General features: G+C 35.6%; 62 protein-coding genes, 2 pseudogenes and 2 other annotated features (2 of these 66 running past the window's edge). Of the genes and pseudogenes, 19 read left to right on the forward strand and 45 right to left on the reverse strand.

Features of this window, described 5'->3' with window-relative positions; translation table 11 throughout:
• The 13 genes from ileS to AC1Q8N_RS05525 all read right to left on the reverse strand — a co-directional run.
• Positions 1–1,491, reverse strand: the beginning of a protein-coding gene (ileS, locus tag AC1Q8N_RS05465) for an isoleucine--tRNA ligase (RefSeq protein WP_431096190.1). It extends 1,611 nt beyond the left edge of the window; only the first 1,491 of its 3,102 coding nucleotides appear in the window; it begins with the start codon at positions 1,489–1,491; the stop codon falls past the left edge of the window.
• A gap of 54 nt (positions 1,492–1,545) precedes the next feature.
• Positions 1,546–1,785 (reverse strand) — a binding site (T-box leader).
• A 99-nt stretch (positions 1,786–1,884) separates the two neighbouring features.
• A complete protein-coding gene (locus tag AC1Q8N_RS05470; RefSeq protein ID WP_493521111.1) occupies positions 1,885–6,087 on the reverse strand; it encodes a tetratricopeptide repeat protein in 4,203 nt (1,400 codons plus the stop codon).
• A 318-nt stretch (positions 6,088–6,405) separates the two neighbouring features.
• A complete protein-coding gene (locus AC1Q8N_RS05475) occupies positions 6,406–7,284 on the reverse strand; it encodes a class I SAM-dependent methyltransferase (RefSeq protein WP_098076377.1) in 879 nt (292 codons plus the stop codon).
• A 173-nt stretch (positions 7,285–7,457) separates the two neighbouring features.
• Positions 7,458–9,146 (reverse strand): arginine--tRNA ligase, encoded by a 1,689-nt coding sequence (gene argS / locus AC1Q8N_RS05480; protein ID WP_431096193.1) that lies wholly within the window; start codon positions 9,144–9,146, stop codon positions 7,458–7,460.
• A 44-nt stretch (positions 9,147–9,190) separates the two neighbouring features.
• Positions 9,191–9,406 (reverse strand) — a binding site (T-box leader).
• 36 nt (positions 9,407–9,442) lie between these two features.
• Entirely contained in the window at positions 9,443–10,219 is a 777-nt protein-coding gene (locus AC1Q8N_RS05485; protein ID WP_098076383.1) for a class I SAM-dependent methyltransferase, read from the reverse strand.
• Between the two features lie 49 nt (positions 10,220–10,268).
• The gene (locus AC1Q8N_RS05490) at positions 10,269–10,703 is read right to left on the reverse strand and encodes a BrxA/BrxB family bacilliredoxin (protein ID WP_000063705.1); all 435 of its coding nucleotides are present in this window, start codon (positions 10,701–10,703) and stop codon (positions 10,269–10,271) included.
• 83 nt (positions 10,704–10,786) lie between these two features.
• Entirely contained in the window at positions 10,787–11,170 is a 384-nt protein-coding gene (locus AC1Q8N_RS05495) for a thiol-disulfide oxidoreductase DCC family protein (RefSeq protein ID WP_088080139.1), read from the reverse strand.
• 3 nt (positions 11,171–11,173) lie between these two features.
• Complete coding sequence (locus AC1Q8N_RS05500; protein WP_098076386.1) at positions 11,174–12,301, reverse strand: conserved virulence factor C family protein; 1,128 nt, start codon at positions 12,299–12,301, stop codon at positions 11,174–11,176.
• 164 nt (positions 12,302–12,465) lie between these two features.
• Positions 12,466–12,804: a single-stranded DNA-binding protein gene (locus AC1Q8N_RS05505; protein WP_431096196.1), complete on the reverse strand. Its 339-nt coding sequence runs from the start codon at positions 12,802–12,804 to the stop codon at positions 12,466–12,468.
• Positions 12,805–12,962: 158 nt separating this feature from the next.
• Positions 12,963–13,217: a DUF4318 domain-containing protein gene (locus AC1Q8N_RS05510; protein WP_000975142.1), complete on the reverse strand. Its 255-nt coding sequence runs from the start codon at positions 13,215–13,217 to the stop codon at positions 12,963–12,965.
• A gap of 153 nt (positions 13,218–13,370) precedes the next feature.
• Positions 13,371–14,102, reverse strand: a complete 732-nt coding sequence (locus AC1Q8N_RS05515) for a Bax inhibitor-1/YccA family protein (protein WP_001260655.1) — start codon at positions 14,100–14,102, stop codon at positions 13,371–13,373.
• Between the two features lie 75 nt (positions 14,103–14,177).
• Positions 14,178–16,073 carry an ABC-F family ATP-binding cassette domain-containing protein gene (locus AC1Q8N_RS05520; RefSeq protein WP_493521112.1) on the reverse strand — a complete coding sequence of 632 codons (1,896 nt, stop codon included), beginning with the start codon at positions 16,071–16,073 and terminating at the stop codon, positions 14,178–14,180.
• A complete protein-coding gene (locus AC1Q8N_RS05525) occupies positions 16,070–16,717 on the reverse strand; it encodes an HD domain-containing protein (protein ID WP_048540935.1) in 648 nt (215 codons plus the stop codon). Before AC1Q8N_RS05525 ends, AC1Q8N_RS05520 begins: the two co-directional genes overlap by 4 nt.
• 109 nt (positions 16,718–16,826) lie before the next feature.
• On the opposite strand from AC1Q8N_RS05525, the gene AC1Q8N_RS05530 reads away from it, so the two are divergent.
• Complete coding sequence (locus tag AC1Q8N_RS05530) at positions 16,827–17,612, forward strand: hypothetical protein (RefSeq protein WP_098069429.1); 786 nt, start codon at positions 16,827–16,829, stop codon at positions 17,610–17,612.
• Positions 17,613–17,724: 112 nt separating this feature from the next.
• On the opposite strand, the gene spoVS is transcribed toward AC1Q8N_RS05530, so the two are convergent.
• Positions 17,725–17,997 (reverse strand): stage V sporulation protein SpoVS, encoded by a 273-nt coding sequence (gene spoVS / locus AC1Q8N_RS05535; protein WP_000427790.1) that lies wholly within the window; start codon positions 17,995–17,997, stop codon positions 17,725–17,727.
• A 474-nt stretch (positions 17,998–18,471) separates the two neighbouring features.
• Between spoVS and AC1Q8N_RS05540 the strand changes: the two genes are divergently transcribed.
• Entirely contained in the window at positions 18,472–19,056 is a 585-nt protein-coding gene (locus AC1Q8N_RS05540) for a hypothetical protein (RefSeq protein WP_048540938.1), read from the forward strand.
• A 185-nt stretch (positions 19,057–19,241) separates the two neighbouring features.
• Here AC1Q8N_RS05540 and AC1Q8N_RS05545 read toward each other — a convergent pair whose 3' ends face one another.
• Complete coding sequence (locus tag AC1Q8N_RS05545) at positions 19,242–20,843, reverse strand: esterase/lipase family protein (RefSeq protein ID WP_098077023.1); 1,602 nt, start codon at positions 20,841–20,843, stop codon at positions 19,242–19,244.
• Between the two features lie 550 nt (positions 20,844–21,393).
• On the opposite strand from AC1Q8N_RS05545, the gene AC1Q8N_RS05550 reads away from it, so the two are divergent.
• A complete protein-coding gene (locus AC1Q8N_RS05550) occupies positions 21,394–22,233 on the forward strand; it encodes an arylamine N-acetyltransferase family protein (RefSeq protein ID WP_048540941.1) in 840 nt (279 codons plus the stop codon).
• A gap of 93 nt (positions 22,234–22,326) precedes the next feature.
• On the opposite strand, the gene AC1Q8N_RS05555 is transcribed toward AC1Q8N_RS05550, so the two are convergent.
• A complete protein-coding gene (locus AC1Q8N_RS05555; protein WP_000830261.1) occupies positions 22,327–22,536 on the reverse strand; it encodes a hypothetical protein in 210 nt (69 codons plus the stop codon).
• Positions 22,537–22,752: 216 nt separating this feature from the next.
• Entirely contained in the window at positions 22,753–22,905 is a 153-nt protein-coding gene (gene exsG / locus AC1Q8N_RS05560; protein WP_000395678.1) for an exosporium protein ExsG, read from the reverse strand.
• A gap of 209 nt (positions 22,906–23,114) precedes the next feature.
• Between exsG and AC1Q8N_RS05565 the strand changes: the two genes are divergently transcribed.
• The 5 genes from AC1Q8N_RS05565 to AC1Q8N_RS05585 all read left to right on the forward strand — a co-directional run bounded on the left by AC1Q8N_RS05565 (position 23,115) and on the right by AC1Q8N_RS05585 (position 29,713).
• Entirely contained in the window at positions 23,115–23,966 is an 852-nt protein-coding gene (locus tag AC1Q8N_RS05565) for an excalibur calcium-binding domain-containing protein (RefSeq protein WP_098633613.1), read from the forward strand.
• Positions 23,967–24,171: 205 nt separating this feature from the next.
• Complete coding sequence (gene ric / locus AC1Q8N_RS05570; protein ID WP_493521113.1) at positions 24,172–24,879, forward strand: iron-sulfur cluster repair di-iron protein; 708 nt, start codon at positions 24,172–24,174, stop codon at positions 24,877–24,879.
• Between the two features lie 432 nt (positions 24,880–25,311).
• Positions 25,312–26,274 carry an AAA family ATPase gene (locus AC1Q8N_RS05575; protein ID WP_098048504.1) on the forward strand — a complete coding sequence of 321 codons (963 nt, stop codon included), beginning with the start codon at positions 25,312–25,314 and terminating at the stop codon, positions 26,272–26,274.
• A complete protein-coding gene (locus tag AC1Q8N_RS05580) occupies positions 26,274–27,488 on the forward strand; it encodes a DUF58 domain-containing protein (protein ID WP_098642990.1) in 1,215 nt (404 codons plus the stop codon). Before AC1Q8N_RS05575 ends, AC1Q8N_RS05580 begins: the two co-directional genes overlap by 1 nt.
• Positions 27,485–29,713: a transglutaminase TgpA family protein gene (locus AC1Q8N_RS05585; RefSeq protein ID WP_098642991.1), complete on the forward strand. Its 2,229-nt coding sequence runs from the start codon at positions 27,485–27,487 to the stop codon at positions 29,711–29,713. The genes AC1Q8N_RS05580 and AC1Q8N_RS05585 overlap by 4 nt, the downstream gene beginning before the upstream one ends.
• Before the next feature lie 82 nt (positions 29,714–29,795).
• Here AC1Q8N_RS05585 and bsaA read toward each other — a convergent pair whose 3' ends face one another.
• On the reverse strand, positions 29,796–30,278 hold the full coding sequence (gene bsaA, locus AC1Q8N_RS05590; protein ID WP_098642992.1) for a glutathione peroxidase: 483 nt from the start codon (positions 30,276–30,278) through the stop codon (positions 29,796–29,798).
• Between the two features lie 224 nt (positions 30,279–30,502).
• On the opposite strand from bsaA, the gene AC1Q8N_RS05595 reads away from it, so the two are divergent.
• The 4 genes from AC1Q8N_RS05595 to AC1Q8N_RS05610 all read left to right on the forward strand — a co-directional run bounded on the left by AC1Q8N_RS05595 (position 30,503) and on the right by AC1Q8N_RS05610 (position 32,853).
• Positions 30,503–30,712, forward strand: coding sequence for a DUF3925 family protein (locus AC1Q8N_RS05595; RefSeq protein ID WP_002127081.1), 210 nt, complete (start codon positions 30,503–30,505; stop codon positions 30,710–30,712).
• A gap of 96 nt (positions 30,713–30,808) precedes the next feature.
• Positions 30,809–31,780 (forward strand): MBL fold metallo-hydrolase, encoded by a 972-nt coding sequence (locus tag AC1Q8N_RS05600; protein ID WP_098642993.1) that lies wholly within the window; start codon positions 30,809–30,811, stop codon positions 31,778–31,780.
• A gap of 85 nt (positions 31,781–31,865) precedes the next feature.
• Positions 31,866–32,300 (forward strand): hypothetical protein, encoded by a 435-nt coding sequence (locus AC1Q8N_RS05605; RefSeq protein WP_141545810.1) that lies wholly within the window; start codon positions 31,866–31,868, stop codon positions 32,298–32,300.
• A 310-nt stretch (positions 32,301–32,610) separates the two neighbouring features.
• A complete protein-coding gene (locus AC1Q8N_RS05610; RefSeq protein ID WP_000766029.1) occupies positions 32,611–32,853 on the forward strand; it encodes a hypothetical protein in 243 nt (80 codons plus the stop codon).
• 54 nt (positions 32,854–32,907) lie between these two features.
• Here the strand turns inward: AC1Q8N_RS05610 and AC1Q8N_RS05615 are convergent, their stop codons facing one another.
• Positions 32,908–33,588 (reverse strand): DUF3600 domain-containing protein, encoded by a 681-nt coding sequence (locus AC1Q8N_RS05615; protein ID WP_098076432.1) that lies wholly within the window; start codon positions 33,586–33,588, stop codon positions 32,908–32,910.
• A complete protein-coding gene (locus tag AC1Q8N_RS05620) occupies positions 33,585–34,163 on the reverse strand; it encodes a sigma-70 family RNA polymerase sigma factor (RefSeq protein ID WP_098642994.1) in 579 nt (192 codons plus the stop codon). The genes AC1Q8N_RS05615 and AC1Q8N_RS05620 overlap by 4 nt, the downstream gene beginning before the upstream one ends.
• A 207-nt stretch (positions 34,164–34,370) precedes the next feature.
• Between AC1Q8N_RS05620 and AC1Q8N_RS05625 the strand changes: the two genes are divergently transcribed.
• On the forward strand, positions 34,371–35,357 hold the full coding sequence (locus tag AC1Q8N_RS05625; RefSeq protein WP_493521114.1) for a quinone oxidoreductase family protein: 987 nt from the start codon (positions 34,371–34,373) through the stop codon (positions 35,355–35,357).
• 29 nt (positions 35,358–35,386) lie between these two features.
• Positions 35,387–36,025 carry a zinc dependent phospholipase C family protein gene (locus tag AC1Q8N_RS05630; protein ID WP_098123535.1) on the forward strand — a complete coding sequence of 213 codons (639 nt, stop codon included), beginning with the start codon at positions 35,387–35,389 and terminating at the stop codon, positions 36,023–36,025.
• Between the two features lie 44 nt (positions 36,026–36,069).
• Here AC1Q8N_RS05630 and AC1Q8N_RS05635 read toward each other — a convergent pair whose 3' ends face one another.
• The 11 genes and pseudogenes from AC1Q8N_RS05635 to AC1Q8N_RS05685 all read right to left on the reverse strand — a co-directional run bounded on the left by AC1Q8N_RS05635 (position 36,070) and on the right by AC1Q8N_RS05685 (position 44,230).
• Positions 36,070–36,453: a VOC family protein gene (locus AC1Q8N_RS05635; protein ID WP_493521115.1), complete on the reverse strand. Its 384-nt coding sequence runs from the start codon at positions 36,451–36,453 to the stop codon at positions 36,070–36,072.
• 221 nt (positions 36,454–36,674) lie between these two features.
• Positions 36,675–36,967: pseudogene (locus AC1Q8N_RS05640) on the reverse strand (zinc ribbon domain-containing protein); the annotation flags it as partial.
• A gap of 40 nt (positions 36,968–37,007) precedes the next feature.
• Positions 37,008–37,313, reverse strand: coding sequence for a hypothetical protein (locus tag AC1Q8N_RS05645; RefSeq protein WP_098642996.1), 306 nt, complete (start codon positions 37,311–37,313; stop codon positions 37,008–37,010).
• A gap of 92 nt (positions 37,314–37,405) precedes the next feature.
• Entirely contained in the window at positions 37,406–37,798 is a 393-nt protein-coding gene (locus AC1Q8N_RS05650; protein ID WP_098642997.1) for an immunity 50 family protein, read from the reverse strand.
• 98 nt (positions 37,799–37,896) lie between these two features.
• Positions 37,897–38,007 carry an HNH/endonuclease VII fold putative polymorphic toxin gene (locus AC1Q8N_RS05655; RefSeq protein ID WP_229193736.1) on the reverse strand — a complete coding sequence of 37 codons (111 nt, stop codon included), beginning with the start codon at positions 38,005–38,007 and terminating at the stop codon, positions 37,897–37,899.
• 20 nt (positions 38,008–38,027) lie between these two features.
• Positions 38,028–38,525 carry a hypothetical protein gene (locus AC1Q8N_RS05660; RefSeq protein WP_098642998.1) on the reverse strand — a complete coding sequence of 166 codons (498 nt, stop codon included), beginning with the start codon at positions 38,523–38,525 and terminating at the stop codon, positions 38,028–38,030.
• 436 nt (positions 38,526–38,961) lie between these two features.
• Positions 38,962–39,303, reverse strand: coding sequence for a hypothetical protein (locus tag AC1Q8N_RS05665; RefSeq protein ID WP_098642999.1), 342 nt, complete (start codon positions 39,301–39,303; stop codon positions 38,962–38,964).
• A gap of 656 nt (positions 39,304–39,959) precedes the next feature.
• A complete protein-coding gene (locus tag AC1Q8N_RS05670) occupies positions 39,960–41,129 on the reverse strand; it encodes a DEAD/DEAH box helicase (protein ID WP_048540973.1) in 1,170 nt (389 codons plus the stop codon).
• Positions 41,130–41,148: 19 nt separating this feature from the next.
• Positions 41,149–41,676 (reverse strand): hypothetical protein, encoded by a 528-nt coding sequence (locus AC1Q8N_RS05675; RefSeq protein ID WP_116443145.1) that lies wholly within the window; start codon positions 41,674–41,676, stop codon positions 41,149–41,151.
• A gap of 90 nt (positions 41,677–41,766) precedes the next feature.
• The gene (locus tag AC1Q8N_RS05680) at positions 41,767–43,455 is read right to left on the reverse strand and encodes a formate--tetrahydrofolate ligase (protein WP_012644371.1); all 1,689 of its coding nucleotides are present in this window, start codon (positions 43,453–43,455) and stop codon (positions 41,767–41,769) included.
• A 94-nt stretch (positions 43,456–43,549) separates the two neighbouring features.
• Complete coding sequence (locus tag AC1Q8N_RS05685; protein WP_060488566.1) at positions 43,550–44,230, reverse strand: class I SAM-dependent methyltransferase; 681 nt, start codon at positions 44,228–44,230, stop codon at positions 43,550–43,552.
• A 204-nt stretch (positions 44,231–44,434) separates the two neighbouring features.
• Here AC1Q8N_RS05685 and AC1Q8N_RS05690 point away from each other — a divergent pair, with 204 nt between their 5' ends.
• On the forward strand, positions 44,435–44,773 hold the full coding sequence (locus tag AC1Q8N_RS05690) for a hypothetical protein (protein WP_048540980.1): 339 nt from the start codon (positions 44,435–44,437) through the stop codon (positions 44,771–44,773).
• Between the two features lie 30 nt (positions 44,774–44,803).
• On the opposite strand, the gene AC1Q8N_RS05695 is transcribed toward AC1Q8N_RS05690, so the two are convergent.
• The 4 genes from AC1Q8N_RS05695 to ytfJ all read right to left on the reverse strand — a co-directional run bounded on the left by AC1Q8N_RS05695 (position 44,804) and on the right by ytfJ (position 46,820).
• The gene (locus tag AC1Q8N_RS05695; protein ID WP_000798747.1) at positions 44,804–45,016 is read right to left on the reverse strand and encodes a hypothetical protein; all 213 of its coding nucleotides are present in this window, start codon (positions 45,014–45,016) and stop codon (positions 44,804–44,806) included.
• Positions 45,017–45,085: 69 nt separating this feature from the next.
• Positions 45,086–45,406 (reverse strand): hypothetical protein, encoded by a 321-nt coding sequence (locus AC1Q8N_RS05700; RefSeq protein ID WP_048540982.1) that lies wholly within the window; start codon positions 45,404–45,406, stop codon positions 45,086–45,088.
• A 51-nt stretch (positions 45,407–45,457) separates the two neighbouring features.
• Complete coding sequence (locus AC1Q8N_RS05705) at positions 45,458–46,234, reverse strand: oxalate:formate antiporter (RefSeq protein ID WP_000014094.1); 777 nt, start codon at positions 46,232–46,234, stop codon at positions 45,458–45,460.
• 160 nt (positions 46,235–46,394) lie between these two features.
• Positions 46,395–46,820 (reverse strand): GerW family sporulation protein, encoded by a 426-nt coding sequence (gene ytfJ, locus AC1Q8N_RS05710; RefSeq protein WP_000349987.1) that lies wholly within the window; start codon positions 46,818–46,820, stop codon positions 46,395–46,397.
• Positions 46,821–46,952: 132 nt separating this feature from the next.
• On the opposite strand from ytfJ, the gene AC1Q8N_RS05715 reads away from it, so the two are divergent.
• The gene (locus AC1Q8N_RS05715; protein ID WP_098131840.1) at positions 46,953–47,738 is read left to right on the forward strand and encodes a GNAT family N-acetyltransferase; all 786 of its coding nucleotides are present in this window, start codon (positions 46,953–46,955) and stop codon (positions 47,736–47,738) included.
• Positions 47,739–47,850: 112 nt separating this feature from the next.
• Here the strand turns inward: AC1Q8N_RS05715 and AC1Q8N_RS05720 are convergent.
• From AC1Q8N_RS05720 to AC1Q8N_RS05760, 9 genes and pseudogenes are all read right to left on the reverse strand, one after another.
• Positions 47,851–48,183, reverse strand: a pseudogene (locus AC1Q8N_RS05720) (hypothetical protein); the annotation flags it as partial.
• Between the two features lie 14 nt (positions 48,184–48,197).
• Positions 48,198–48,476 (reverse strand): hypothetical protein, encoded by a 279-nt coding sequence (locus tag AC1Q8N_RS05725; protein ID WP_098375359.1) that lies wholly within the window; start codon positions 48,474–48,476, stop codon positions 48,198–48,200.
• Between the two features lie 75 nt (positions 48,477–48,551).
• Positions 48,552–49,553 carry a hypothetical protein gene (locus tag AC1Q8N_RS05730; RefSeq protein ID WP_098375358.1) on the reverse strand — a complete coding sequence of 334 codons (1,002 nt, stop codon included), beginning with the start codon at positions 49,551–49,553 and terminating at the stop codon, positions 48,552–48,554.
• Between the two features lie 60 nt (positions 49,554–49,613).
• On the reverse strand, positions 49,614–49,862 hold the full coding sequence (locus AC1Q8N_RS05735) for a hypothetical protein (protein WP_098375357.1): 249 nt from the start codon (positions 49,860–49,862) through the stop codon (positions 49,614–49,616).
• 44 nt (positions 49,863–49,906) lie between these two features.
• Positions 49,907–50,155 carry a hypothetical protein gene (locus AC1Q8N_RS05740; protein ID WP_098375356.1) on the reverse strand — a complete coding sequence of 83 codons (249 nt, stop codon included), beginning with the start codon at positions 50,153–50,155 and terminating at the stop codon, positions 49,907–49,909.
• 1 nt (position 50,156) lies between these two features.
• Positions 50,157–50,327: a hypothetical protein gene (locus tag AC1Q8N_RS05745; protein ID WP_179885531.1), complete on the reverse strand. Its 171-nt coding sequence runs from the start codon at positions 50,325–50,327 to the stop codon at positions 50,157–50,159.
• A gap of 79 nt (positions 50,328–50,406) precedes the next feature.
• Entirely contained in the window at positions 50,407–51,213 is an 807-nt protein-coding gene (locus AC1Q8N_RS05750) for a hypothetical protein (RefSeq protein ID WP_098375355.1), read from the reverse strand.
• Positions 51,214–51,312: 99 nt separating this feature from the next.
• Positions 51,313–51,570: a helix-turn-helix domain-containing protein gene (locus AC1Q8N_RS05755; RefSeq protein ID WP_179885530.1), complete on the reverse strand. Its 258-nt coding sequence runs from the start codon at positions 51,568–51,570 to the stop codon at positions 51,313–51,315.
• A gap of 563 nt (positions 51,571–52,133) precedes the next feature.
• Entirely contained in the window at positions 52,134–53,021 is an 888-nt protein-coding gene (locus AC1Q8N_RS05760) for a helix-turn-helix domain-containing protein (RefSeq protein ID WP_142324919.1), read from the reverse strand.
• Positions 53,022–54,278: 1,257 nt separating this feature from the next.
• Here AC1Q8N_RS05760 and AC1Q8N_RS05765 point away from each other — a divergent pair.
• The 3 genes from AC1Q8N_RS05765 (at position 54,279) to AC1Q8N_RS05775 (ending at position 57,368) form a co-directional block, all read left to right on the forward strand.
• Positions 54,279–54,422, forward strand: a complete 144-nt coding sequence (locus AC1Q8N_RS05765) for a hypothetical protein (RefSeq protein ID WP_179885529.1) — start codon at positions 54,279–54,281, stop codon at positions 54,420–54,422.
• A 613-nt stretch (positions 54,423–55,035) separates the two neighbouring features.
• The gene (locus AC1Q8N_RS05770; protein ID WP_098375352.1) at positions 55,036–55,584 is read left to right on the forward strand and encodes a tyrosine-type recombinase/integrase; all 549 of its coding nucleotides are present in this window, start codon (positions 55,036–55,038) and stop codon (positions 55,582–55,584) included.
• 584 nt (positions 55,585–56,168) lie between these two features.
• Complete coding sequence (locus AC1Q8N_RS05775) at positions 56,169–57,368, forward strand: ComEA family DNA-binding protein (protein ID WP_098375351.1); 1,200 nt, start codon at positions 56,169–56,171, stop codon at positions 57,366–57,368.
• 24 nt (positions 57,369–57,392) lie between these two features.
• On the opposite strand, the gene AC1Q8N_RS05780 is transcribed toward AC1Q8N_RS05775, so the two are convergent.
• Positions 57,393–57,671, reverse strand: the 3' portion of a protein-coding gene (locus tag AC1Q8N_RS05780) for a hypothetical protein (RefSeq protein WP_493521116.1). The gene runs 1,053 nt beyond the window's last position; 279 of the gene's 1,332 nt are visible here — the last part of the coding sequence; its start codon lies beyond the right edge, outside the window — the gene reads right to left on this strand; the stop codon is at positions 57,393–57,395.

Here is a 57,671-nt window from a genome sequence, read left to right on the forward strand (position 1 = left end):
TTGCACTTCATCTACATATGGCTTATGCAATTCCAAATCTTCCGGTGTTTCTTTTGTACTATGCTTTCTTAAATCAGCAATGCTTTTCGGTGCGAATTGATGATCGCAACTTTCACATTCCCATACGTTTAATGGTGTTCCCCAATATCTATTTCGGCTAATATTCCAGTCCACCATATTTTCTAAAAACTTACCAAAGCGTCCATGTTTCATATGGTCTGGATACCAAGTAACAGAATCGTTATTTTGCAAAAATGTATCTTTAATTGCAGTTGTTCGGATTAACCAACTCTCTCCTGCATAATAAAGAAGTGGTGAATCACAACGCCAGCAATGTGGGTAGCTATGTTCATACTTTTCTTTATGATATAGTAAGCCTTCCTTTGCTAAATGACGAACAATATCCACGTCACAATCTTTTACAAATTTCCCTTTCAAAAATGGTACTGCTTCTGTATACTCACCTTTCTCATCTACAACATGCAAGAATGACAATCCTTCACTTTGAACGACTCTATAATCGTCCTCCCCATATGCTGGAGCGATATGAACGAGTCCTGTACCACTATCTGCCGTGACAAAATCTGCTGCGATAACGTGATAGCCATTTGTAACTTCTTTCATTGGAAATGGCGGCATATAAGATGTGTTTACTAATTCTTCACCTTTATGAACGGATAATACTTCATAGTCTTCTTTTAATACATCTTGTACACGTTCTTTCGCAATAATGTATACATGACCTTCTTGTTTCGCTTTCACGTATTCCATATTTGGATGTACAGCGAGCGCAACATTTGCTGGAAGTGTCCAAGGTGTCGTTGTCCACCCTAGGAAATATTCATTTTCACTATCTTTTACTTGAAACTTAACTGTTGCACTTAAGTCTTTTACTGTTTTATACCCTTGTGCAACCTCATGTGAACTTAGTGAAGTTTGACAACTTGGGCAGTATGGTGAGACTCTATGCCCTTTGTACAATAATCCTTTTTCATGAATCGTCCCTAAAATATGCCATACACTTTCGATATATGGATTCTCTAGCGTAACGTATGGATCATCCATATCTACCCAATAACCGATGCTTTCAGTGAATTCACGCCACTGCTTCTCATATGTGAATACACTCTCTTTACACTTCTGAATAAATGGCTCAATTCCATACTCTTCAATTTCATGTTTACCAGAAATACCGAGTTGCTTCTCAACACCTAATTCTACAGGTAAACCGTGTGTATCCCATCCCGCTTTTCGTAGCACTTTATAACCAGCCATCGTTTTATATCTCGCTACTACATCTTTAATTGTCCGTCCAAGTGCATGTCCGACGTGTGGTAAACCGTTCGCCGTTGGTGGTCCTTCATAAAATACGAAAGACTGTGCGCCTTCTCGATTCTGAATTGATTGCTCGAAAATACTTTGCTCGTTCCACTGCTTACGAATACGTGTTTCCCTCCCTACAGCTGACTCTTTTACATCTACTTTCTTCATCTACAATCACTCCTTTTGAATATTTTAAAACACACAAAAAACCCGTCCCTATGAAGTAGGGACGGGTTTAACCGCGTTACCACCCTAATTCTATTAGCTCTTCGCTAATAGCACTTAGCAACGTACTATCATACGTGTTCTTTGTAACGGTAGACATCCGTCCGGGCTTACTTATTTTCAGCCTCGGCTCCTCGGAGATGATTTTCAAATAACGTCTGCACACCGGCTTTCAGCTATACACCGGCTCTCTGGGGAACAATTCATTATTTTACTCGTTCTCGTCTTCAGATTTGTATACTTTATTAAAAGCTATTTTATGCCATTGGGCAATAAATTGTCAACCAATTCGAAACATACATTTAATTATACCCTTTTTTCACAATTCCTATACAATTATTTCTTAAATTCTTGTATTCCGGCTAAATCTTCATCTTCTTCAATAAGCTCAGCAAAGAATCCTGATTCATCCTCACGAAGAACAATTTCAAGCTCTTGCTTCGCCTCTTCAATTCTATTTAACTGTGCTAAATAACAAGCGCGATCGTATCTTGCTAACAAATCACTCGCATCTATTGTTAATACATCATTTGTTATTTTTTCTGCCTTTAGTGTTTGTCCGGCACCATGATACGAAGATGCTAAAGAAAGAAGAATTGCTGCTTCATTTGGATGATGTATAGACGCATTTTCCAATACATGAATTGCCTCTTCAAACCTTTCTTGACTTTGATACATTTCTCCTAAAGCAAGAAACGCTCTACTTACAAACGGTGTTTGCTCCGTTAATTGTAAGGTAATCTTTTCTGCTTTTCTTTCTTCTCCTATTTTAAAGAATACTTGTGCTTGTAAAAGAAGCGTATCATAATCATCTGGTAACTCTCGAACCATTTGCTTCGTTAATTCTGAAGCATCCCGTAACATATCTTCTTCCTCACACGCCATGAAAAGATTTACAAGTTGCTTCGCTATATCGTAATCCCATTTATTTTCTAACGATGTTTGCAATACATCTATCGCCTCTTTATACATCGCCACATTCTCGTAAAATAGTGAAAATCGCTGCGCTGCCATATTATTTTTTTGATTTAACTTTAATGAGATTTCATATAAATCAATAATTGTAGTAATAATCGAAATTTCTTTCGCACGGTTTTTCATGCGATAAAAAGCTCTTGTAATTATGGATTTCTTCGGCTGTTCATTTTGTTGACGTTCAATCCATCTTTCCGTCACCGCAGATGCAGCATACATAAATGCCATACTTCTTTCTGCCTTCTTCACCTTTAATGTATGAAGAAAATCTCGTATATTAGACAATTTCTTATGTTGTTCTATCGCTTTTACATACACATCAAATATTCGTTCATTATTTGCATCTTTTTGTATAACTTTCATTGCAATTTCAATTGCTTTTGCATTTCTTTTTTTCACTAACACTTTGGCATAATGATATAGAACTTCTATATGCTCACTATCTAATTGAAGTGCCTCTTCAATCTGTGCTTGTTCTTTATCTATTTCATCCATCGCTCCATACACATATGCAATCGCATCTAATCGCCATATTTCAGGTGCTTCGTCCGCTAATTGTTCTAGTTCTGTCAGTAACTCTTCCTGAAGACTCATTTCTACTGAAAGCTGTGCCAAATATTCCATATTAATATGCATCGGCTCTTCTTTCATAGCCTGAACCATATGACTTTGTTCTTTAGAACGATTTTCTTCTTTTTCATATATTTCTGCAAGCTGTAAATGCACACCTACGAAATTCTCATCAAGCTCTAAACATGTTTCATACGCTTGTTTTGCTTCCGGCAATTGTCCTAATGCCATAAGTATTTCACCAATTCGGTAATACGGTAATGCCGTTTCCTTTTGTTCTATCGCCTTATTATACCTTTTCATCGCTTGGCCGTACTGCCCAATAGATTCATATAAAATACCTGTATAACAACCGTATTCGCTTATTTCATTTCTTTCTTTGTGTAACGTTCTTAAGAATGCTATACCTCTTTGTACAAATACCGTTCCTTTAATTCGATTCACATATTCATCTAACGCACTTGCCACATTATATTCACTCTGCTTTATACCACTCTCTAACTTAGACAAAGCTACTTTAAACCCTTCTTCATTTCCACCAAGTTCAACCTCAGCATCCCATAGAACCATTCCCGCATTCATAAGAAAATCTTGGCTCTTTTCAATTTGTTTTTCAATACCGAGAATATATTGTTTCGCTTCCTTGTATTGTTCTTTCGCCATATAAACTTGCGTAAGTCCAAAGTGAGAATAAACATCATCATGATTTTCTTCTAAAGCACGATTATACAATGTTTCTGCTTCTTCCAGACTATCATTTTGAAAATGATAGTCACCGAGTTTTACGTATAGAGGTGCCTTATCGTCACAATTCTCAATACCTTTTAATAAAATTTCTTTCGTACTTTCCTCATCCTTCAAATCAGACTCGTATATTTCCGAAAGTTTCGTATAGATGTAAGGTGCATTACTATCCAAATAAATCGCTACTTTAAGCCCTTTTATCGCTAAATGTAATTTCCCTAAATGATGCGCACATCTCGCGCGCTCATACCATACATGTGCCTCATTTTTATTCTCTCTTAATAAGTCATTAAAAATTTCATACGCTTCTTCATATCTTTCTAAATCTATTAATATTAATCCGTGATTCGTTAAAGTGAATCTTTCTGGACTACGTTCTAAAGCAACTTGAGAAAACTGCAACGCCTTTTCAGATTGATCGATATACATGTATGATAGAGCGAGAAAACTCCAAGCAATCGGCTGATCTGCGTCTAATTGTAATGATGTACGAAAACTTGAAATCGCTTCTATATAACTTTCCTGTTCAAAAGCATATCTTCCGTTTATTAAATGATATAAAGCACGATTATTTTTCTTCTCAACACTTGTCAGCATTTGCCCGGCTTTTTCTAATTCTTGAAGGCGAATAAAGCACTGCGCACCATGCAATTTAACAAAATCTGAGTTCGGAAACTTCTCCATTAACTTTTCAATACAACATATAATAAACTCATTATCTACTTCAACATCTAAATGCTTAACTGTATATAACCACGTATTCGGATTATCACTCGACTCTTTTAAAAATTGTACTAAGTTATAAATCCCCTCTTTATCATGTTCATCTAAATGATCCGTAAGAGAAAAAATAGATTTAAAATAATAATTTTCTTCTTCATTAAAAAATGCTAATTGCTCCTTCTTTTCTTTCGGAACAAACGTAATCGCTAAACAACCTGTGTAACGATATTTTTCTTGTAACTTACTATATTCCACAATAACTGGTTCTATAAAGTTCGGATCTTGAACATAAAAAGCTTGTAACGTATCATCATATCCAGATAGCACTTGTACATGTGAAGCATGCTCAATATCTATACTTAATAAAACAGGAATCCCTTCATCCAGCAGTCTCTTATAATTTTCCTCATTCCCTTTAAAATAACGATATTCATAACCTAATTCTTCTAAATAAGAAACAGTATCTGAAAACTTTGAGCCTGTCATATCAAAAATAAACTCTGCTATTTCATCTTGTGTACGTTTTTCTCCCCATAACTGCAACATCATTTCTAAACTTGTCGGAACACAATAATTATCCTTTTGTACAATAGGAACTATCGGTAAGTGCACCTTTTTTCCATCTGGATTTTTTTCTAAATTATGATATAAAGACTCTTTTAAACTTTTTTCTTCTTTTAATAACTGTTGTAAATCTACAAGTTTATTCATTTTGTAAAGCGCTTCTGCACGTAAATGTACAAAGTAAGCTTTATACGCATGATAAGGAAGCTGATTATTTATGTTATCTATTACCGCTAACATTTCTTCATACTTCCTTAAATCTAATAAATATTTTACCTTTTCAAAATGAAAATATGGTACTTGCGGGAACTTTACAATCGCATCATCAATTAGCTGTAATGCACGTTTTTGTTCTCCTTGATTCGCATATAATTGTGATAATAAATAGGTAGATAGCTCTTCACAATCTTTATGCTGCATGCCGGCTATAAATTGTTCTTCTGCTTTCTCCCATTCACCTGTATGCATATAGACGTAGCCCCATTTATCAAATACGGCACGTGAACTGTACTCCTCTGCCTTTTGCATATAGATTAGGGCTTCTTCATTTCGTTTCATTTCCAACAAACATCGTACTAACGTAAAATATGTTTTCGCTAAAAGATCAGCTTCTATTTCTTCTTTACTTACCTCTTCTAATGAGTCTTTTAACAACTGTTCTACTTCAAGTATTTTCCGCTCATCAATTAACTCATCACAATATAAAGAGAGCGTTCTCATATTTGGGAATTTTTTGTAGGCGTAGCGAATGAGGAATGAACTGTATTGGTGCATAAGCCCTTCATCAGTAAGACGTATTAATATGTCAAACTCCTTATGTGAAGGAACACTAGCAAGCCAACTCTTCAAATAAGATAAAGTATTCTTTTCTTTTATATATGAAATTTCATTATTTATTTCCTGTAATCCATCTATAAATCTCTTGTCTTTCAAACAAGCATCTAACTGCTTAAAATCTAGCATGTATTCACCTCGAATATTTATTTGTACTGCTACTTGCTTAGATTTTACACATCATATTGTAGGTATTCAACTAAAATCTCTTATAATGGATGGTATTAATTAATATTATTCAAATTTATAACAAAATATAGTAAAAATGATTGTTTTTCTCCATATTTTGTTTAATTAAATGGAATAACGTAACATGAGGATTTTATCTTTTGGAAGCTGAAATCCGTACATGAAATTATATCGGCGATAATTTAAATATATCAGCGATTATACGGTGGATGTCGACTTACCGACAAAAAATGACACTCCTCAATAAATCGCTATCTTTTAACATACTATTTCACCAAATGTAATTTTCATATTCGGAGCATATACTAAAGAAGAATGTAGATGAAATGCCTTAAAAAATCGGAGTTCAGCTTCATATTGAGCTAGCGCATCATCATATGTTAATCCTCTAGCCATTAAACGTTCTGTAAAATGCTGTTTATCACCCGGATCCCCTGCAATCCCCTCTTCTTTTAATGAATGATACAACCTTTGTTTATCATTATTGTGCATATTGGAATCTAAAAAGTTCACTTTATCACTTACTCTACATTCAATATTTTTTACGCCTAGTTCACTTAAACACATCGGTATTTTCATACCAATATTTCCATCTTTTCCGCTTCTCTGCATGTCATTTTCAAATAACTTCTGCAAAGCACCTAGCCTAATAATTTCCGATTGATTCTCTCCATCTAAAAAGTATGAAGACATATTTGATATCCAATGTGGTTCAAAACAGATTATTTTTCCGCCCTTTTTAATTGAATGTATCATTTTTTTTAGCATCATTTTTGGCGAACTCATATGTAATAAGAAAGCATGACAAATTGCTATATCATATGTATCTTTCAATTCAATTTCTGTAGCATCTCCCTCAAGAAATTCTGTCTCATACGGAAGTAAACGAAACAACTCTCTCGCTTCAGATAATAATGTTTCTCCACTATCAATGCCTGTATACTTTGATCCTTCTGGAAGTAAAGGCATTAATAATAAGCCTAAATAACCATATCCACAACCATAATCAATAATATGTACTGGCTTAGTAATCTTCCAAACCATATTTACTAAAAAGCTTACATAATCGTCGTTGTAATATAAATCTCTTGTGTTTTTTAAATATGCTAGTTTACTGTTCCAATCGTATGTTTCCAAATTTCACGCCTCCTTTATATATGACATTACAATTCTCCATTTAATAAGGACATTCCTACACTTGAAACAATTCTAGAAAAATTTAGATTTAATAAAATAAAACTTCTGCTTTCACATTTTCTATAAAAATAAATAGGCATACATATCTACTATGATACGTATACCTATTTGTTTCACATCTCCTCAGGAGCCTCTACCCCAAGTAAACGTAATCCCTCTTTTAATACAACTGTCACAGCATAAACTAATGCCAGTCTACTTTCTTTCTCTTCGCTCTCTTCCAATATACGAACATTACCGTAGTATTTATTGAACGATTGTGCTACATCTAATACGTATTTCGAAATGATTGATGGCTCATTTTTGTTGAAGGCTGCTTCAATTACTTGCGGGAATTTATTTAGTAATTTTACGACGCTCCAGCTATGATCATCTTTTAATGCAAACATACACGTTTCAAATTCTATACTTTCTTTTCTTAAAATAGAGCAAGCACGTGCATGTGTGTACTGTACGTACGGTCCTGTTTCACCTTCAAATTTCAGCATGTTTTCTAATGAGAATTCGATATTATGCATACGCTCGTTTTTTAAATCGTGAAATATAATTGCGCCAACACCGACTTGCTTCGCTACTTCTTCTTTCTGTTTTAAGTTTGGATTTTTCTCTTCAATATTTTGTTTTGCAAGGTCTATTGCTTCTTCAAGTACTTCTTCAAGTAAAATAACTCTTCCTTTACGTGTCGACATTTTCTTACCGTCTTTTAAAATGAACCCAAACGGTACATGTTCCATACCCTCAACCCAATTGTAACCAAGCTTTTTTAATACAGTGAAAAATTGATTAAAATGTAAACTTTGTTCTGGGCCAACTACATATAACGCTTTATCAAATGCATATGTGTTTTGACGGTATACAGCTGCCGTTAAGTCACGTGTTGCGTAAATCGTCGCACCATCTGATTTTCTAATTAAGCAAGGCGGCATTCCCTCTTCTTCTAAATTAACGACTAACGCGCCGTCAGACTCTTCAAGCAAATCATGTTCTTCTAAAATTCCAATAAAATCTTCCATTAAATTATTATAAAAAGCTTCTCCTTGAAAATTAGTAAATTCAACACCGAGAAGTTCATAAATACGAGAAAATTCTTTTAAGGATTCGTGACGGAACCAATTCCAAAGCTCAACCGCTTCTTCATCACCTTCTTCTAATTTCTTAAACCAAGCGCGTCCATCTTCTTCTAGTGCTTCGTCGGTTTTTACCTCTTCATGGAATTGAACATATAACTTAAATAGCTCACGGATTGGATCTTCTTTAACTACTGCTTCATTTCCCCATTTTTTATAAGCCGTAATTAACTTTCCAAACTGTGTTCCCCAATCCCCAATATAATTAATTCCTACAACTTCATAACCACATTTTTCAGCGATATGTTTCAATGAATTACCTATCATCGTAGAACGTAAATGCCCCATTGAAAAAGGTTTCGCGATATTCGGAGAGGAATAATCGATAACTACCGTTTTTTCACAGCCAAAGTGATTTTGACCGTACTCTTCTTTCTCCGATAAAACCGTTTTTAATACTGCATCACTTACAATTTCACGATTAAAAAATACATTTACGTAAGGACCAACGGCCTCTACTTTCGTAAAAAATGGATTACTTAATTTCTCCGCAACTTCCTTTGCGATAATAGCTGGTGATTTTTTATATTGTTTCGCAAGTGAAAAACATGGAAATGCCGCATCTCCGAATTCATCTTGTTTCGGCGTTTCGATTAAATCTAAAATTTGATTTTGTGTTAATTCATTTGTAAAAATATTGGATAAACTTTTTGCAAACTGCTTTTTATAATCCATACTACAACCTCCTTCATTTTTAAAACACAAAAAACTCGTCTCTAAAAAGAGACGAGTTTAAACCCGTGGTACCACCCTTGTTGTTCATTACGAACCACTTTCCCGTTTATAACGAGGACAGGGGGCCTCGGCTTACTCTAACTATTCGTTCAAGAAGCATCTCCGAAGTGCGCTTCATCTTTTTCTTCCGCACTAGGCTCACACCATCCCTAGCTCGCTTTCCTTCAAAAAAAGACTACTCTCTTCATCACCGACAGTATATTTAATTATTGCTTATTATACATCTTTTCAAACAATTAGCAAGGGTCAATTACACCAAAGTGAAACTTAGCACTTCTTCTTTTGTATACATGAAAATTATGTTTTTCAAATCTAGAACTACGGAAATGATCTTTCAGAACGACACGCTTTCTCGCCACACGCTTCGCTTCTGCAATTGTTTCGTCAGTAATATCATGATACAAAGCGAAGTGTTTTAATCCTTTTATTCCATCTGATTCTATAACAGTTTCTTCAAACATCGGATCAAGGTACACAACATCATAACTATTGTCTTCACATTGTGTTAAAAATGCGTAATGCTCCGTTTGCTTCACATCGATTCGTTGCATTGCCTCATCAATTTCAGAAACAGTTGAAGACCATGTTTTTAAACCATTTTCCATAATATAAGCCATATACTCATTGCCTTCAAGTCCCGTTACTTTTCCGCTTTCACCAACAATATAACTAGCTACAATACTATCTGATGCCATACCGAGCGTACAATCTAATACTGTCATTCCGCTCTCTAATTGCGCGGCTTGTACAAACGGATCGTGTTCTCCGCGCATTAACCTTTTCACACGAAACATCGCTGAGTTTGGATGAAAGAAAAATGACTCTTCCGTTCCTCTCGGATAAATAGCTAATCGGTTTTTCCCTACAACAAGTACATCTTGTTCATACTGCTCATGCAGTTTATGTACTGGTACGTCATTACGTTTAACGAAAGAACGATTTAATTCTGCTGCTACCTTATTTGCATAATCTGTCATTTCTTTGTTCGTTCTTCCTGCTGTTGTTACGATCATTTTTTCACCTCTATATAAAGAAAAGAGGGAGATTTACTCTCCCCCTTCTTTAGCAATTCTTTTCGAAAGCTTGTTCTAAGTTCGTAATAATTTCGTCCATAGTTGCACCTTCAATTTCATGACGGTGAATGAAGTGAACAACTTCTTTTCCTTTTAATAATGCCATAGATGGTGAAGATGGAGGAATTTCTCCGAAGTATTCACGCATTTTTGCAGTAGCATCTTTATCTTGACCTGCGAATACAGTTACAAGATGATCTGGTTGTTTTTCAGCACGAACAACTGCTTGACCTGCTGATGGACGTGCTAAACCAGCTGCACAACCACAAACTGAGTTTACAACTACTAAAGTTGTCCCTGCCGTGTTTTCCATAAATTCTGTTACAGCTTCTTCTGTAGTTAACTCTTCAAACCCAGAACGCACTAATTCTTGACGCATTGGGATTACCATTTGGCGCATGTATTCTTCATAAGCATTTGACATCGTGTAATCTCTCCTTCAACTTTCATTCCAAATTCATCATATCACGCTCTATTACTAGGTGCAAAAGAAAGATAACGATGATTTCATTTTTTTGTAGGGATTTCACAAACCCCACCGCGGCAATGTCCAACTGGGACAAGTTTTCTATTGTTAGCGATATAATCGTATACTTTACTTCCAAATCCGAGTACGATAGATAGTTTTATAAAAGGAACGGCAAACCAATAAGATGGAACTGCCTTTGCTAATACATGTATGCTATGAATTCCGGTATACCACTTATTATTTTTTAAAATATACAATCTTTGTTCCATCTTACTTTGTAGTTCTTGAGAAAGTTCATACTTCTCAACCACATCTTCATCTCGAAATGAAACAAATTGCATCTTACCCTTTTTATCTAGTTTTTTCGTACGTTCTGCAACCGCCGTACACATCGGACACCAACTATCATAGAAAACAATCATACATTATTCCCCTTTACGAGACTCCGTCATTTGTTTCCATACAGAACCTTTTGCTTCTTCTCCACCTTCAATACGCTCTAATGCTAGACGCGCTTGCATCGCTACTTCAAACTCCGGATCATCTTGCGCTGCTTTTAATGCAGGAATCGCACTTTCATCTCCAAGTTCAAATAAGAACATTGCTGCACGCCAGCGTACTAATTTACTTGAATCTTTCAGAGATTTAATCATAACGAACATCGCTGCTGGATCACCTACATCTGATAAGCAATCGCCCGCTGTACGGCGAACACTTACTGAACGATCTAATAACGCTTTATATAATAACGGCAATACTCCATCACCTTTTACCATACCTAAATACGCTGTTGCTAAACGGCGGATTGAAACTTTTTCATCATCTAACGCCATCTTCAACACTGAAATATCTTCTTCAGTAGGATCCATTTGTTCTAATGCTGCAAAACGGTTTTTCCAGTCAGCATCTTTCATCATCTCTTCTGTTACTTTATATGGCTCACGCTTTTGAATCGTTACTTCAACAGCACCTGCCTGGTTTAATAATTCTTTAACTGTTTCATTTACACGTTCTTCTGAATAAGCAGCAACAATCTCTTCTACTACTTCTTTCCCGATTTCTTCAAAATTACCGTAACGTGTACTTTGTTCCACCCATTTACGTTCTTTTACAACGTTTGGTGCAGACATTTGTACTTTCATAATTGATTCTTTAAAACGATCTGGTAAGCCAACACGTTCTTCCGATGTTCCATCTGTTAACTTTACTTGCATTGGAATTGTAAAGAACATTTGAACAAACACTTTCACTTCCCCAAAATGAGCAAGTTGTTGTTCTTCACTTTCTTCTACTACCTGTTCGCCGAAAACAGAACGAACTTGTTGTAATAAAACTTTCCAGTCAAACTTCGCATTTCGCTCCACTGCTAAAAAGTCGGCTACATGATATACACCTTTAATGCCTTCAATTTTCAAAATTTCTTGCACTTGCATTGGTGCTTGTTCTTTATTTTCATTTGTATAATTATTTCGCGCTCCTGATGGTAATACTTCATTCAAAATAACTTTCATTGTATTTGGACTTGGCGTCGGTTCAATTGCTTTAATCTTCACGTAAAAAACTCTCCTTTATTGCGTGTTCTTACGTGTATTGTAACATGTTCCACCTCTCTAAACCTACTCGGATGCTTTATCTTGCTGATTTCTTTCCATCATCATACTTTTTCATTCTTTCTCTTTCCACCTAATTCCCCCAAACCATTGTTTAACGTCCTCTCTTATTGTGATGCGCCCTCCCGCCTTCTCTCCAAAAATGTAATGCTCTCTATCACAACTTCAGTTCTATATATTCTCTTGCCCTGATCATCCTCGTAATTACTCGTATGAATACGTCCGGTAATTCCAACAAGTGACCCCTTCTTACAATATTCAGTTACATTCTCAGCCGATTTTCTCCAAACGACACAATTAATAAAATCTACTTGTTGCTCACCTAAACTATTTCGAAAACCTCTGTTCACCGCAACACATACTCGTGCATAAGCGACACCTTGCTTTGTGTAGTATAATTCTGGCTCCTTTGTCAATCTACCGATTAATACAACTCGATTCATCATATGTTATACCACCTCACATATTTTTCTTCATTGTAAAGAAACATGTATGAAGGGTAAAAAGCGTAAAATAATATATTTTAAAATAAAAAATATTATTTTATATGCTGTAAAAGAAAAAAAGAAACCTTACATATATTAAACATGTAAGGTTTCAAAATTTATACTTCACTACAGGAAATGTAATATCCACCGCGTGCCATCTTTATCTCAACACGATACATTACATTTTCTAAGTAAAAAGTAATCGGTTTAACTTTACTCTCAAAATTCAATTGTTCCTGACATTCAACCGCATACCTTTCAATAGCGGAAATAATAACTTCTGATGATGGATACGTTAAAGCATCTTCTAGTTCTATGAAAAAACTTTTAGAAAATAGTTTTTTCATAATCCCTTTCTTCTCTTTCATCATACTCCATCCCCCTTCAATTTGAATTACCAACAACCATATTATACCATTACCGAAATTACCCTGCATTAACAGGCAGTATAAGCCTCACTGATTAAAATTTCACTCTATCTTTGAAAATAAAAAAATCCTGCATTTTTCATGCAGGATTTTTTATTAGTCATTTTTCGTAAAGTAAGAAACGAAACGAAGAATTTCTAAGTATAACCAAACTAATGTAAGCATTAGTCCCATCGCAGTGTACCACTCCATATATTTTGGAGCTTGACTACGTACACCATTTTCGATTAGATCGAAATCTAGTAATAAGTTTAAAGCAGCAACTACGATAACAACTGCACTAATAATAATACCAATCGTACCGCCTTGGTGAATATACGGAACCGTTACACCAAACATGTTTAGTAGAAATACGACTAAATACATAACCATAATTCCAAGTGTTGCTGCCATCACGCCTGTACGGAATTTATCCGTTACCTTTACTACACGTGTTGCATATAACACTAACATTGCAAATAGAATTGAGATTGTTAGTAATACAGCATTTAAAACGATAGAATCGCCAAACTTCATTGTATAAACCGCTGAAATACTCCCTAATACAACCCCTTCTACCGCTGCATAGATTGGTGCACCAAAAGGTGAAATACGCGGGAAGAACATAGACGCAAATGCGATGATTGCCGCAACGATTAAAGCACCAATTAGTACTGGCATCTTCATCGTCCCCTGCATCATCTGTATGTATGAATAGACAGACGTTGCAAGTAGCAAGATAAGCATAATAAACGTTTTGCCTACTGTTCCACCAATCGTCATCGCAGAAGCGCTTGCTCCCTCTTTACGGAATGCCTCTTTTTTCAACATTGGATTAGATGTTCTCATTTTTTCCCTCCTAAAATAGGTTCTACCAATAGTGTAAAGTTTTTCTCTTTACTTTTCAATATATGCAGCTTGTTTTTATTTTAATCCTTCAACGATGTCTGATAGTTCACTCCATCTTTCCATCGTTTTTTCTAGCTCTTCTTCTGTTTTCTGCTGTGCTTCAGATAATTCTTGTGCCTTTGTGAAGTCAGATCCAACTTTCGCAAGTGCTTCTCCAATTGACTCAATTTTCTCTTCTAGTTCGGCAATTGTATCTTCAATTGTTTCCCATTCACGCTGCTCATTGTATGAAAGTTTACGTTTACGTTGTTGTTTCGGAGCTTCTTCTACCACTTTTTTCTCTTTTTGAACTTCCGCCTTCTCAATAAGTTCTTTCGTCTTTTCCATTTCTAAAAAGTCCGTATAACTACCTAGGAATTCACGCACTTCGCCTCCGCCACTAAAGATGAACAATTCATCTACTACTTTATCTAAGAAGTAACGGTCATGCGATACAGTTAAAACGACACCTGGGAAATCTTCTAAATAATCTTCCAGTACTGTTAATGTTTGTGTATCTAGATCATTCGTAGGTTCATCAAGTAATAGTACGTTTGGTTCTCCCATTAAAATACGTAATAAATATAAACGTCTTCTTTCCCCACCAGATAGCTTACCCAGCGGTGTACCATGTGAATGCGTCGGGAATAAGAAACGTTCTAACATTTGAGATGCACCAATTACTTTTCCGTCTGTCGTATGAATAACTTCTGCAATTTCCTTAATATATTCAATCATACGTTGATTTAAATTCATTTCTTCATTTTCTTGTGTATAATAAGCAACTTTTACGGTTTGTCCAACTTCAATTTCACCACTATCAGGAGATAGCTTACCTGCAAGCATATTTAATAAAGAAGATTTCCCACTTCCATTCGCTCCAATAATTCCGATACGATCTCCTGGTTTCACAATATGATTAAAGTTGTGTAATACCGTTTTATCACCGAATTTTTTCGTTACATCTTTTAACTCAAGTACTTTTTTCCCAAGACGACTCCCGCTAAGCGCAATATCAACTGACTGTTTTGCAGATGGTCCTTCTTGACCTTTCAGCTCATCAAATCGTTGAATACGTGCTTTTTGCTTTGTCGAACGAGCTTTTGCACCGCGGCGGATCCATGCTAGTTCGCGGCGATATAAGTTTTGACGTTTTGATTCTTGTGCAATTTCTTGTTCTTCACGAAGTGCTTTCGCTTCTAAAAATGTACTATAGTTTCCTTCGTAACTATATAGTTTACCATTGTCTAATTCAAAAATACGGTTTGTCACACGATCTAAGAAATAACGATCATGGGTTACAAGTAATACCGCACCATTATATCTTGCTAAATATTCTTCCAACCATTCAACTGTCTCATGGTCAAGATGGTTCGTAGGCTCATCCAAAATTAATAAATCAGGTGTTTCAATAAAACATTGCGCCATTGCAATACGCTTTTTTTGTCCACCAGATAGGTTTCCAACAGTTGCTGTAAAATCAGTAATTCCTAATTTCGTTAATAACGATTTTGCATTCGCATTTGCTTCCCATGCACTCATCGCATCCATACGTTGCTGCACTGCAAATAATTGTTCCTGTACTTTTTCATTACTTGGATCTTTTTCGATATTTAATAACGATTGTTCATAATCACAAAGAAGACGAATTAAAGGTGTATCACCATGGAACACTTGCTCTAATACAGTTAGCTTTTCATCAAACTCTGGTTGCTGTGATAAATAACTAATTGTATAACCACGTGAATGCGTCATATCACCTGTATCAGGAGTTTCTAACCCTGCAATAATTTTTAATAATGTCGATTTCCCAGTACCGTTTACACCTATAATTCCGACACGTTGTCCTTCTGTAATACTACATGATAATCCATCAAATAACGGTTTTTCTCCGTATGATTTCGATAAGTTTTCCACAGTTAACATTTTCATATTTGTGCATTCCACTCTTTCATAAATTGTTCAATAAACTGTTCCATATAACGATGACGAACTTCAGCCTCTTGTTTTGCTGCGTTCGTGTTCATTAAGTCTTTTAGTTTCAAAAGTTTTTCATAAAAATGATTTAAAGATGGATCGTTATTTTTTCTATATTCATCTTTCGTCATCACTTCACGCGGAGGAATAGTTGGATCATACATTAATCTCCCTTTCGCTCCACCATACGCAAATGTGCGAGCTATTCCAATTGCTCCAAGAGCGTCTAAGCGATCCGCATCTTGAACAAGCTTCCCTTCAAGTGAATCCACTTTACCGCCATGACCACCTTTATAAGACATATTGGCGATGATATGAAGAACATGTTTGCTTTCCTCTTCTTTAACATGTAACTCTTCTAACCAATCAGAAACTTTTTTCATTCCTGCTTCTTCACTTTCATTTAACTTCTCATCTGCCACATCGTGAAGTAATGCTGCCATTTCAATTATAAAACGATTTCCCCCTTCTTGCTCGGATAAAGAAATCGCCAGTTTATGTACGCGCTCAATATGATACCAATCATGCCCACTCGCATCTTTTTCTAAAATATGTTTTACAAAAGTAATTGTTTTTTGAATCTTTTCTTGTTTTGTCATTTTATCTTCACCCAGTTACTTATTGTAACACGCCCGCATTTTTTCATCACATATTTTCTTGTCCGCCCATACACTGGGTGGTAGGCATCATCATGAAGGAGGAATAAACATGTTCTATAATAATCAACCGCCTTACCCACAACAACCATTTTATCCTCAGCAACAAGAACAAAGATACACAGAACAATATGAAGAACAAGAGCAACAATATGAACAAAATCCATACGAAACACCGCAAAACCAAGAAGCTAATTATCAACAAAGTTCATACGACACACGTCCTAATTATGAATATCCTCAAAACCCATATGCAGCACCGCAAAATCAAGAACAACAATATCAGCAAAATCCATATGCAACAACGCAAAATCAAGAAACTGAATATCAACAAAATCCATACGACTCACGTCCAAATTATGAATACCCTCAAAATCCATATGTAGCACCACAAAATCAAGAGCAACAATTTCAACAAAATCCATACGCAACTCAGCCGCAACAACCACAATACCAACAACAAATGTACCAACCAAACTACAACGCGCGTGTCTCACCGCCTAAACCACCAACAATTGATCCAACACAACCACAAATTTTACCACCAGGACCAACATTTGATATTACACAACCGCAAATCTTACCGCCTGGACCAATTACAGAACCAACACAACAACAAATTCAACAAGTCGTCGGTACACAGTTTTTACCTTTAAAGAAACCTGTACTAGATTTCGTAAAACCTTGGGTAGATTACGGTTTAAATGAAGCAAAACATACATCACACAAACACGCTTTAACAGAAGTTGCTGCGATTATGTTTTTAGTTGGGAAAGGGTTCAACCCGACGATTGCACATTATATTGTGGAATCTTGGGAGAAGAATGAGCAGTTTTAGAGGTTTTTATTCTGACAAAACTATAAAAGTGTCACAAATGCCTATTTCATAAGCATTTGTGACACTTTTTGTTTGTTATGTTAAATGTCATTTCAATACTGAATTACTGCAGTTACCTTTTCCTTCTAGGACCTACAATTAATTTAATCGCCGTTCTTTCTTGATCATTAATAGTAACCTCTTGAAATGCTGGAACAAAGGCCAAATCAATACCACTTGGAGCAACAAATCCTCTTGCGATTGCAATTGCTTTAATCGCTTGATTTATAGAACCTGCCCCAATCGCTTGAATTTCCACATTGCCACTTGTTCTTAGTACACCAGCTATTGCACCTGCTACTGAATTTGGTTTTGATTTTGAAGATACCTTTAATATATTTTCCATGTAAGTTGCTCCCTCTATTATTTAATCGCTCTTTTGTTACGGTTTAAAATATTTCAACGTATCTTTTATTACTATTCACACCAAAAGCAAACAATGCTACATATGTACATTCATTCGATACTTTTCGTCTTCTTCCTGCCCCACTACGTAAATAAAAGATAATAACCATAAACTCTAATATGCAAACGCTACAAAATAGACATTCACTTAAACGATCACATCATTACAACTGAGGATAATGGTTTTACTTTCACATGTAAAATATGCGTGCCCGCTTTACTTCAATCTTTCAAGATATTCCACTGATATTTCCACCAAAACATCAACCTTTTCTTCTTCAAAATCGTTACAGATACTATTCTATTACTATATTTCATCGTATTAGCACTTTATACTCCAAATCTATCACCTTTTATATAAGACAAGCATAAAATACTATGAGTATACACTTCATTCATAATAGGAGGTAATATATTGGGTTCATACTATCATTCTTCAAATTCAAATAAAAAATGTTCATGTAACGCTTCTTCCAGTTCATATAAAAAATGTTCATGCAACTCCTCTTCTAGTTCCTATAAAAAATGTTCATGCGACCATTCACATAAAAAAAGCTGTCCAGCATACGGCACTTTTTGGCAAACTGAGTTTATAACTGTTCCTTTTGGAGATCCTTTTCCATTTAATCACGTTGGCCCTATAGCAGGAGGAGTTTCCTTACTAAACCCTACTACTATACAATTTAGTCAAGCTGGTGATTATAGAGTTTCTTTCATTTCAACGATTAACACTACTTCAAATCCTGTATTTCCACATATTCCAGTCATGACTATATTTTTAAATAATAATCCACTTGCTAATAGTCAAGGTGATTTCGCTTTCCAAATGAATACTTCATCAAATAACGAATGTCTTCAACTAGCTGGCGAAACGATTGTTACAGTGACAGCTAATTCCACTCTTCAACTGAAAAATAATAGTGGTTTTAATCGTCAAAGTATTGCAACTTGTGATAATGGTATTAATTCAGTTGAATTAACAGTTATAAAACTAAGTTAATAATCCTCTTCACATTCAGATGCTATTTCAGCATCTTTTTTTATTGAATAATGCTCTTTTGATTCCTATAATCAAACATAAATTCCATTGTACGTTTCTGTTCATCTAATAAACATGAAAAAAGTACCGAACTCTTCTACTACAAAAGTTCGGTACTTTTTATATTAAAAACTTCTCATTCTTTCTTACTTCTCCACATAAACCGACTTAACAATTGTACGATTATACGGTTGTCCTTCTTTATTCGTCCCTTTTATATCCATCGTAACGTTATATACTCCTGGTTGCTTTATGTCCTTCAAAGCACCAGTAAACGTATTGTTATTACCCTTTTGTAATTCATTGTATTCAGAGACTAGTTTCCCTTCTTTATTAACTACTCTTACTGTTATAGAAAGATCCCCTTTCATTTCAGGTGCCACAGGTGATTTTGTCAGTTTATACTCAGATTTATTCACTTTAACTTTTGTAGGCATTTGGAGAACAAATGGTGCACCACTCTTGTAATCGCTTACAATTAAAAATGCATCTTTCGACTGCTTCGCCATCATTTTAACTTTCCATTCTCCTACATCCATTTTATCAAATTTAAATGTTCTAATTGTCGCACCACCAAAAAAAGATTCACCTTCACCAGTAGTAATAACGCTATCCTTATTTGTATACATTTTTCCTTTTGGAGACATCATTTGTACTTCTACATCAGAAGACGCTGTTAAGATAGAAACTATTCCTTCAGCTTTTTTATCAACCGTAACAGTTTGCTCTATCCATTGACTTTGTGGCAATTCTCCTCCTAAAATGTTTTGATTTGAAGTTGTATTTAGTTGTTCTATATTTTCATTTGAACTAGTGCTGGATGCTACTAAAGCTGGTACAGCTACATTTGATGTACGTAAATATGGTTCAATTCGAGAGAAAACAGCAGATCCTTTTCTTATATTATCATGATCAAATCTGGAATCTGTAAATAAATGCATTCCATACGGTAACTTAGCACTCCACTCATTTACTAGTCCATCATTTGAACCGTATGATGACAAATAGAACCCGCCCATAGATAACGCAGAAAATACTGGTCCCCAGCTAGTACCAGTAACCGTATAGTAACGATTTAATTTAGCTGCTGGATTATTATCAATCGTTGAACGAAATTTTGCCATTTCCCCCATTTGTAATGAATACGTACCATCATCTTTTTGACCTAAAATAGAAGCAAGCCATCCTGCCCACCAACTATATGATAAATCCGCTAAGTTTGATCCATGATGTGGCGTCGCAAGTGTAATAACATTTCCGACAAATCGATTTGCACCATATCCTACTAATGCAGCCTGTGTATCGATACCGCCTTTACTATGTGCTACAATATTAACTTTTTTACCGAAATGATTATATATTTCTTCTAATTTTTGTGCTAACAATTTTCCGTTATCCCACTGACTAGCTGACCCTTTCCCAGCAGCATCATATAATTGTATAAATACTGTTTGATAACCTGCTTTTAAAGCATAGTCATACATATCATTTATATCGTGATACACTGTCTTTCCATACCAACTATCAGCATTCCCATTCCTTCCTTGTACAAAAAGAATTGGAGGCTTATTCTCATCATAATTAGCAGGTTTTTGACCTAAAAACCATTCTCCAGGTGTAAATACTTCTGTATCAGGAAATCCCTTTCCAAGCTCTTTTACAACTTCTGCCCGTACATTCGTGCTAATCATTGGAGCCATAATTAAAAATACAATCAGTAAGGCAACACATCTTCTCATCAATCGCATGTTACTCCCCCCACTTTTTTTGAAAGAAGGTGCTCTTTGTAATATTTTTTTATCTTCTCTCTTAATACTAGATAATCTTTTTACTTAAACAAAATCTTGTCCCTATTTGCAAGAGATTACTAGTACACCTTCTTTCTTAACTCACGTTATTCTCTTTGTTTCTATCTCTTCCTTTTGAGAGAACACTATAAAAAAGTTTCTCAATAATTGTTAACCGTACTAAATCCAAATATCTCTAAATCATTATTGTCTATATAAAGTATACAAATCTTGAAAAAACTTTAGGAAAAAAACACTTTATTACCACCTAGTTATAAAAAAGATTAATGAAGATATGTACTTTTATTTAATTTTATACAAAACAAACGAATAGAGGCTTATACTGTAAGACTTTCCTACCATTAAATTTTAAACTGAAATTTCCGAATAGAAAATAATATTTCGAGAAACATATATTATGATAATTTTCGCAGACTTGAATTAAACTTTTATAAATACTAACCTATCGGTGAGCAGAAGAAAATTCTGTAAAAAGAAAGGAGAATGCTTTATGATGACCAATTTACAAAAGGAGTTTTTTAAACGACTAAAAATTCCTGCAAAAGAAATAACATTTAATGATTTAGATGAAATTCTCTTGAAAATGGGCTTGATTCTCCCCTATGAAAATCTCGATATTATGGCTGGTACTATTAAAAACATCTCAAAAAATAACTTAGTAGAAAAGTTACTAATTCAAAAACGAGGCGGTCTTTGTTATGAATTAAACTCCTTATTGTATTACTTTTTAATGGATTGTGGGTTTCAAGTATATAAAGTAGCTGGTACTGTTTATGATCTTTACGATAATAAATGGAAACCCGATGATGGTCATGTCATTATCATATTAAATCATAATTATAAAGATTATGTTATAGACGCAGGTTTTGCATCTCATCTACCTCTACATCCCGTCCCTTTTAACGGAGAAGTGATTTCTTCTCAAACGGGAGAATATCGAATTCGCAAACAAACTACCCGAAAAGGTACACACATTTTAGAAATGAGAAAAGGAGCTAACGGGGAATCTACAAATTTCTTGCAATCTGAACCTTCACACGAATGGAAAATAGGCTATGCTTTCACTTTACATCCAATAGATGAGAAAAAAGTGAATAACATTCAAAAAGTGATTGTAGAGCATAAAGAATCGCCTTTTAATAAAGGGGCTATTACTTGTAAATTAACTGATTATGGTCACGTATCATTAACAAATAAAAATTATACAGAAACCTTTAAAGGCACAAAAAATAAACGACCAATAGAATCAAAAGATTATGCTCGCATTCTTCGTGAATCTTTTGGAATAACACAAGAAAAATATGTAGGAAAAACACTAGAAAGAGGATAGTTGACTAGAAGTATTTCATAATAAAGCAGATTCCATATTTAGAATCTGCTTTATTTTATATTTTGTTATAAAGAATTTTTTTGCTGGTATCCTTTAATTTTCAATGATATACTCATCATCATATTTATCATATTGGAGGCCTGATCCTATTTTTGATTCCGTAACTTGATCTCTTAAAAACGGTGCAGCTTCCATTTTGCTAGTTGCAATTTCAATTCCATATTTTTTCGTTAAATGGGCTAATTCTATTAAAAACCACTCTCTTCGCAATGTAACTGGAATATCCAATGTTCTTCTTTTCATATATAATAGCACCTCTTTAATTTCATAACTTAATGAACATCACTACATGCACGTGTGAAAACTACCTTTCATCACTAACATCCAATGAAACATTATAGTATATGCATGTCCATTTTAAACGTGCTATTACAAAACAATATTTCAGTTTACATAATAATATTATGTAAGAGTAGAAGAGAAAGGTATATCCCTTCCCTTCTACTCTAGAAACTTAAATTAAGAACATCTTGGTACACCTAAAGCTAAGAATAAACCTGCTACTCCCGCAGTAATCGGTACTTTTAACGTAATAACATCGTCTACTTTCGTTACTAAAAAGAAAGCATTACCTTCTTGTAATATACAAGTTACCAATAATTGAAATTCCATTTAAACCCCCTCCTTTCAATCGTTATATTATACTTTATGAATTCTCTTCAAAAATGTAATAGGGAATATATCTATTTTTTCCTTATATGCGAAATAAATGTTTATAAGTCTATTAAAAATACTAATTTTCTAAATTTATATAAATCGTGTAATATCCAATAAGTTCCTATATAATCAATAGTGAAAATCTTACAAATGGAGGTATAAAAATGGCGATTTTGAGTAATATTGATGCAGCTTTATTTTTTATTGCTTTTATTCTTTTAATACTATGTATCATTTCATTCTTTAAGAAAAATGGAAAAGCAAAACAATATGGTCGTCCTACTGTTATTCTTTTTATGATTTCAATTCTCTTAACAGGAATGGGCACTACAAAATCTGAACACCCAGTCATCGATTTTTTTGCTACTTTAAGTTTAATTTTATTTATTTTTTTCCTTGTTCTAGCAATCTTATCCGTAATTAAAAAGACAGGTGTAGCAAAAAAACAATTTATAATCACTGCTATTTTATTTGTCATTTTTGTTGCATTATCAAGTATTTCAGCTCCTTCTTCTGAAAAGACGACAGCAACAAATAAACAAGTCGCTTCTAATAATGCAGAGAAAAAAGATGATAAAAAGAAAGAAGCGGACGAGAAAACTCAAAAGCAAGAAGATGAGAAGCGTCTAGCCGATGAACAAGCTCGCAAACAACAAGAAGAGCAAAAACGTCTAGCTGATGAGCAAGCTCGCAAACAACAAGAAGAGCAAAAACGTCTAGCTGATGAACAAGCTCGTAAACAACAAGAAGAGCAAAAACGTCAGGCTGATGAGCAAGCTCGTAAACAACAAGAGGAACAAAAACGCCAGGCTGATGAGCAAGCTCGTAAACAACAAGAGGAACAGAAAAAAGCACAGCAAGCTCAAACACAACCTGCTGTAAGTATCAATAGTAATGTAACTTACGCAAATTGTGCCGCAGTTAGAAGTGCTGGGAAAGCTCCTTTATATAGAGACCAACCAGGTTATAGTTCTAAACTTGATCGTGATGGTGATGGAGTCGCATGTGAAAAATAGTAATAAAAAAAGAAGCTTCTAGTAAGCTTCTTTTTTTATTACATAGTATTGCAACTATTTACCTCCCCTCCCTCTTCCTTTTATAAAACTCATTTTATTATTCTCAAATCAGACACATAATAAGTGATTTCAATCACCACATTGTTTTTCATTTATCGCTATTCTTAATTTAGATATTACATTTAAACTTTATGGAGGCATTCATATGGAACATACATTTACTGAAACTTCAATTGTTGGTGAGATTGTTACACAATTTCCGAAATCTAGTGATCTTTTTAAATCTTATAGAATAGATTTTTGTTGTGGTGGTAATAAGCCGCTTATTGATGCAATTCATGAAAGAAATTTATCGGCTTCTGAAGTAATTACAAAGTTAAATACACTTTATCATAATACGAAACGATTAAATGAATCTGAAATTGATTGGAAAAATGCTTCTTATCGTGAATTGATTGATTATGTAATTCATAAGCATCATCGTTATTTACATGAAGAGTTACCGCAGTTAAGTCCATATGTGACGAAAGTATTACGCGTTCATGGAGCAAATCAACCTCATTTAGCTCAAATTCATAAGCTGTTTCATGAACTTAAAATGGAATTAGAACAGCATTTAATTAAAGAAGAAACGGAAGATTTTCCATTAATTTTAGAATTTGAACAAAATCCAACTGATGAAAATTATGTAAAGTTACGTAAAGTAGTAGATGAACTAGAAAATGAGCACAATCATGCTGGAAATATTATAAAAGAAATTCGTAAAGTGACAAATGACTTTACTCCTCCAGAAGACGCTTGCGGTACTTATCGACTTGTTTACCAACGTCTTGAAGCGCTAGAGTCTGATTTATTTGAGCATATTCATTTAGAAAATAATATTTTATTTCCACGTGCCATTACGAGAGCATAAAGTGAAACTATAATAAGTGGAGCGGTTTTGTTTATCCCACTCATTATTAGCCCACACTTAACTTCTTTGCTCCAACCGAATTTTGAGATGAAAGTTTTACTCCCGGCAAATAGCTGAATAAATAAGTCACAGGACATGAATAGCAATGCTCATGTCCCTCTTTTTCATTGTGTGAAAAATATTGATACTTCTCCACTCTCTCTATCCATATAACTAAATTTCCTATCCGCTTCTCTTTTCACATAAAACGAGAAATCATTATTTACCATATTGCCCTAAGTTACGGAAACAATTATACTAGATGTAATCACAATAAATAATCTGAATATTCTTAGAATTGAAGATAAAATCTTTACTGCCCGCAATTAGATGGATACACTCTATTTTCCACTAAATAGATTAAAAAACGATAATAACATTAGGAGGATTACGATGCACCAGCTTGATTCATTACATCCCATTATAGAAAAAATAATTAACAATATTGAAAAGTTAATGGTCGGAAAGCGAAAAGAAACGATCTTAGCTTTGACAGCTCTCTTAGCTGAAGGTCATGTACTATTAGAAGATGTGCCTGGCGTTGGGAAAACAATGTTAGTACGTGCACTTTCTAAATCAATTGATGCTGATTACAAGCGCATTCAATTCACACCTGATTTACTGCCGTCAGATGTTACAGGTGTTTCTATTTATAATCCGAAAGAGCTCCAATTTGAGTTCAAGCCTGGACCAATCATGGGAAATTTTATACTGGCTGATGAAATTAATCGTACATCTCCAAAAACACAATCTGCCTTACTTGAAAGTATGGAAGAAGGCAATATTACAATAGATGGCATAACAAGACCGTTACCAAAACCGTTCTTTGTAATGGCTACACAAAATCCGGTCGAATATGAGGGAACATATCCTTTACCAGAAGCACAGCTCGATCGTTTCTTATTGAAACTAAAAATGGGATATCCTACACAAGAAGAAGAATTTGAAATTTTAAACAGGATGGAAAAAACCAATCCCCTCTCCCATTTACAAGCTATTACAACAATAGAAGAATTACTTTATTTACAACAAAGCATACGGGAAGTAAGCATGGACAAAGCAATCAAGCATTACATTGTAAAGCTTGTTAGTCAGACTCGTTCTTATAGTTCTATACAACTAGGTGCAAGTCCGCGTGGCTCGATTGCTTTAATGAAAGCTTCACAAGCTTATGCATTCATCCATGGCAGAAATTATGTTATTCCTGACGATGTTAAATTTTTAGCTCCCTACGTTTTAGCTCACAGACTCATTCTAAAAATGGAGGCAAAATTTGAAGGAATAACAGGAGAACAAGTTATCGCAAAAATCGTTGCGCGAACTACCGTACCTACTCAAAGGAAGATGAACCTTTGATGAAACGGATACTACGAGCACTCTATCATTTTACTAAGTTATCACTCATTCCGTTATGCCTAGTCTTAACATTTGTATACGCTATGCTTCAAGGAGGATTTGTAAGTTGGTTTTTGTTTTACAGTGCGATTCCTATTGGCCTTTATTCACTATTGCTTCCCTTCTTTGCTTTACGGAACGCCGAGGTAAAACGAATAACAAATCAAGACGAATATGTAGCAGGAGAACCATTTTTAAGTACGATTACACTAAAAAGAAGTTTCCCTTTTCCCTTACTTTATTTAATTATAGAAGATGAACTGCCATCACAATTTACAAATTGTAAACAAACGAAGATGAATAAAGTAATACTCTTTCCAGGATTAAAACGAAATATTTCGTTTCAATATGCAATTGACACAATACCTAGAGGAGAGCACACTTTTTCAAGCGTACGTGTCAAAACTGGTGATTTATTCGGTATGATGGAGAAAGAAGTAACTTTTTCAGTTCCAGATACATTTTTAGTCTACCCTCAGTATGTAGATATAACATATCGACAAATGGAAAATCATTTCGAACAAGGAGCACTTTCAGCAAATATAAATTTAGTAAAAGACTCTACCATTTCTGTCGGTGTGAGAGACTATAAACCTGGTGACCGCTTTTCATGGATTGATTGGAAAGCAACTGCACGAACAAACAACATTATGACGAAAGAGTTTGAACAACAGCGCAGCCATAATATTATGATATTCATGGACAGAACCCCATCCCCTCTATTCGAATCAGTCGTCACATTTACTGCCTCTATTGTCAGGTCTGTCTTGAAGCAAAATTCACCGGCGTCATTCGTATCTGTCGGAAAAGAACGAACTTTTTTCCCTTTAGACAATGGAGATAGTCAGTTACATCAAATCTTTTGTCATTTAGCGAAAGTACAAGCAGATAGTGTATTCCCGCTCTCCCGGAGTGTAGAAATGGAATTAAGAAAAATCTATGAGCCCGTCACGATTATACTCGTGATAAGCGATCTTTCTCCCGATATTCAAAAGGCGGCTGACTTTGCTGCTATAAAAAATAGAAAATTAATGGTGTTTGTCGTAAAAGAAAAAGCAAATCAACTCTCACACCGAGAACTCAGTATTCTAGAAACTCTACAAAAACGACAAATATTTGTAAATGTGGTTTATGGAAACCAGTATACAAACGTGTTTTTTGAGGTGAGCAAATGATAACATTACAGGCAAAAAAACAATGGGATATGACTAGATTTTTCATGCATGCATGCGCATTTCTACTTTTACTAGAATGGCTAAGGCCCCTCGTAGGTATTACAAACGTAGGTAGATTAGATGTTTTCGTAATATTTATAGGGATTTGCTTCACTCTCTCTTTTTTTCAAATAAAATGGCAGATTCCAATAAAGATCGTCACGATTTTATTCATCATTCATTTCCTATATTATAAAAATGCTTTTATAAATCCATTTTGGCTAACGAAATTTTTCACTGATATTTCTCGAAATTCCTCCTTGTTATTTCAGGGGAATTTGCTGGATATCTTTCCAGTTTTTCCAACACTTTTATTTTTTTTATCCTTTTGGTTTTTGAGTGCTTTCATCTCTTTTTGGATGATTCATAAAAAACGTGGGTTGTTATTTCTTATATTGACTATTATTTATATCACCATTTTTCATAACTTACATTTATACAATGCAAACTACGCTATTATTCGTACTGTTGTCATCGGCTTTTTTATGCTTAGTCTTCTTCGCATAGAACGAATAAAAGAGATGGAACACTTACAAAATTTTGCTAGAGAAATCTCAAAATTACTTAGACCTCTTACAATATTTATTGTATTGTCAGCAACTATCGCATACTTCGCTCCAAAATTTGGCCCTCAATGGCCAAATCCAATGGATTTTTTTAAATTCAACACATCCGAAGCAAGTAAAAAACAAGAGGTTTCTAAAATTGGGTATGGTTTAGATGACTCGCGACTAGGCGGTCCTTTTAAGGCGGATCCTACAATTGTTTTCACAGCGCAAACGCAAAACAAACAATATTGGAGAGTTGAAACGAAAGATTTTTATACCGGAAAAGGCTGGGAAGTTTCTGAAAATCAAAATAAGATTTCTTTTAAAAATAAAAACGACGTCGTGAGCTGGTACGAACAAAATACAAAAACGGAGACAACAAAGGCAACAATCAACATGCAAAAAAGTTATCCTCACCTTACCTATCCAGCAGGGTTAGTATCTGTTGAAGCTTCTTCTAATGTTTCATACAGCGTTGACCCATTTTCTGAAAAAATCTATACGATGAACGGAGATTCCTCTACTACTTTACATTCATATAAAGTAACGTATGAGGTCCCGGAGTTTTCCATAGAAAACTTAAAAGCTGTAAAAACGAATGAAGGTCAAGAAACAAATCCTTATTTCATAACAAAGTACACGCAACTTCCCGAATCATTACCGCAGCGAGTCAGAGACTTAGCTGTTAATCTAACAAATGATAAAGACAACCGATATGATAAAGTATTAGCTATTGAAAATTACTTCACCGACCATTCTTTCGTATATGAAACAATGAATGTGTTGTTCCCTGCCAAAAATCAAGATTATGTTGATCAATTCCTTTTTGATACAAAAAGCGGCTACTGTAATAATTTTTCGACATCTATGATTGTGTTACTTCGTTCTGCTGGGATCCCTGCTCGATGGGTAAAAGGTTATACAGAAGGAACTCTTGATAACACACTAGTTGGTGCAGAAGGTGAGGATGTATATAAAATTGCGAACGATAACGCACACTCTTGGGTCGAAGTATATTTCCCAGGATACGGATGGATTCCATTCGAACCAACAAAAGGATTTACCAATCCCTATAATTTCACAAATAATACTCCAGCTCCTACTTTACAAAATAGCGAAGAAACTAAGTCTCAAAATGCGCAAATGCACAAAAGAAACAATGAAGCAAAACTCAAAAGTTTAATGGAAGATACAGAAGACGCTCCTACTAAAAAGCTTACAAATTCTAAAAATGGACTTTCTTGGTGGTACGTATTCCTCTCTACGATACTAATTAGTATCATCGGATACATTCTCTTCGCTACTAGAATGAAATGGATTACATTTTTTATTATTCTTTTCTACAAATACCGAAAAGATGATGCTGTTTATAGCAAAGCTTACGGTGCACTTTTAAAACAATTTGGTAGAATTGGTATACCACGTGGGGAAAGTCAAACATTCCGAGAATATGCTCTCCACATCGATACACTTTACAACTCGGCTCATATGCAACAACTTACTTTCAGTTATGAGAACGCTATGTATCAAAAGGGACAGGCCGTAGCAGAATGGAAGAAATCCGTACACTTATGGGAAATTCTTATGAAAAAAGCAGCCTCTCCGCCTAAATCAAATGACTTCCATTCAGCGATTTAATCTTGATAATGTGAGTTGATAGAAAAAGCCTCAAAGAACTACATTGTTCTTTGAGGCTTTTTTAATAAAGTGAAACTTCTAGTTATTCTCCAAGTACCTTCTCAATCTCAACCTCTAAATCCACCGGCTTCGTCTGCGGCGCAAAACGCCCTACTACATTCCCGTCTTTTCCAATTAGAAACTTAGTAAAATTCCATTTCACTGCTTTCATACCGAGTAAACCTGGAGCTTGTTCTGTCATGTATGTATAAAGCGGATGTGCCTTATCACCTTTCACATCAACCTTTGCAAACATCGGGAAATTCACACCATAGTTTAATTCACAAAAACTAGTAATATCTGCTTCTGTACCTGGTTCTTGTCCTCCGAATTGGTTACAAGGGAAACCGAGTACTTCTAGTCCTTGGTCTTTATATTTATCATATACTTCTTGTAATCCTTTATATTGTGGTGTAAAACCACATTTGCTAGCTACATTTACAATAAGAAGTGCTTTTCCTTCGTAATCTTTTAACGATTTATCTTCTCCTGTTATCGTTTTAGCTGAAAAATCATAAACTGCCATTTTCCTTACCCCTCTCTTCACTATCATTCTATGTTTATACTATACTACATTCATGAATATACAGCTCTTATTACGTACTTACAGGCTAAAATGATAGCGCTTTATTTCTGTTCAAAAATTCGACACAAACTACTAGACTTTTATGTTGGAAAGTTTTACAATTAAATTGTGAACAAAATGTGACAGTTTATATTCCATTATAAAAGAAAAGGATGGTGTTCATTATGAAAACTGCACAACATGAAACGATTTCAAATCGCGAGTTTTATTTCGTACTATATATGATGTTATTGTATGTGATTGGCTGGGTAATCGATGTAAATGGTTTATTTTTAAGCTCCTACTTTAATTTAGCAGGAGAAATTATGCTTCCAATCGTTGGTGGCATAGTTGGACTGTTCGTTATGTCTATCAATAAAGAACAAACGAAATAATAACACTTTAAAAAGGCAGAAGACGAGCGTTCGTTTTCTGCCTTTTTTCTATTTTAGCGTATAATAGAAACATACAGTAACTAAGGAGTGGTAATGATGAAAAAAGTAGAGCAATTATCTTCTCACCTATATCTTATTGATGATTTTGATTTACAACATAATGAACGAACTGGTACGTACGTTTTATTAGGTGACGATATTACTTTAATTGAAACTTGTGCAGCCCCTTCTCTTCCGTATATTTTAGACGGCTTACAACAATTACATATTGATTTAAACGAAGTTAAAAACATTATCGTTACACATGTTCATTTAGATCACGCCGGTGCTGCTGGTTTAATGATGGAAAAATGCCCAAACGCTACTTTATATGTGCATTCTCGCGGTGCTCGTCATATGATTGATCCAACAAAACTCATTTTAGGTGCAAAAGCTGTATACAAAGAAGATTTCGATAAACTATTTGATCCAATTCTTCCTATAGAAGAAGAACGTGTTCATATTGTACAAAATGGTGATACGTTAAAAATTGCCGCAGACCGTACACTTACATTTTACGATACACCGGGACATGCTAAACACCATATTAGCATTCACGATTCATTAACAAACGGCATTTTTACTGGCGATACAATTGGAATTTATTATAGAGAACTCGCAGACCTTGGTGTCGAACTATATTTACCATCAACGTCCCCTTCACAATTCCAACCAGATGCGATGATTGCTTCTAAAAATCACATTCAAAGTATGAATGTAGATACTATTTATTTCGGTCATTACGGTGCATCCTCTAATGTTACAGAAGTATATAACCAACTGGAACATTGGCTACCTATTTTCGTTCATACTGGAAAAGAGATCTTTAAACAGTACACGGATTTCGATGAAGCGACTAAAGCTTTACAAACTGTATTAATGGATAAGATCTCTTCTCATCTTACAAAGTTAAACGTTCCATCAGATCATTCTGTTTACAACATTTTACATCTAGATATAGAAATTAGTGCGATGGGCATTATAGATTATTTCACGAAGCAAGAAAAAGCAAACTCCACTATTAAATAACCGTAAAAGAAGAGATATACAACAGTAGTTATTGTATATCTCTTCTTTTTTTGAATATATTTTGAGTAAAGGATGGTGGAATGTAATGCAAAAAGTGATGCTATATCTCTGCTTCACATTATTTATCGTCTTATTATTATTTGTCGGAGTGAAAATTCAATTTTATTTAGATACAGATGCGCAGGTGAACTTTAACGTATATCCAAGATTATTCTACTTTACACTCTTCCCTCTTATAGTTGGCATTTTATTACGATTCCTTCAATCCACTAATCGCGAAACAAGTAAACAAAACTGGCGCTTTCAACCGGATAAATTTATCGCTATTACTGTGCCTACGCTATTCATTTCCTTTTCTCCAGCTCTACTCTTTTCACCAGTTGGTGCATACCTGCCTTATTTAACTAATATTATTCTTATAAATACTACTTTTGTTACGATAATAAGTTTAATAGCTGGCTATTCTCTTTTAGATTGTTTTATACAAAAAGATAAGGAGAATAGTAAGGAATATAACTAAGTGATTTCCCACTTTTATTTTATTAAGCAAATCAAGATAATTATGCCCTGACTTGTATGCAAAAGAACTTAATGTTCAATTTTTAAGTGTCGTTGGTTATGGTAGTTTATTTATAAGTGCAATACTCCTTGTAAGAGTTGCTATACATGCGGTAAGGAAATTTATGTAATAACAAAACGAGTATGAAATCGCATAGATTTTATACTCGTTTTTTATTGTTCATATTTTCAATCGGTAATAGGAAATTTATGTTAAACTTAAGAAAGTCGCGCACTAAGTCAAAATACATTTCAAACAAGGGAGACTTATTATGAAATTAGGTACTTTCTCGTTTCTAACGTTTCTCGCAAGTATATGTTCTTTCTTTATTTTAAGAGGACCTCATGCAAATTTAACTTTAATTATTGCGATTCTCAGTATACTTTCATTACTCGGAATTATTTTTGCGATCGCATCAAAAAATTGGTTATTCGGAATAGTTGGTACAGCATTAAATGCAGTAATATTAGTATTTGTATATTTCTTATTGCTAGCAAAAGGAATAGGTGGTTAATATATTTACGTTTCAATAAGAAAAGCTCACAGCTTAGGCTATGAGCTTTTTTATTTATCGCACCTTTTCATCTACATACTCCATAAACTGCTCTGCTTTCATAAATCTTTCTTTGTATGCCTCAGGTATATCTTCTACTTTTATTCCACCAGTTGATTTAGTCTTCACTCGTACTATTTCATGTGTCATTAAAGCTTCCATATAGCGATCAAACTCTTCTTGCGTTAATATTTCTTTACTAGATTTATGACCATTTAATTTATCAAAGTATGGTTGAAGGCCCATACTTACTTTTTTCATTTCTTCTCTTTTTTCTGGTGATAATTGATCATAATCAATATTACCGTTCGAATCCCCGTACGCAAGCTTTGCATTTGTTAATTTTTTTAGTTCTTTTGTAAATTCTTCATATTCCTTCGCACCCATTTCATCTTTCGCTTCTGATAATTTTGCATTAAAACGCATATATGCTTCTAACGTCATTGCTCCAGCATGTTTTTTTAAATTCTCAAACGATCCGTATATACCATCCGCCATAATAGATTGATACGCAAAACCAGTCGTTGGGAGTAAAAATGCTGCCGCAAGCACTCCTGCGATAAGGCGCTTCTTCCTTTTACTTCCCCCGCTCTTCATTTTTATTTGGACAATTACTTTTTCTTTTAACTCCGGCGGGGCAATAATCCCCTTCGCTTCTTCTTGTATAGATTCTCTAACTCTACAATCTAAGCTCATTTCACATTCCCTACCTCTCCTAAAAAGATTTCTTCTACTTGCTCTTTTTGACGTAGTTTTTTTAATGCCGCGTGAATTCTAGATTTCACAGTACCAATTGGAATATGTAATATTTGTGCTACTTCTTCTTGTGAATAATCGTGTAAGTATCTTAAGATAATAACTTGTTTCAATTTATACGGTAATTTATGTATAAGTTCGATTAATTTTTGATTTGATATTTTACTTATAACATCGTTAGAAAAATCAATTTGTACTGGTTTTCTTTGCTCTTCTGCTTTTTTTATAATTCGTAGTCGCATCCATCTCTTTCTTCTATAAGAATGAATTTGTTTAATTGCAAGTCCAATTAGCCAAGGACGAAATGGCTTCTCGACATCATATTTACGAAGCGATTCATATAGTTGTATGTATATTTCCTGAACGATATCATCTACATCCGTTTTATCTTCTATTAAAAAATGTGCTGTTTTATATACTTCTTGAATCGTTTTATCATACAATTCGCTATACGCTTCTTTATTGCCTGATAAAGTTAATTGGATTAAATCTATATACACCGTTTCATCCTTCATATTCCATCCCTCCTTTGTCTTACACTTTATATTGGTAAGTAATTGATATTTCGTTCGATTTTTTCAAAAGTTTTTTTATATAAATTAATATAATGATTCAATCAGTTCATAAGCCTCACTTATAATCACACATAACTATTATATAATTTTCCAATTTCTAATGAACATTTAAAATGATTTATATAGTCAAATTTAGGAGGATATATAATGAAAGCTATCATTGTAACGTCGTTCGGTGGTCCTGAAGTGATGAAATATACAGATGTGGATATGCCGGCTATTTCAGAAGATCAAGTTTTGATTCGCGTTGTTGCTACTAGTATAAATTTCGCCGATATTAAATCCCGTTATGGTAAAAAAGGAAATAAAGCACTACCTTTTATTCCAGGTATAGATGCCGCTGGTATTGTAGAACGTGTCGGTTCTCATGTGAAAAATGTTTATCCTGGACAACGTGTCATTGCTTTTCCTCAAGATGGCTCTTACGCAGAATACGTTGTCGCAAACGAAAACCTTACTTTTGCTTTGCCTGATGAAGTCGATTTTCAAACTGCAGCTGCTTGTCCGATTGTATCTTTTACAAGCTATAATTTACTCGCAAATGTAGCAAGGCTTCAACAAGATGAGTCTGTACTCATTCATGCAGCGGCTGGTGGGATTGGTACGACAGCAATTCAAATCGCTAAACTATTAGGGGCTGGAACTGTTATCGGTACTGTCGGAAATGAAGCGAAAAATAAAATCGCTTTAGACGCTGGAGCTGATTATGTTATATGTCGTCAAGATGTAGATTTTGTAGAGAAAGTCAATGAGCTGACCAACGGTGAAGGAGTTGATGTAATTTTAGATTCTATTTCTGGAACGGTTTCGGAAAGAAGTTTAAAATGTCTTGGTTATTATGGTCGCCTCGTTCATTTCGGAAATGCAAGCGGTAAAATTGGTAACTTTCAAACGAAAGATTTACACGCAAGTTGCCGCTCTATACTTGGTTTTAGTTTTGGTACTACACGAAAAAAACGTCCTGAACTACTCCAAAAAACTGCAAATGAAGTTTTCCGTTATTTACATGATGGCCGTCTGAAAATGAAAGCTGCGAAATCTTTTCCACTTCAAGATGCAGGGAAAGCACATGAATGGGTCGAAAGTAGAAAAAGTACAGGGAAAGTAATACTAACTGTTCAGTCCCCTTCCTGAAATGAATACTTGAAACCGAGGTGTCATTCATGGGATCACGAATTATGCATGCTATTATCGCTAACAGGATTGCCGAGAAATTATCTATTCAAGATAAAACTTCTTTTATACTTGGAGGTGTAGCCCCCGATGCGGTTCATTCAGCAGAAGAAAAAGGAGCTTCACACTTTTACGCTGGCACAACGAAAAACTATACGAGAAGGATAGATTTCAATTCTTTTTTTCAAAAATATAAAGCTCATATGGATTCCCCTTTTCTCCTTGGCTATTACACCCATCTCATTGCCGATGACAATTGGCTAAGTGGCTTTTTTCTACCATGGCTAAAAAATAGAATAGAAAATGACGAAACGATCGCACCTATGTACTATAACGATTTTAAATTGTTGAATGCAAAGTTGCTTCATCATTACGATAACGAACAACGGCTCTTCTCTCTTCTCAATCAAGAGGCTCACATTGTGGATATTGAAGAGGTTTCTAAAGAAAACGTATTAGCTTTTCGGAAGTATCTTTTTGAAGATATGTTGTATCCGGAGCAACATTTGCATGAAGACTTACAAGTATTTACGTTTAATCAAATCATTGGTTATATTGAGACAGCTATTGAAAAAGGCGTATTTTATATTAATCAACTCTCTAATGAAAAATCCACTTCAAACATGTAATCCCCCTCAATATATTTGAGGGGGATTTTCACATAGCAATATTATTATTTGTTCTTTTCCATAACCGCAAAATAATTGCCTTCACTATCAGCAAAGTTAAACACTTTACCAGAAGGCATAGTTACCATTTCTCCAACAGTAACATTTTTATTTTTTAAATCTTTATATAATTGATCAAGATTTTCTGAGAAGAACATTAAAGATGGTGTACCAAGATTTAATTCTGGGCTCATCTTAGAAATAACTTCTTTATTATGTAATATAATGCTCGTTTCTGCACCGTTAGTCGGAGCGATTTCAATCCATCTCATTCCTTGCTTATTATCTTCCTCTGCTACTACATGAAACCCTACCTTTTCCGTCCAAAAATTTACTGCCTCATCTTGATTATTTACATACAGCATAATTTGTCCAACTTTATGGATCATTTCATTTCCCCCTAATGGTTTTTATATTCTATGTAGGTTTCTACAGGTACTATTATTATTCCTTTTTCATTCAGTTGAATACTTATAAATCGCTAGTCAGTGAACTGTGAACTACCCACCACTTAGTATCTCTTACGTGCTTACCCGGAAGTGGCGGCTTCTCGGCTCATCGTTACTTTTGATAGCTAACTCCCTTGTTCCAAAGGTTATTTTGTTACTATTTATGCCAACGCTAAGAAGCGTATGGCTTCTTTTTTGATATTGATAGCTGCGTTATAATCACGACTGATTGTGAGTCCACACGAACACGCATATGTGAGTTCACATAATGGCATTTCTTTTTTATTTTCACAACGACTACACATCTTTGTAGAAGGAAACCATTTAACTATTTTTACAAGCTGTTTAACTTGTTCTTTGTAGCTTATATGCTAAAAAAGGGCATGAGCATCCGCCAACCGTTATCCGCTACACTCTTACCAACTCTAAGTACTCGTGACATTCCTTTCATATTGTTTTTAATAAATCATGGTAAAGTTTAAGGTCGATTATGGCTATAACTCTATATAAGCTTTTTCCCCACCTGGAATCTTAAATTTATTTACATCATATTCTTTAATTATATATTTCTTTATCGCTTCAAAATCTTTACCAAAAGCAAGAATTGGATTTTTTGAGAAATATATTATTTCTTCCTCGTCATAAATTCGGGCTTTGATTACCTCTTTGTCAGAGTGAAACGATAAATTGACTCCTTTGTAAAAATATTCATAGTATCCCTCTTCATCCTGTTCACTCTTATCTTCAAAAAGAACAGATTCAATATGATATATAGTTCCATTTACATTTATTGATTTCATACAACACTACTCCTTTCAAGAATATCCATCAGAACGTAAAGTGATATTAAAGTTGTTTAAATGTTGTTCAACTAAAACACCCGTTAGTTCACTTAAGGTAATCCTATTAAACCTGGAGTAACTCCTTCTATTCTTGCCCAGTCAAATAAAGTTTCAACTATCATTTGATTCTTACATTTAATTTTTAATAAACTGCCTTCTGACGTCGTACTTATTTCAAAATGCTCAATGATATTTTCTGTTCCTAAACTTTTTATTGTTAAATTGCGAATAGTAAAGAAAGAGATTTCCACATAAATTACATCCCACTTATTCCAGCGTTTAGGTTTATGTTCAACGTTTTCTTTTGTCATCAATTGGGTAACTAAGGTAGGGCCATCCCTTTTAAGACACACTTCTAATAACTCTGCGTCTTCAAATTTTGGTACTTTTCCAAAAATGCTAATTAACGCCTGGGGATTTAAAATTTTTAATTGATCAATCATTTTTATACTCCCTATTTATTATTCCTCTTCTCAAAATAATAATGTTTCTCCATCCCATCTACTTGTCCCATTCTTGTATTGTACTCAGGTCTTTCATTTTAATGAGTTGGTTGATCTCCAATGCCACGTTTCCCGAAGATATGACCGGCTAAGTGATCTAGAATTATAATTTTTTGTCCATCGACTTCATATGTGAATTCCTGGGTCATAATAGGCTGTTTTTTATTATTTAGTATCCATTTTTTGAAGAGTCAATGGGCTTTATGTCGCAACACTCAAAATGAATTTCATAATATTCTTCCTCAGAAAATATTTGTACAATTTGTCCCGTGCCCTTATCAGCAATTGTAAATTCGTTAGTTTCAGAAATGTCCCAAAGCTCCTCAATAAATTTTGTGAAGTTCAAAATCCTAATATTTGCCCATATCGGTTCTAAACCATTAGGAACTAATATAAAATATTCTGTTATATGATTTGAAAAATTTAAAGAATCTAAAGAATTTTCAATCCATAAAATATACTTACTTTTAACATTACCAATTGGAATACAAAACTTTGGTTTAGAGTCAACCTTACGAAACTTTTTCAATGGTATATCGAATAGTTCTATCCATGCAGAATCGGGATTTTCAAATTCAATAAATTTAAAATTTGAAAATAGGCTAATGATTTTTTCAGCACTAATTAACGCCTTCTTCCTACAAATCCTATCATTTTGATATATCATAATCTATACGCCTCTCATTTATTATAATAAGTATGCTGATCGTTATTAAGCCTGAAATGTTCAAATATCTTTTCTTCATAATAATCCTGTCTTTTTTCAAGACAATTATGGATGGTATCTTCCTTTCACGAGCTGTTGTAGACCCACTATGTATTCCACGCTCAATAATATTTTTTCATAATAATCCAATTCTATCTTAAGGTCAGGGAAGGTTTTCGGCATTTTCGTTCGCCAGGGGTTCGCAAAATCTGTATAATATTTAAAACTTCGATTCTAAAACACCACGTTTTATGGGGGAGAGATAAATCCCTTTAAATATATTTGTATTACTTCGGATATGTCCACTTTATTCTACTGATAGTTCTCTATGGAAAACAACTATAAAATATGGAGTAATTAAATTTAAGTGAAAAAAGACCACACTTTCTAGTGTTTTTTACGCTTCAATATCTTTCCCTTCTGCTACCACTGTATCTCGCCACAACACAAGTAGTTTTCTAAATTCAGAGGTCTCAATTTTACATTGGTTATTTGGGGCACTCATAAATAAGTTAATAGTACTAGTATAATTAGGTTCAATGTAGACTGCTGCTACGTTCCCTTCTATTTCATATTGCGGAACTTCTTGCTTCACTACAGTATCTAAAATCTGTATATACTCATCTGCTTCATCATCTAAAATATCTTCTAAAAAATGAGAAATTATAGAAATCTCTTTGGGCAAACGTATTCTTAATCCGCCGAGTCCATCACGGTAAAATTCGTATATGCATTCCATTTTTCACCTCCTAATATAAATAGATTACACATTTATCATCTCATTATTCTGTATATTTTTTCTATTTTAAATCTGAGAGAGGTTTGTCTTACATATCTAACTGTATCGACTTCAATCTTATTATTATTTGCTTCTCACGCTTTGGAATTAACAGTTACTGTCGTACGCATTACATGTGGTATTGTTTTTGAACTGCGTCAGAATCAGAACTCATTTGCGTAGCAATTTTTTCAGTTTTTTGAACATTACTTTGAAAGATTGCCATTATAATATAACTCCTTACTGTAATATGTTTTTTAATTACAAAAGAAGAGCCTATGTAGTTTTTTATATTAATGATATTTAACAGGGAATATGTAGTATTTTCATATAACCCAAAGTATAGACCCTATATCAATAAGTTAATCCATAAAATGGAGCACATCATTAATTATACCAATACATCCTTACATTGACTTAGAAAAAATTCAAGTTAGTGAATAATCTTTCTATATATTTTTAAGAGGAAATAATTAGTACCTAAAATGAGCATATTGACTCAAATAAAAAAGACGTAACTATAAATAGTTACGCCTTCCCTATTATTTATCCCGTAAACGTCCGATTGATGAGGGATAATAATCAGTGGAGGAATCCCCACTGATTAAAGTTTCACATTATCTAGGCTTTTTCTTCCCAGTAAATGCTGGTTTCTTTTTCTTTGGTGCTTTCGGTTTCGTTTCTACAAATGATCCGTTGAACATTTCTTGCTTCGTAAACACGATACCTAATTTTTTTGCAAATTGAAGTAGTTTACGCTCTTCTTGTTGTGTTACAAGAGAAACGACAGTTCCTTCTTTACCCATACGTCCTGTACGTCCTGAGCGGTGAATATATTGGTCTACTGTGTCTGGTAACTCTAAGTGGATTACATGTGTTAAATCATCGATATCAATACCGCGTGCTGCAATATCAGTAGCAAGTAAAATTTCTAATTTCCCGCTGCGGAAAGCACGCATCGTTGCTTCACGCTCTTGCTTACTTGCCTCTGAATGAAGAGCTGCTGCTTTCATTTTACGGAATTGCAATTTCTGAGTAATTTCATCTAAACGGAATGGGTCATTTAAGAAAGCAACTGCTTTTACATCGCCCATATGCATAATTCTTCTTACGTAATCATTTTTTTCGCGTCGCTCACAAATGATATACGTATGCTCAACTAAGCTTTTTGACTCTGCACGTGTTATACGTACTAATTGTGGTTCAACTGCTAAATCACGTGCAGCATCTTCTGCCACTTTTGTAATTGTCGCCGAGAAGAATACTAATTGACGATCCCGCATTGTAGATTTAATTACATCTTGTACTGCGCCCATCATCTTTTGTTTTACAATTTGATCAAACTCATCAAATACAATCGTTTTCACTTCATGCATCTTTAGCTTTTTCATTCGAATTAATTCTAAAATACGTCCTGGTGAACCGACAATTACTCTCGGGTGTTTCTTTAATTTTTCAACTTGGCGCTTAATATCTGCACCACCAATTAAAGATGCCCCTGAAATTTCAGTCCCTGCTGTAAACTTTTGAACCTCTTCGTGAATTTGCATGACAAGCTCACGTGTTGGCGCTAAAACAACAACTTGTGGTTGTTTTACTTCAGGATTAATTTTATGTAAAAGGGGTAATAAGTACGCTAATGTTTTTCCTGTTCCAGTTGGAGATTCAGCTATAACGTCTTGTCCTTCTAAAATAGTTGGAATCGCTTGTTTTTGAATTTCAGTTAATTCTTTAAAACCAGCCTTCTCCCAAGCTTGTTGTAAAAATGGTTGCATATCTTTTATCATTTGTTTTTCTCCTTTATCTCTATTTTTGAAGAAAATGTTGTATTGTTCGCACCGTTTCTATCATGTGTGAAATAACAGCTATTAAATCATCAACATGGTCTTCTGTAATCGCTTTTTGAAATATAACCTCTACCTTATTATGATATGAAATCGCTTGCTTATTATATTCGTATGAAATTTTCTGCGTAATCATTCTTTCTTTTCCCCATATAGAATGCATGAAATTTTCAATTTCTTCACACACTACCTCTGGCTTTTCTATCGGGAATGAAAATGCTAACTTCATTTCACAACCTGGTGTAAATTGTGGGACTTCCAATATTTCACCAGATAAGTTCTTTGCATCTACAGATAGTGAAAATGTTGCTTCTACTAACTGTTCGAACGGCTCTGTTAATTGAAATGAAATATTGTATATACGACTTAATGAGGCAAGGTCCATCATATCTTTTCGATCTGTTACAAGAATATCTCCATGTAAATCAAAATCATAAACAGCACCTTCTACGATTACTTTTAAATTATCAAAAGCAGTTGGATCAAACATAATTTCCTCCAAAAAACAGGCGCCTTTCGATGGAAAGGCGCCACTTGATGTATATATAGTTTACAGATAAACGAGATGAATTACAACCTTTTAGAATAAACCTACTGCTTTTCCATCTTCATTTACGTCCATTTGTAGTGCTGCTGGCTGTTTTGGAAGGCCTGGCATTGTTAACATTGTTCCTGTTAACGCAACGATAAATCCTGCACCAATTGATGGTTTCAGCTCACGAATTGTAACGATAAAGTCTGATGGACGACCTAATTTTGTTGCATCGTCAGAAAGAGAGTATTGTGTTTTCGCCATACAAATTGGTAGGTTACTCCATCCTTCTCCTTCATATTGAGCTAATTGCTTACGTGCTTTCGGAGCAAATTCAATATCTTTTGCACCGTACACTTTTTGAGCAATTGTACGGATTTTTTCTTCTAATGGTAATTCTAATTCATAAAGTGGTGCGTAGTTGTTCTCACCTTTTTCGATTTCTTTTAACACTTTTTCAGCAAGGTCAACTCCGCCTTGGCCACCTTTCTCCCAAACTTCCGTTAAGGATACTGCATAGCCACGCTCATTGCACCACTCTTGTAAGTATGCAACTTCTGCATCTGTATCTGTAATAAATTTATTAATTGCAATTACGAAAGGCACACCGAAGCTTTGAATTGTTTCAACATGCTTCTGTAAGTTTTCCATACCTTTTGCTAATGCGTCTACATTTTCTTCTTTTAATTGATCTTTTGCTACGCCACCATGCATTTTAAGCGCACGAATAGTCGCAACAATAACAACTGCTTCTGGTTTAATGCCAGCTGCACGAGCTTTAATATCTAAAAACTTCTCTGCACCTAAATCAGCACCGAATCCAGCTTCTGTAATAACATAATCACCTAATTTTGCTGCCATTGTTGTAGCGATAACACTGTTACAACCGTGAGCGATATTCGCAAATGGTCCGCCGTGAATGATAGCTGGTGTATTTTCTAACGTTTGTACTAAGTTTGGTTTTAATGCATCTTTTAATAATAATGTTAACGCACCTTCTACACCTAAATCTTTAACCGTTACAGGTTGATTTGCAAAGTTATAAGCAACTACGATGCGAGATAGACGCGCTTTTAAATCTTGAATATCTGTTGCAAGGCAGAATACCGCCATAATTTCAGATGCTACTGTAATATCAAAACCGTCTTCACGTGGTACACCTTGAACTGGTCCACCAAGACCAATTACTACGTTACGAAGGGCACGATCATTTAAGTCAACACAGCGTTTCCAAACGATTTTACGTGTATCAATTCCAAGTGTGTTTCCTTGTTGGATATGATTATCAATAAACGCCGCTAACGCGTTATTAGCAGTTGTGATCGCATGGATATCTCCAGTAAAGTGAAGGTTAATGTCTTCCATAGGTACTACCTGTGAAAAACCACCACCTGCTGCTCCGCCTTTTAGTCCCATTGTTGGTCCAAGAGATGGTTCGCGAAGTGCAATTACTGTTTTCTTACCAATTTTATTAAAAGCTTGACCTAAACCAACTGTTACTGTTGATTTACCTTCTCCAGCTGGAGTTGGGTTAATCGCTGTTACTAAAACAACTTTACCGTCTTTCTCGTTCTGTAAGCGCTTAAAAATGTCAAGAGATAACTTACCTTTATAATGCCCGTATGGCTCTAATTCATCTTCTAAAATATTTAATTCAGCTGCAATTTCTTGAATCTTCTTCATACTCGCTTCTTGTGCGATTTCAATGTCGGATTTAACTGTTGTAGTAGTTGTCATATACCCTAGTCCCCCTTTAATTGGTTCTGATGATATTGTATCAGTTTTTTGTATTTTCTGCACTTATTTACCTCCTAAAAATTCTTTCATTTCTTTATGCGTTTTTTAACATAAATACCCATAAGAAGGTTAACGATTGTTGTAACTCAATAGGTAGTTGACCTAGCATCTTCTCATTTACTCCGCGCTTATATACACCGATGCCATCTACAACTTCAAAACCTTGTTCTTTCGCTAACTGTTCAAACTCCCAAGGCATCATCGTATTACAAACAACGTCTTTGCCATATAAACGAGGATAACTGTTCTCTCGAGGCTTTGCTGTCGGTCCTAAAATTGCAATACATGCATACCCATCTCTTTTTAAAACGCGCTTTATCTCATTTAATGCTCGTAATGGCTCCTCGGTCCATTCTAAAGAATTTATTGCCATAATTGATTCGAATTGCTCATTTTCAAATGGTAAGGAAGAAAGATCCCCTTTTATAAAAGATAAATTCGGTCCTTCTCCACGCTCCTTCCCTTTTTGAATCATCACTTCTGATAAATCTACTCCAACTGCTTTATAGCCCGCGCGACTTAATTTATATGTACCATATCCATCCCCACAACCAACATCGAGCACCTGAGCTTCTTTCTTCACATACTGTTCAAAAAATGGAATAATTGTACTCCTACTCCCGCTGTCCCACATCTCTTGACTATTTTGATTCCAAAATTCTGCACTACTATCCCATTTTTTCTCTGCTGATTCATGCCAATTAAATTTCGTCATACATTCCCCTGCCTTCACGTTTTATCACTCATTTCATTCTACATCATTTTCCAAAATTCCTGTTTATCTTCATTAGGAGATGTACAAGCTAATAATGGAATCTTTATTCTCCAATTTTTGCTTTACTTGGGTTTAACTCATACTCATGTTCTTCTCTTTGTGTAAGATACTATAGGTACACCCAATTGAAAGAGAGGGATGTACATGCGAAGAAAGAGAAATCATCATTTTAAAAGTGGTGAAAAACACGAAGAGTATGCAGCTGAAATATCACCAGCTGGCATACCAATTAGACATAAGCGTAAAGAAATTGCAAATGAAATAGAAGGTACAAACACCGGTGCAATGATAGGCTATGTCGCTTTATTTCTTTCGCTTTTCTCAATTGCATTTTATCCAGTTACACTCGGCTCTCTTGCGATTTTAGTCGGCTTATTAGCTGTCAATTTCGGAGCGAGAACACTTGGATATACAGCAATTGGTTTTGGTAGTTTTTCTGTTTTATTTACTTTACTCTATCCGCTTTCTTTGTCAGCGTTTTAAAAAAAACACACCAAGTTATACTTGGTGTGTTCATTCGTGATACAACATAATATGACCGCATCCACAGCAATGTTTCGCTGTAATTTCTTGAAACACTGGATAATTTTCTTCATCCCTATGTTCAATAAACACCTTTTCAAAACGGTACATGTTTGGCGCATATGCCCAATCTTGTTTCGTACGTGCATACAAAGTTGAGGAAAAAAACTCCTCACCACCGCAAACGATACATGTATTCTTCATTACTATCCCTCCTATGCTTGTCTTACTTCATCTATATGAACATAAGCATAAGAAAAAGACCTTCTATTACTAGAAAGTCTTCTCTGAAACAAAAAGAAATGTACCAAACATTCCTACTCCGCTATATTCTTTCGTAACACCAGCTTCTGTTTTAAATGTTTGCTTTGCAGTCATAAAGAATACACCATTTCGTGCATCTGTACTTTCAAATTGTAATTTTTCTTTTTTACCATCTACATTTTGTGTGCATTCAAAACTACTCTCATCACATTTCAATGCATACTTATCCTCTACATATACTTTAAAATCCGATTCTTTCGGACAAGTAATAAGTAAAATCGCTACGAGAATAATACTTACAATACCCACAATTGTATAATATTTCTTCATTTGTACTCCTTTCAAATGACAAGAAAACTTGACTTCATGCGCCAAGTTTTCTTAGTCCACAACCCATTGCCATTCTTGTTCTTTCTTATCAAAAATAAGCCAGCCCGTCTCTGTTGCTTCTTCTTTCAATTCATCGATATTATCTAGCACCTCATCCGTACTTTCATACGAACCAACTACATATACCGGAATTTCAAGACCTCTTCTTGACTCAATTTTCCCTGCTAGATCAATATAAAGACCGTCCTCCATTAATGGAAGAAGCCCCATGATCACTTCTTTCGAAATTGCTGGGAAAATTTTTGATTTTTGGAACAAAGAAAAACGTTTCTTACCGAAAGCACCGAGTTTATAAGGAATGACTTTACTTAACATCCCTACAAAGTCAGCAATTCTACGATAATACACTTTGTTGTACCATCCGTCATCATGTGAAAAATAAACAAATCTATTTTTCAATAGCGGAAAGAATGTTCTTGCAAGTGGTTCTTTTTTGTGAGCCAAATATAAAAGCTCTGCAATTTCTTTTGGCTCTAATTCATCTAAATCGCTTGCATCATCAAAATCTACCCAACAAAATTCATCAAATTCATCAATCTCTGCTTGAATTAGCTTATGTATATTTTCTTCCTCAACATATTCAAATAAAGTATGATAATGAAAATCTGTCCATTCAAAGTTATGCTTCAAAAGCAACACTTGATGAAGCGGTGAAGGGATGTTACTTGCAAACTCTTTAAACGTAATTCCTGATGTAATAAAACAATGACCCCGACGATTACCATTAATATATATCATATTTTTTACTTGGTCAGATCCTCCAGACAAAGCACCTAGCCACCTTCGTTTTATATGTTTCAATTCTATAGCATATTTTAACATGAAAAATTTTAGAAACATAGAAAAAAATTCAAAAACTATTTACAATTTCATGTGTTTTATTACATAGTGATTACAAGAAAAAACACCTGCTCGTGAGCAGGCGTTTTTAAAGGATTTCATCTGGGTTTTGAGGATGATGATTTCCCTCTTTCTTTTCATCTTTTTGGAACATCGATTGAATTTTATCAATTGTTTGTGGAGCTAATTCAATCATTTTTTCTGCTAAATGTGTCGCATTTTGTAGATGCAGAATATTTACTCCATCTTTATTCACTACAAGAAATGCTACTGGTGTAATAGAAACACCACCCGCGCTACCGCCACCAAATGCAGGGTTACCGTTCGCTCTTTGTCCATCATTCGTTTGGAAATCAGAACCTCCCGCTCCAAACCCGAACGCTACTTTAGAAACCGTTAACACCACACCACCGTCAGCCGTTTGAACAGGCTCTCCAACAATCGTATTTACATCAACCATTTCTTTTAAATTTTCCATTGCTGCTTTCATTAACCCTTGAATTGGATGATCCACCGTTCATAACCTCCTTTGTCATATCTTTCCTAGTTTTTCCGAAAGTTTGTGAACTAAACATAAAATTTTATATTGATTTCAAAAAACTTAAGTTGTAATATTTAGAAAAATAAAAAAAGAGGTCGATTCGTTATGATGCGAAAATTAATAAAGAAAGATCATGAACAAGTATTTTCCTTTCTAAAAGAAGAAGCAGCCCTTAACTTATTTATTATTGGAGATATTGAGGCTTTCGGTTATGATACAGATTTCCAAGAACTATGGGGAGTATTTAAGGAGGATGGAACATTACAATCGATTTTACTCCGCTTCCATGATGCATTCATACCATATAGTAAAGAAGCATTTGTTACATCTGATTATGAGACGCTTCTTTCCTCATATATGCCGCTTAAACTATCTGGCAAGTCAACTATCGTAGAAAAATTTGAAACTTCTCCTGCTATTCAACTAGGTGCCAAAAGTGATATGTATTTTTGTGAATGTCTAAATGGCAACAGCTTACCTGACACGCCTATTCATGAAACGATTAAGCTTGCATCAATAGATGATGTAGATCGAATTATGCAATTAAGAAGTAGCATCGATGAATTCTCGACTGCTAATGAATCAGAGAAAATATTAAGACAAGCTCTCGAAACAAATACGGGACGTACTTATTATATTGAAAAAGACGGCGTAATCATCGCATCCGCCTCTACTTCCGCTGAAAATTCATTATCCGCTATGGTTGTTGGCGTATGTACACACCCGAATTATCGCGGAAATGGCTACGCTTCACTCATATTACAAAAAATGATTCAAGACTTTACGAAAGAAGGCCGAACACTTTGCTTATTTTATAACAATCCAGCTGCTGGACGAATTTATAAACGTCTAGGGTTTAATGACATCGGGATGTGGACGATGTATCGATAATAAGAAGCAATGTTCGCTTAATTACGATACTTTAGAGGTTGTGTACGTATAATGAGGAATGTTTTTGTTCAATACGGTTGTTGATACCGTTCACTCTTAACGATGTTTATCGTTATCCACATTTTACCCTACATCTTACTATTTGTACAAGCCGTAATGTGTGGATTTCGTTAAATAAATACCGCAAAAAAGACGCAGCCTCTATAATATCATCACGATTTAGTCGATGCACATCTTCTAATTCCGTACATGTCTATTTGTCGATATACACCGTCCTGCTAACCTTTTCTTTCGACCCACCTTCCCTAATACGCTCATGTAACGAATGGATCGAATTAGTATTCTTCTGCGACGAATTCTTTTCCTTTTCTTGAATTTTCCATAGTTCACTTACCACTTTTTTCGTAGGATTATTATCCGCATTTTCCGCCTGCGCATCGCCAGTCCTTCCGATAACTATTAATATCCTCGTGCTTGCTCCATTGATTGTTGTTTATGTCGAAGTCTAATGTCGATTTTGTCCACTAGTTGATCCGCTAACATATTGATGCCGCGATCATCGCGAATGCTCACGTCGCTTAAATCCACATTCACGATCGTACTACCGCCAGTGTCTCCGCTTTCCTTCGCATCAATTACCACCTTTACCTTTGCGACGTCCTCGCTATCAATAATTTCGTCGTGTGCTACCATCATTCCAATATTTCCGATAGTTTCCGCATGTTTTAATTCTTTCATAGTATCGCTTCCCTTCGTTTAATTAGTAAAGGCGAAACCCTCGCAGGATTCCGCCCAGTTTGTTGCGTTAATTAATTACGCTACCTCTTTTTGTGACTCTCTCGCTTCTTCTTCGAGTTCGAACGCCTTGAATAATTCGTCCCTTTCTTCCGCCGAAACCATCGGTCTATAATACCTAGTGCCGTCATGGTCGAACCAATAAGGCGTATCAGTCGTATATAAGTATGCTTCCCTGCGAGTCGGATTCGCCGTTATATGCTTCGTGTCCTCGCTTTGTTGCATCTTCCATACCCACATTGTATAGCGCTCATACATATCTAACGTCATGAAATTAATCATCGCCGAGCATACTTTATATTCGAGAATATTTTCTATAGTAATTCCGAATCTATCCGCAATCTCTCGGAATCGTTTCGTGCGAATCCATAAAAGAAACGGGAGCGATCCTTTTGATGAATTTAATTCACGACGTATTGGAAGGAAATTTCCGATGTGACTTCCGCCAGTTAGTCGAGTAGGGATTACGTGGTCTATCGTTACGTTTTCCTCGCTCCCTGTTAGTATGCATGTACCATTTAAAACATACTTTCGGAATTCGCTAATGCCTTCCCCGTCAAGTTTGGCGTGTAGCCCTAACTCTTGACTAGTTTTCGTATGTTTCTGTAGTAGTTTATCTTCATTCTGACAGGGGCGACACTCGCTGCGATACTTATTCCCGTCCGTACTATACTCGGAAATTGTCTTTTCTTTTCCGCACGTAATACATACCTTTTTATCGTTTATGTTTACTTTTGCTACAATTTCCGCTCTCCTTTTACGCCTATGTTCCGCCATGCACTTTTTACACTTATTGTGATGACTGTCCTTTTCTGCGCTATTTTTCGGGAATGATTCGTATGTTAGTAGTTCCCCGCAATCACTGGTACATCGTTTAAATTGCCGTACCGTGCCATCGGATAGTGTGACGTTGTATCGCTCGACTTTGCCCTTTCTTTTAGTAGAGATTGTAATAGGCTCTAGTTTCATTACCGTAAATTCTGACAGTAATTCTCGTGCTTTTCCGTTAGTTGATTTCATTTCGATTCCCCCTGTTAATATTGGTTTGGTTGGTTGGTTTATATAATATGGTACGTGAAATTATTTACTTCGCAGTTTTAATACGTTACTCTCGAATGATTCGTCTTCGGTCATTCCGAACCTCCTACGCTCATAAGCTGATAAACCTCCGTCGCCTTTCTTTACGAATGGTACGGCATTCCATTTCCCTGCGATATGGTCGTAAATCATATTAAAGGGCTTCTTTCCGAATTTCTTTCGGGCTTTCGTCATCGCTTCCGCCAGGTACTTTTGTGGGTTGTCTTCTCTAGATTTCATTGCGTTTGTCATTCGTAAAACCTCCGTTAGTTTAGTAGTTTGGTTGGTTGGCATTGCTATTCGTCTCGGAAATCATTTTCCGCAATATAGTTAACTTGTGCGATTGCGTATAATATGGCATGGTCTTTGCGTCGTGTCCGCCACGCTCGATTGTAGAGCCACTTTAATTCCTCTATCGATACTTTCGTATCTTTGCTTCGTTTGTCCGTAGCTTCGAGTTTATAACCCGCATACTCTTCCGCTCTTTGTATTAAATCTTCGTCGCCCTCTATCGTAATGTGTCGCCCGTGTTGTCGTATGCGCATTCTATTCTCCTTTCGAGTTTGGTGTTACCGTGTACGTGTTATCCACCTTGAATTTAACCGTAATATCGTTTCCGTATCGTATGTGTATGCTATCCATTCGTCGTGCGATTTCCTTGTAATTAACTTGTCTCTTATTTGTTACGATTTGGATAGTTGTAGTAGTTGCTTTCATTTCCATTTCCTCCGAATAGTTTAGTAGTTTGATAATTTATATGAGAGGGAAGGCTATTGCCCTCCCGTACAATTCTCGCTTACTTAATTAGATGGCCAAATTTAGCGTCACGATCGTAATTTTGAACCGCTTCGGCTTTTGCCGTGAAATACCCGTCGATGTCGTTCGCATACTTTAGCGTGTCCATCGATATTTCTTTCAACGCATTTTCTAGTACTATCGTATTTACGAATGCCGTATTTTGCATTTGTTTAACGCTTGCTAGTAATTGACTCGCTTCTTTTTGCGTTGGCGATGTCGATTGCGCTTCGAGTTGCGTATTAATACGCCCTAGCGCTTGTGTAAATGCCGTACGTTCTACGGAATCCTTTGCGCTTCCGATTGCTTCGGCGCTCATTTGCATGAAGTCCGCATGTACTTGCTTTGCGAAGTGTTCACCCTCGCTCGCTAGTTGTGAGAATGATTCTAACGCAGTAATTTTCGCTTGTACCGTTGGTGCGAATAGGATAGCCGTCTTTAATTTATCGGCTTGCATATCGAATAGGCGTTGTTCGTTTTCCGTAGGCTTTGCAATATCCTTATTGCTTAATAAGATTGCTTCGGCGCTTGCTCGTGCGTCAGCTAGGAAATTATCGTATGCTCCTTTGATGTTCGATAGTCCTCGCATTACTGCTACTTCTTGTTGTTTCTTATACTTCTCTTTCTTCTCGTGCTTGCCTTGTGTCGTTAGGTTTTTATCTTGTCCGATTTTTTGAATACCGCCACGCAATTCAGGCAGTACTTCTCGTGCGAAATAGCCCGTAACGCTTCCCGATAATTCTCGTGCTTCTCTCATGTAATCCTTAATACCTTCGATGTTTAATTTCGTGTTTAGTGTGCTAGTCATTCCCCATTACCTCCGTTAGTTTAGTAGTTTGATTAATATATGGTATCGGCATGTAGCCGTTACTCGCAGTAATTAATTGTTATCGTATTGATCGATGCGCTAAAACCTTTCGATGCGGTTTCGCATATCCTTTTGTACTTCGTATAACTCTCGATTGTGTACGAGTTGTTGCATGATACGAATGTTGTCGCTACCTAATATTTCGTGTAGCTTTCGGGTGTTAGCACGGCTCGGTCGTGAAGTGCCCGCTATCCATCTTGACACGGTACTTTCGGAAGAAAGCCCCAATAGGTCGGCTAGTTCCCGTTGATTAATTTCTAACATATAGAGAATTGCTGCTATCATTCTTGATTCCATTTTCATAACCTCCTAACTTTTAAATCTCCTTGTCGAGTTTGGACATATTACGTGAATTGACAGTTAAAAAATATCGGGAAGTCAGGCAACCAACCCGACAACCCATGCCATTTACCAACGCAAACCCAAACTTAAAGGAGTGTATATACTTGACTGCGCCGTAGGATTCTCGCCAACGGCAGAAAGTGAATTAAGGGTATGAAGGAGGGAAAAGGGAAACCCTCCGACAATGTGATAATAAGCGACGTGCTTTTTCGTATACTGCCCGTTAGGGACTTTTATTTGTGTAGTCTCCTACAATCTATATGTAGGGCTACGAACAAGGAAATTGTATAGACTTGACAACTTTCTTTAGTTTCCTGTAATAATTCGATTAGCTTCGTTACCCTGACGCCTTCATAAACGCAACCGCTTTGCGATTCGGGTCGATGGTTTCGAATTATTTCGTTACCTTCGATTACATAAGGGCGTCGGCTTTCTTTATATTCCACTACGGTATGTGAAATTATTTCTGCTTCGTAGTTATTGGCGCCACTTCTCACCTCCTTTCGGTCGATTTTCCGCTATTTTTTATCTAGCTTTGCGGTGATCTGATCGAATAGTTTCGTTATTCCCGCTTCATATGGATTGTTTGGTACACCGCGATTGCACACGCGAGGATTAATGATATAGTTTCGGCCCGCTACGTCTGTATAAACACTAGAAACCGATAACATTGCGCCCGCTTGCATTAGTTTCGTCATGATATGTCGGAACGTTTGGTATGCTACGCCTAGAATTTCCGATAGTTCCCGACCGTTTAACGGTTTTACTAGTTTCGGGTTGAATTCTTGCGGATTCTCGCATAATACGAGTGTATCTTTGTGGGCGTATCGCATTAACTTGAATAGGGCGCCCGCTTCACGGTGGCTTAGTCGGTCTAATAGCTTTTTAGATTCGACTCTATATATCTTCACGAAGTTTTTAAAATCCCCGTCGCCCGCTTTTATAACGTCCTCTTCTATATAAAATAGCGTTGGTCGTGCCGTACTATCCCGACATAGGGCGCCGATCTTTTCTAGTTCCGCGATTGTTTTATATGTCGCTTTACGGCTTCGCAGCTTTCCGCCCGTTCCGAGCGCCTTTTGTATGTCCTTTACAGTTAACGGGATTTCAGGTGCATATCGTTCTATATCGGTCTTTTTTCGTTCTACCTTCGCAATAAGTAGGCCGCCTTTGTTCGTTACTAAATATTGCGTTAGATTGAATAATGCACCGATATCGGCGAGGGAAATCGCGTCATACCTTCCCCAACCTTCCGCATTGCTCATGCAGAATTGTCTGCGGTCTTTGTTTCGAAATTCCGCACCTGATCTCTTTTTTCTGATAGCATCGTTTTCCGCTTGTCCTCGAATACGTTGCGATCCTGCGACGTCCATCGCATTCATAACAATATCGGGATTTTCTAACATGATCCGTCGGCGCTCTTCGTCCGTCCGCGCTTCCCGTAGTTGGTGGCTGATCTCATTGAATGTATTTGACATGTTTTGTCCTCCTTGTTTTATTTACGTCGTGTAAACTTGTTCCTTTTTTGACTACACTAAGTAAAAACTTGTTCCTTTTTTGACTACACTAATTTTCTCCTTAATCCCTTGCGGCTCTAAGTCCGAACCGCTAAAAGTGTTATTTATTCTTCTGTTATCTGTGTGAAGTCATTCTTCCTTTTGGCGCATGAAATACGTATGCCCCAGCCCTTCTAACGTCGGGCCATTATTGATATAGATTGCGTATTTCTTAAATAGAGTGATACGCATAAATAGTTATTGGTGAGAGCCTTCGCGATCACTCGAAACGAAGTGCCGATATTATTTAAAAAGAAAGGAGGAAAGAGCGCGGGGAAAGCGCCCTGTCCAGTGTTAGTAATAGACGGTATTACTTTTATAAGCGTCGTTACCCGCTTCGTAGGTATTAGCGCAACGTGTACCCCCTGTTAGGCGTAACACTTACATATACGCGGGCTCGTGTACCATTTCAGCGTAAGTATGCGAAACTTTTTATAATGTAATAAGTACCGCACACTATCCGATAAGGCTGCGCGACTTCCTACGCCATTCCCTTACGGCTATATAAACGCCCTTAAGGATCAGCGTCGGTTAATTTATTTAAAGAATGTGTAAAACGCAGTAGGAATGACGCTAGGACCGTTAAAAGAGACGATAAGGTTGCGATAGATAGAATAACAGAGTCGTTACGCTGGCATATGTTCAATTTAAGGCCCCTAACACTCCGAATGAGAGTCGATAACATTAATATGGTACAAACGGTATAATGCAAAATAGACGTATTCTCGTACGTTAGAATATACGAAGGATTAACGCCCCGTTTCGAAAATTCAGCGCGGAAATTTTTTATAGATCGTAGTTTTCGATATTCGTGAGGGGTTGGGTAACTTCGAAGGATAATACGAAGGTGACTACGTGGAAGGGACTACGTGAGGGCTTCGACTGTTAATCTGTATGGAAATAATTACCACTCGTTTTAAAATACCTGCTCGCTATTTCTAAACAGTTGTGTACGGGATATTGGCCCCGTGCTTGGGGGGTAGACGAAAATTTCTCGGGTTGGATATCGTGCCGTGGCCTTCGTCGTTCTTCGCTCGTTCTCGCGTTAAATAAGACCTTTAAAAGTGATTCGAAGTTTTCACACTCGAAAAAGATCCACGAAAAGAAATGAAGAAAAGAAACTCAATCGAATTCGAATCGCATTCACAAACGAATTACAATCGAAATGAATTGCGAAGAACAAACGAATTGTTTTATGATCACAAACGAATTGCAATCGAATCCAATCGAAATGAATTGCGAATGATTTAATAACAATGAAGAAAGAAGAACGAACAACAATTCTTTTTATTATTCTTTTCGAATTGAATCGCGAACACAAACACAACGAACACAACGTAATAACATTCGTACAGACTCGCGACCTTACGTGTATAGTAGTGTAGTGCAATGGCATAGCATCGCGTGTAGTAACATCGCATAGCATTGTACGTAGTCCATTACGTTTAAAGGCGCTTAACAATTCGAATGCGAGTCGATAAGATAACGGAATACTAATGCCGCATATCGGTGCTTGTATATGGCCCTACATAATGCGGGATGTATAGCCGTGGTATCTCGAATACGTATCGGGCTATTGGCAACATAGTGCGGGCCGTTGGTTGTATGATGTGGCCATGTGGTCAGATATATAGAGGCCTGTTATATTACAAAACATAATGCGGGGTATTGTTATACATAATAGATCCGTGGGTATTCCATATATAAAGCCGCGTTTGGTCAATGTATGAATTTAGATAAAAACGTACATTCATTCTATTGTTATTGTTGATGTTGCGGCGATTCGGTGATATTCTATAAATACATTTAAAAAACGTACATTCATTTCCGTATAAATAGGGTGTTTATAATAGGGGGAAATAACATGAATCAAATTAAAGATGTCCAACCGATCCGCAGTAAAGAACAAATAGATGATATGAAGTGGGCGCTTCGTCGTCATTGCAGTGAGCGCGATTATATTTTATTCTTGATCGGTATTAATACTGGGCTTCGGGTCGGTGATCTATTAAAGTTGAAAACTAGCGATGTACTTCGTAGAAAGATCATAAAGGTATCAGAAGGCAAAACGAAGAAAGCGCGTGAAATTAATCTGTCTAACATATACGAAGAGGTACAAGCCTACGCGAAGGCTAACGAGAGTGGGTGGCTATTCCCTTCGAGAAAAGGCGACAAGGCGATCTCGACAACGCAAGCGTATCGAAGCATTACAAAGGCGGCAGAATTCGCAGAAGTAGAGAGCGTCGGTACTCATACAATGCGAAAAACATTCGGCTATTGGTTCTACAAACAAACGAAGGATGTTGCGAAACTTCAAACGATACTCAATCATAGTCATCCGCAAGTTACATTGACATATATCGGAATTACTAACGAAGAGATAGAAAACGATTTAAATACATTCGTATTATAAAACGCTCATAACGGGCGTCTTTTTTGTGCGCAGAAATGGCGAGGATCATTCGAATCCCTTAGATAGCCACGGCGCATCGAGTTGTACATGGTATCGATACAAATTAAATAAAATTACGAAGTCAGGGCGGATCAGGTGTGCGTAAATTATAACCCTATGAGATTTCAATCGCTCTTCCACAACGGGAGTTTGCTCGTGTATAGCGATAACTATCGATCTATACGAAGCACTACACATATGTATCGATGTACAACGCTCACTGTACGCAATCTATTAGAAATTGCTAGCGGTCACTATCGAAATGTAGCGAAGTGTATCGATCCCTACGAGTTTCGTATATGCGTAAATGAATGTCAACGCGTTTTCGATGCAAGTTAACATTAATAACACCGTCATATCAACGTTTCTTACACTACATTCAACACTTACGATATGTTTACAATCATATACAGGTCGTATACATTACACCAACCCTCGTTTATGTACGTACAATTATCAAAGAAGTACTCGGCTCGCTATTCTGTTTTATTTAAAAATGTTAAAATCAAGATATCTTAATAAGTGTATTTGGGGGGATTTATGTCATGGGAACTAAAATGAAAAATGATGTAATAAAACTACTTAAAGAGTCTCTAGATCAATTAGAGAATCAAAAAGGAAGTGTTTTAACAGGAGTACAAAAACTATCTCGTGCCGCTAAGATTTTGGATGATACAGATACTGTTATTTGGTGTGAAATCCAATTAGGAAATAAACAATATACAACAGATTTAATAAAGCTTGTAACGTTATTTAGAGAACATGGAGAAGGCGGAAGACTCTCAGGCGATCCATTAGAAGAATCTTACAAAATCATGGATGAACTAGAGGCAAAAGGATTAACAGATGAAATTCATTTCTCTATAGAGGACATAAGTATAAAATTGAATAAACGTGGAGGCGGTTATAAAGGAATCGGTTTTATCGAAGAAAGATATAATGACTTAGTTCGATTAAAGAGTTGGAACGATGGTACATTTTATAAAAGTAGCCTAATTACTCATATTAGTTATGTTAAGAGAGTGGCGCATGAAAAAGTGACGGCACTTTACACAAAAATCGCTTACACAGACAGTGCACAAACGGCTTTTGATATTTTAAAAAATGAAGTAGACGATAGATTACTTGATTTAAACCCTGAATTAGCTGAACGATTAATGCTCGCATTTAAGTCTGTATCGACGGATAACCCCGAAGAATGGTCGCAAGCACTAACTACATGTAGAAGGTTTATCGAAGGCTTGGCTGATGAGTTATTTCCACCAATTAGCGAAGAAGTAGACGGAAGAAAATTAGGAAAAACGCAATACATTAATAGACTGTGGGCATTTATGGATAATTCAATTGAGAGTAAATCTAATAAAGACTTAGCTAAAGCACACGTTGATATTCTTGGGGGCTATCTTCAACGCATCCATAAACTGAGTAATAAAGGCGTTCACGCTGAGTTAGAAAGAGAAGAAGCCGTTAAAACTGTATTCCACACATATTTAATGGTAGCAGATATCTTAAAATATCTTGATCCTTCGTACTCAACTAAGGAAGAACAGTTAAATATACATAAAGCAAGTTTAGATGAGTTAGAGAGCCTATTAGGAGTTCCACGTAGTATCGCAAAAGAAATTGTTAAGGTGAGAGTTCGAGAAGGAGAGTTAACACCAGAGATTTTAGGTAAAATTAAAGGCGTAGGTTCAAAAACACTATCTTTAGCACAAGAAGAGTTTTCTTTTGAACCGATAGCTTAAGAGTGAAGCCGCCATCATCGGCGGCTATTTTTCGTCTGGCTGAAATAATACTTCAACATCAATATCATTAATATCATTAATATCATTAATATCATTAATATCATTAATATCATTAATATCATTAATATCATTAATATCATCTATTATGATTAACGGAACTTCGTTTTGATATCTTATACGTGGGTGGGTCTTATGATTTTCATAATCCATCGCATGAATTAATAAAGATAGATAGTTTCCAGCCAAAGTACGACTATATTTAGGTAATAGTTGCTTTTCGATGAGAAAATCTAATGAAATAGC

This window comes from Bacillus sp. GW823-FHT06B01, from assembly GCF_058952315.1.

What these genes read in the sequence shown, in the direction of transcription:
- AC1Q8N_RS05605 (WP_141545810.1), top strand. Translation starts at nt 31,866, where the DNA reads ATGCAAAAAGTGATGCTATATCTCTGCTTCACATTATTTATCGTCTTA.
- AC1Q8N_RS05545 (WP_098077023.1), bottom strand. Translation starts at nt 20,843, where the DNA reads ATGCGATTGATGAGAAGATGTGTTGCCTTACTGATTGTATTTTTAATT.
- AC1Q8N_RS05750 (WP_098375355.1), bottom strand. Translation starts at nt 51,213, where the DNA reads ATGACTAGCACACTAAACACGAAATTAAACATCGAAGGTATTAAGGAT.
- AC1Q8N_RS05645 (WP_098642996.1), bottom strand. Translation starts at nt 37,313, where the DNA reads ATGAAATCAATAAATGTAAATGGAACTATATATCATATTGAATCTGTT.
- exsG (WP_000395678.1), bottom strand. Translation starts at nt 22,905, where the DNA reads ATGGAATTTCAATTATTGGTAACTTGTATATTACAAGAAGGTAATGCT.
- bsaA (WP_098642992.1), bottom strand. Translation starts at nt 30,278, where the DNA reads ATGGCAGTTTATGATTTTTCAGCTAAAACGATAACAGGAGAAGATAAA.
- AC1Q8N_RS05665 (WP_098642999.1), bottom strand. Translation starts at nt 39,303, where the DNA reads ATGGAATGCATATACGAATTTTACCGTGATGGACTCGGCGGATTAAGA.
- AC1Q8N_RS05555 (WP_000830261.1), bottom strand. Translation starts at nt 22,536, where the DNA reads ATGAAAAGAAGAACATTGGATATTCCAGTTACATTGCGAAGAGAGTGG.
- AC1Q8N_RS05610 (WP_000766029.1), top strand. Translation starts at nt 32,611, where the DNA reads ATGAAATTAGGTACTTTCTCGTTTCTAACGTTTCTCGCAAGTATATGT.
- AC1Q8N_RS05600 (WP_098642993.1), top strand. Translation starts at nt 30,809, where the DNA reads ATGAAAAAAGTAGAGCAATTATCTTCTCACCTATATCTTATTGATGAT.
- AC1Q8N_RS05620 (WP_098642994.1), bottom strand. Translation starts at nt 34,163, where the DNA reads ATGAAGGATGAAACGGTGTATATAGATTTAATCCAATTAACTTTATCA.
- AC1Q8N_RS05585 (WP_098642991.1), top strand. Translation starts at nt 27,485, where the DNA reads ATGATAACATTACAGGCAAAAAAACAATGGGATATGACTAGATTTTTC.
- AC1Q8N_RS05515 (WP_001260655.1), bottom strand. Translation starts at nt 14,102, where the DNA reads ATGAGAACATCTAATCCAATGTTGAAAAAAGAGGCATTCCGTAAAGAG.
- AC1Q8N_RS05775 (WP_098375351.1), top strand. Translation starts at nt 56,169, where the DNA reads ATGGGAACTAAAATGAAAAATGATGTAATAAAACTACTTAAAGAGTCT.
- AC1Q8N_RS05635 (WP_493521115.1), bottom strand. Translation starts at nt 36,453, where the DNA reads ATGATCCATAAAGTTGGACAAATTATGCTGTATGTAAATAATCAAGAT.
- AC1Q8N_RS05740 (WP_098375356.1), bottom strand. Translation starts at nt 50,155, where the DNA reads ATGCGCATACGACAACACGGGCGACACATTACGATAGAGGGCGACGAA.
- AC1Q8N_RS05630 (WP_098123535.1), top strand. Translation starts at nt 35,387, where the DNA reads ATGGGATCACGAATTATGCATGCTATTATCGCTAACAGGATTGCCGAG.
- AC1Q8N_RS05470 (WP_493521111.1), bottom strand. Translation starts at nt 6,087, where the DNA reads ATGCTAGATTTTAAGCAGTTAGATGCTTGTTTGAAAGACAAGAGATTT.
- argS (WP_431096193.1), bottom strand. Translation starts at nt 9,146, where the DNA reads ATGGATTATAAAAAGCAGTTTGCAAAAAGTTTATCCAATATTTTTACA.
- AC1Q8N_RS05520 (WP_493521112.1), bottom strand. Translation starts at nt 16,073, where the DNA reads ATGAAAATGTTAACTGTGGAAAACTTATCGAAATCATACGGAGAAAAA.
- AC1Q8N_RS05615 (WP_098076432.1), bottom strand. Translation starts at nt 33,588, where the DNA reads ATGAGCTTAGATTGTAGAGTTAGAGAATCTATACAAGAAGAAGCGAAG.
- AC1Q8N_RS05550 (WP_048540941.1), top strand. Translation starts at nt 21,394, where the DNA reads ATGATGACCAATTTACAAAAGGAGTTTTTTAAACGACTAAAAATTCCT.
- AC1Q8N_RS05670 (WP_048540973.1), bottom strand. Translation starts at nt 41,129, where the DNA reads ATGATAAAAGATATGCAACCATTTTTACAACAAGCTTGGGAGAAGGCT.
- AC1Q8N_RS05700 (WP_048540982.1), bottom strand. Translation starts at nt 45,406, where the DNA reads ATGAAGAAATATTATACAATTGTGGGTATTGTAAGTATTATTCTCGTA.
- AC1Q8N_RS05675 (WP_116443145.1), bottom strand. Translation starts at nt 41,676, where the DNA reads ATGTTTGATCCAACTGCTTTTGATAATTTAAAAGTAATCGTAGAAGGT.
- AC1Q8N_RS05725 (WP_098375359.1), bottom strand. Translation starts at nt 48,476, where the DNA reads ATGAAAGAATTAAAACATGCGGAAACTATCGGAAATATTGGAATGATG.
- AC1Q8N_RS05505 (WP_431096196.1), bottom strand. Translation starts at nt 12,804, where the DNA reads ATGATGAATCGAGTTGTATTAATCGGTAGATTGACAAAGGAGCCAGAA.
- AC1Q8N_RS05575 (WP_098048504.1), top strand. Translation starts at nt 25,312, where the DNA reads ATGCACCAGCTTGATTCATTACATCCCATTATAGAAAAAATAATTAAC.
- AC1Q8N_RS05690 (WP_048540980.1), top strand. Translation starts at nt 44,435, where the DNA reads ATGCGAAGAAAGAGAAATCATCATTTTAAAAGTGGTGAAAAACACGAA.
- ric (WP_493521113.1), top strand. Translation starts at nt 24,172, where the DNA reads ATGGAACATACATTTACTGAAACTTCAATTGTTGGTGAGATTGTTACA.
- AC1Q8N_RS05695 (WP_000798747.1), bottom strand. Translation starts at nt 45,016, where the DNA reads ATGAAGAATACATGTATCGTTTGCGGTGGTGAGGAGTTTTTTTCCTCA.
- AC1Q8N_RS05735 (WP_098375357.1), bottom strand. Translation starts at nt 49,862, where the DNA reads ATGACAAACGCAATGAAATCTAGAGAAGACAACCCACAAAAGTACCTG.
- spoVS (WP_000427790.1), bottom strand. Translation starts at nt 17,997, where the DNA reads ATGGAAAATATATTAAAGGTATCTTCAAAATCAAAACCAAATTCAGTA.
- AC1Q8N_RS05685 (WP_060488566.1), bottom strand. Translation starts at nt 44,230, where the DNA reads ATGACGAAATTTAATTGGCATGAATCAGCAGAGAAAAAATGGGATAGT.
- AC1Q8N_RS05680 (WP_012644371.1), bottom strand. Translation starts at nt 43,455, where the DNA reads ATGACAACTACTACAACAGTTAAATCCGACATTGAAATCGCACAAGAA.
- AC1Q8N_RS05485 (WP_098076383.1), bottom strand. Translation starts at nt 10,219, where the DNA reads ATGATCGTAACAACAGCAGGAAGAACGAACAAAGAAATGACAGATTAT.
- AC1Q8N_RS05715 (WP_098131840.1), top strand. Translation starts at nt 46,953, where the DNA reads ATGATGCGAAAATTAATAAAGAAAGATCATGAACAAGTATTTTCCTTT.
- AC1Q8N_RS05660 (WP_098642998.1), bottom strand. Translation starts at nt 38,525, where the DNA reads ATGATATATCAAAATGATAGGATTTGTAGGAAGAAGGCGTTAATTAGT.
- AC1Q8N_RS05510 (WP_000975142.1), bottom strand. Translation starts at nt 13,217, where the DNA reads ATGATGAAAGAGAAGAAAGGGATTATGAAAAAACTATTTTCTAAAAGT.
- AC1Q8N_RS05525 (WP_048540935.1), bottom strand. Translation starts at nt 16,717, where the DNA reads ATGACAAAACAAGAAAAGATTCAAAAAACAATTACTTTTGTAAAACAT.
- AC1Q8N_RS05655 (WP_229193736.1), bottom strand. Translation starts at nt 38,007, where the DNA reads ATGACCCAGGAATTCACATATGAAGTCGATGGACAAAAAATTATAATT.
- AC1Q8N_RS05765 (WP_179885529.1), top strand. Translation starts at nt 54,279, where the DNA reads ATGAAGAAAAGAAACTCAATCGAATTCGAATCGCATTCACAAACGAAT.
- AC1Q8N_RS05625 (WP_493521114.1), top strand. Translation starts at nt 34,371, where the DNA reads ATGAAAGCTATCATTGTAACGTCGTTCGGTGGTCCTGAAGTGATGAAA.
- AC1Q8N_RS05745 (WP_179885531.1), bottom strand. Translation starts at nt 50,327, where the DNA reads ATGAAAGCAACTACTACAACTATCCAAATCGTAACAAATAAGAGACAA.
- AC1Q8N_RS05770 (WP_098375352.1), top strand. Translation starts at nt 55,036, where the DNA reads ATGAATCAAATTAAAGATGTCCAACCGATCCGCAGTAAAGAACAAATA.
- AC1Q8N_RS05760 (WP_142324919.1), bottom strand. Translation starts at nt 53,021, where the DNA reads ATGTTAGAAAATCCCGATATTGTTATGAATGCGATGGACGTCGCAGGA.
- AC1Q8N_RS05565 (WP_098633613.1), top strand. Translation starts at nt 23,115, where the DNA reads ATGGCGATTTTGAGTAATATTGATGCAGCTTTATTTTTTATTGCTTTT.
- AC1Q8N_RS05580 (WP_098642990.1), top strand. Translation starts at nt 26,274, where the DNA reads ATGAAACGGATACTACGAGCACTCTATCATTTTACTAAGTTATCACTC.
- AC1Q8N_RS05650 (WP_098642997.1), bottom strand. Translation starts at nt 37,798, where the DNA reads ATGATTGATCAATTAAAAATTTTAAATCCCCAGGCGTTAATTAGCATT.
- AC1Q8N_RS05730 (WP_098375358.1), bottom strand. Translation starts at nt 49,553, where the DNA reads ATGAAATCAACTAACGGAAAAGCACGAGAATTACTGTCAGAATTTACG.
- AC1Q8N_RS05495 (WP_088080139.1), bottom strand. Translation starts at nt 11,170, where the DNA reads ATGATTGTTTTCTATGATAGTTGGTGTCCGATGTGTACGGCGGTTGCA.
- AC1Q8N_RS05595 (WP_002127081.1), top strand. Translation starts at nt 30,503, where the DNA reads ATGAAAACTGCACAACATGAAACGATTTCAAATCGCGAGTTTTATTTC.
- AC1Q8N_RS05755 (WP_179885530.1), bottom strand. Translation starts at nt 51,570, where the DNA reads ATGGAATCAAGAATGATAGCAGCAATTCTCTATATGTTAGAAATTAAT.
- AC1Q8N_RS05490 (WP_000063705.1), bottom strand. Translation starts at nt 10,703, where the DNA reads ATGTCAAATGCTTATGAAGAATACATGCGCCAAATGGTAATCCCAATG.
- AC1Q8N_RS05530 (WP_098069429.1), top strand. Translation starts at nt 16,827, where the DNA reads ATGTTCTATAATAATCAACCGCCTTACCCACAACAACCATTTTATCCT.